The following is a 53,966-nucleotide window of genomic DNA, read 5'->3' as shown; positions in this document are numbered from 1 at the left end:
GCGCTGCGCACGAGCTTTACTTGAATTTGTGCCATGTCAATTAACCGTTAAAAACGCGGGCCAAAGAAATACCACGGGCTTGAGCAATTTGCAACGGGTCGCGCATTTTGGCGAGGGCTGCAAACGTTGCTTTTACCACGTTGTGAGGGTTCGACGAGCCTTTCGACTTCGCCAGCACATCCTTAATACCGGCGCTCTCGAACACGGCGCGCATTGCACCGCCGGCGATTACACCCGTACCAGCCGCTGCGGGCTGGATGAGCACGAAACCACCGCCGTAGCGGCCTTCCATGAGGTGAGGAACGGTGTGCTTGTACATGGGCACTTTCACCACGTTCTTCTTGGCGTCGTCAATGCCTTTGGCAATGGCGTCGGTTACTTCGTTGGCTTTGCCGAGGCCGTAGCCTACGTTGCCGTTGCCGTCGCCCACTACCACGATGGCAGAGAAGCTAAAGCGGCGACCGCCTTTCACCACCTTCGCTACGCGGTTGATGGCTACTACTTTTTCTTTGAAGTCGGAGTCAGCACCCATGCGGGAGTTGTCCTTGTTCCGGTCGCGGTCGTTGCTGCGCTGACGGTCTCCGCCAGGACGATTGTTGTCGCGTTCTTGCGCCATGATAGTTTAGAAATTGAGGCCGCCTTCGCGAGCACCTTCAGCCAATGATTTTACGCGACCGTGGTAGAGGTAACCCGAGCGGTCGAACACCACTTTCGTGATGCCTTTCTCCAGGGCAACCGCGGCTACCTGACGGCCTACGGCAGCGGCCAGGGCCACACCGTTGCCACCTTCGGCGGTTACTTTTTTCGACGTAGCTGCGGCCAGCGTGCGGCCGGTCGTGTCGTCGATAATCTGAGCATAAATGCCCGTGTTGCTGCGGAACACCGACAGGCGCGGACGCTCCGTGGTACCGGACACTTTCGTGCGGATGATGCGCTGAATCCGCTTGCGGCGAGTTGCTTTATCAAATGCCATGATGCGAACTTATTTAGAGGCCGTTTTACCAGCTTTGCGACGGATAATCTCGCCCACGAAGCGCACACCTTTGCCTTTGTAGGGCTCCACTTTGCGCAGCGAACGAATTTTGGCGGCCACCTGGCCCAGCAACTGATTGTCGATGCTGTTCAGCGTCACAATCGGGTTCTTACCCTTTTCGGTTACGGCCGTAGCGGATACTTCGCCGGGGAGGGCGATGTACACGTTGTGCGAGTAGCCGAGGGCCAGTTCCAGCGTGCTGCCCACGAGCGAGGCTTTGTAACCTACGCCCACGAGTTCGAGTTTCTTCTCGAAACCAGCGCTAACACCGGTCACCATGTTGTTGATGAGCGAGCGGTAGAGGCCGTGCATGGCCTTATGGCGCTTCTGCTCGGTAGGACGGGTTACGGTGAGGGTACCGTCTTCGATGGCTACGGTGATGTCGCGGTCTACTTGCGTAGTGAGCGAGCCTTTGGGGCCTTTCACCGTCACAGCGTTGTCTTTGTCGACCGAAATAGCGACCCCGGTGGGGACGGAAATCGGCAGTTTACCAATACGTGACATAATTGAATTTGCTAAAGCGGTTCCGGACTAGTACACGTAGCACAGCACCTCGCCGCCCACGTTCTCGGTTTTGCACTCTTTCTCCGTCATCACGCCTTTCGAGGTCGAGATGATGGCCACACCCAGGCCGCTGAGGACGCGGGGCAGGTTGTCGGCGGCCACGTACTGACGCAAGCCGGGCGTCGAAACGCGCTGCAGCTTGGTGATGGCGGGGGCCTTCGTGGTGGGGTTGTACTTCAGGGCGATTTTGATGGTGCCCTGAACCGACGAATCATCAAAACGGTACGACTGGATGTACCCTTTGTGGTACAGCACTTTCGTGATTTCCTTTTTGATGTTGCTGGCCGGGATTTCTACCACCCGGTGGTTCGCCTTGATGGCGTTGCGTACCCGGGTCAGGTAGTCGGCAATGGGGTCAGTGTTCATTATTTATTAAATACGTCCGCTTTTTTCGGAGCGCAAAGATAAGAAAATTTCGCCGGGTGCCCAACGGGACCAACGAAATTTCGGTTAAGACTACTTGGCACGTCCGGCGACGGTCCGGCCAATGGTTTCTTTTGGCAACCTGCCAAATGGTTTTGAGGCAAGCCTCGAGGTTTTGGGAGTGCAAAGGTAGCAGGCTTACAGGGCTTTTGCAAGGGCAGTGCGGAAATTCCTACTCTATGCTGGCTGCTGTATCGGCGAACAGACCTGAATCTAGCTATTAGCTGATGGACCGCAACAAGCGGCTCCACCGGATTTTGTGTAAGAAGCCGGCATTCGGGTCGAGGGAAAGCCAGACGAAAATGGCCTTGCCTACGATGTGGTCCTCGGGCACGAAGCCCCAGAAGCGCGAGTCCTCGGAGTTATGGCGGTTGTCGCCCATCATGAAGTAGTAGTTCTGCTTGATGGTGTAGCGGGTGAGCGGCTGGCCGTTTTGCTGAATCATGCCATCCTTCCAACTGATGCCCTGGTTGTGCTCGTACTGCGACACGATTTTATAGTAGATGGCCGCATTGGCCGGCGTGAGATTGACGGTCTGGCCTTTCTTCGGCACGGGCAGGGGGCCATACTGGTCGAGCTGCCAATGGTTGGGCGCGGCACTGACGGCGGTGGAGACATCGAAGTCAGCCGCATCAGGAAACAGAGAAACTTCATAGGGCACCACGGTCAGGGCTTTCACGTAGGGCTGCTGGCGGAAGTAGCTGGCCACATCGGCCGGGCAGCTGATGACGAAGCCGGACTGCCCGGTAGCCGGGTCGGCTACGACCTGGGGAATGCCATCGGGCTCGCGGTAATCAACCACGCCGTGCTCGCGCAGGGCCCGGCGGATTTCATCGTTTGGCGCGGGCACGGCCATGAAGTAGGTGGTCTGGGGCTGGCCGGCTACCGCGCCCGGCTGGCCGTTAAGGAATACCTGGCCATTGCGGATTTCCAGCGTATCGCCCGCTACCGCGATGCAGCGCTTGATGAGATTGGTGCGCAGGTCGGCGGGGCGTTGCGGCTCGTGCGGCACATGGAAGACCACGACATCGTTGCGCTGCACCGAACTGAAACTCGGGAAGCGGTAGGTGGGCAGCTGAATGAGGTCAGAATAGCTTTGCGGGCCTTTTTCCCAGAGGGTTTGGTGCGTGAGGGGCACCTGCAAGGGTGTTTGGGGCGTGATGGGGCCGTAGTGTAGCTTGCTCACGAACAGGTAATCGCCCACCAGCAGGGTGCCCTCCATGCTTTCGGAGGGAATGGTGTAGGCCTCCACTGCCGACCAGCGGAGCAGCGTGGCGGTCACAATCGCAAAAATCAGCGAGTCGGCCCACTCGCGGGTTTTGGTTTTGGGCGGCTTGGGCGCGGGGTTTTGGGTCTCGCGTTTGGTCTGGAAGAAGGGTATCCGCATGGGTTCCGGCTGAAGAGAAGGTGAGACAATCGCCACGATAGCGCCGCAGCAACTAAGGATTGCTCTAACGCGCCGCTGGTTAGAATAGTACGGCTTGTCTATATACCTGCTCTTTATATTCTGCTACCTTATTCATCTTCTCCACCCCTCACCCACCCGCCTGGCGCGCATCTGAAGAAACTGGTGGGACGGCAGGCTCGGCAGATACTTTTAATAGCAATTCAAGCTATGACCATTTGTATTCAAAATCCTTTGATTTTAACGAGTAGTGCGCCTTGTTATTAAAGGCTACTTGGTCGATACCTTTCAGGTAAGACAAATCGCCGTCTTCTATCACGGTGTCATAAAAAACACAATGACTTATCTCTGGTAGGTTCCGCAAAAACGAAAGACTCGGTACGGACTTACAACCGCATAGATTTAACCATTGAAGCTTTATTAACTCGTCGAAGGGGCTGAAATCGGCTATCTTCTTACAGTTTTCAATGTCAAGCCTAATCAGTGAATTTGCATGTTTTGCCAGAGCACTTACGTCCGTCAGTGAACGGCAGTAAGCAATGTCAACACGGATTAAGCTACCGCAGTGATTGAGTAGGAATAAGTCGCTAATAGCAGCTTGGATTAGCTTGATTTTAGTAATGTTTCTTAGATTATCTAAAGACTCTTGGTTGAAGCCAAATTTCGGTTTGTAAGCCCCAATTTGAAGTTGAGTAATACTAGCGGGGAAAATAGCTTCACTGTATACCTGATTCCAATCCAGTGTACAGTAATCCAATTGCTGGAACTCATCAAATTTTACTGGTTGGTTCAACTCGTCAGTTAGCCTCAGATACTTGAGATTCTTTAGCTTCTCAATTCCAACTAGGTTCAACCTGTTTTCAACCACGTCCAATCCTTTTACCAAATGCTCAACGCCATCTAAAAAGCGGAGGTCTTCCAGTTTAAATCCCCACGAGCCATTCAACTCAAGCTTTGCAGCTCTATGAGTTTTGATATAGTCAAGGGTAGCATCCATCTTACCGGAGTCAACCAATAGCGAGTCGTCAAACCCATCTGTATGCCTAAAATTCAGCCCTGAAGCTGCATCAACATAAGTTGCCATGTGTCGGAGGAATTAGAAATCAGTTAAAACAAAAATAGGCGCCCCCACCAAAGTGGAAGCGCCTATTTTGTTGCTTAGCGAAAAGCCTAAACTGGACTACCAGCTCGACTTGGTCACACCGGGAATCTTCCCGGCCAGAGCCATTTCGCGGAAACGCACGCGGCTGATGCCAAACTTGCGCATGTAGCCGCGGGGGCGGCCGTCAATCATGTCGCGGTTGTGCAGGCGCACGGGCGAAGCGTTTTTGGGCAGCTTGTCGAGACCTTCGTAGTCGCCGGCAGCTTTCAGAGCCTTGCGCTTCTCAGCGTAGCGGGCCACGGTGGCAATGCGCTTGCGCTCCCGTGCTTTGATGGATTCTTTAGCCATGAGTTCGGAAGATTAAGCGTCTTTTTTAGCATTGGCGAAAGGCATACCGAACGCCTTCAGCAGCTCGTAGCTCTGCTCGTCGTTCTCGGCGGTGGTCACGAACGTGATGTCCATGCCCGAGATGCCTTTGATTTTGTCAATCGAGATTTCAGGGAAGATGATTTGCTCCTTCACGCCGAGCGTGTAGTTGCCACGACCATCGAACCCTTTGTCGTTGATGCCTTTGAAGTCACGTACGCGGGGCAGGGCCACCGTCAAGAGACGGTCCATGAACTCGTACATTTTCTCGCCGCGCAGCGTCACTTTCGCACCGATGGGCATGCCTTCGCGGAGCTTAAAGTTCGACACCGATTTTTTGGCGATGGTGGCAATGGCTTTCTGGCCGGTGATAACCGTCAGTTCTTCCACGCCGTTGTCGACCAATTTCTTGTCGGCTACCGCCGCGCCAATGCCGCGGTTGATGCAGATTTTGGTGATACGGGGTACCTGCATGATGCTCTTGAACTGGAATTTCTCCTGGAGCGCGGGTACAACGTCTTTTTTATAAATGTCTTTGAGACGGGCCATGATGGTGGGGGCTGCTTAAGCCGTTTTGGCAGAGGCACGCTTGGCTTTGGCAGGGGCAGCCGGAGCTGCGGCCGCTGCGGCGCCTTTGCGCACCCGCTCACCGGTGGTGGGGTTAATAGCCTGCACGTTGCTCACGTGCATGGGCGCCTCCATCTTGGTGATGCCGCCCTGGGGCGATTTGGCGCTCGGCTTGTTGTGTTTCGTCACCAGGTTCAGGCCCTCAACGGTTACGCGCTGAGTCACCCGGTTTACCGACTTGATAACGCCGGTTTTGCCCTTTTCGTCGCCAGCAATCACCTTCACGGTATCGCCCGACTTTACGTGCAGTTGCACGGGGTCTGCTTTTCTGATAGCCATGGCTTAGAGTACTTCGGGGGCTAGGGATACGATTTTCATGAACTGACGCTCACGCAGCTCGCGGGCCACTGGGCCGAAGATGCGCGTGCCGCGGGGCTCGTCGTTGTTGTTGAGCAACACGGCAGCGTTGTCGTCGAAGCGAATGTACGAACCGTCTTTGCGGCGCACTTCCTTCTTCACACGTACCACGACGGCCTTGCTCACGGTGCCTTTCTTGGCGTTGCCCGAAGGGATAGCCGACTTGATGGCTACCACAATCTTGTCGCCAACGCTGGCGTATTTCTTGCCCGTGCCACCCAAAACGCGGATGCAGAGGACTTCCTTGGCGCCGCTGTTGTCGGCCACCGTCAGGCGGGATTCTTGCTGTATCATCGGTTCAGATTATTTAGCGCGTTCAACAATTTCAACCAGGCGCCACCGCTTGGTCTTGCTCAGCGGACGGGTGCTCATGATGCGCACCGTGTCGCCTTCGCCGCACTCGTTTTTCTCGTCGTGGGCGTGGAATTTCGTGGTTTTGGTCACGAACTTGCCGTACTTGGGATGCTTTTGTTTCTGCACCACAGCCACGGTGATGGACTTGTCCATTTTCGAGCTCGTTACCGTGCCGGTGATTTCCTTGCGCATGTTGCGCGAGTCTTCAGCTACGGCTTGGTCTTGGGTTGTTACGTCGGTTGCCATCGGAATTAAGCGGGGTTAGAGGCCTGCTCGTTGTTCCGACGAGTCTGCTCGGTGAGCAAGCGGGCGACGTTTTTACGGTTGGCCTTGAGGCGGGCGGGGTTTTCCAGGGGCGAAATCGCGTGGGCGAAACGCAGCTGCTGGCCCTGAGCCTGCTCGGTTTTGATTTGCTCTTTCAGCGCTTCAGCGGAAAGGCCTTTGAGGTCGGTCTTGTTCTTCATGACTTAAGCAGCGTCCGTATAGTCGCGGCGAACCACGAATGAAGTTTTTACGGGGAGCTTCTGAGCCGCCAGACGCAGCGATTCTTTAGCTACTTCCAGCGACACACCGTCCGACTCGAACATGATTTGGCCGGGCTTCACGCAGGCCACCCAATACTCGGGCGAGCCTTTGCCTTTACCCATGCGCACCTCAGCGGGCTTCTTGGTAATCGGCTTGTCGGGGAAAATGCGAATCCATACTTGCCCTTCGCGTTTCATGGCGCGGGTCATGGCGATACGAGCAGCCTCAATTTGGCGAGCCGTAATCCAAGACACTTCCAGCGACTTGATAGCGAACGAACCGAAGTCTATGGAGCTGCCGCGGTAGGCGAGGCCTGTTACGCGACCCTTTTGCATCTTGCGATACTTGGTCCTTTTCGGTTGTAACATTTGATTTTAATAAAAGAGAGTGTTCTGTAAGAGAGAGGGGCGAACAGCCGAACATTTCGCTTCGTTCACCGGAAAGCGGCAAACGAAGCGAAATGGCTTGACTTTGTTCTAGCGACGCGGGCCGCGAGCGGCACCGCCGGCAGCACCACCGCCTTGGGCGGGACCGTTGCGACGGGGACCGGCGTTGTCGCCAGCGCCACGGGGGGCGCGGTCGCCACCGCCAGCGTTGCCACGACCGGCACCACCGTCACGACGCGGGCCACGGTCGCCTTCGCGACGCTCGCCACGGGGGCCACGGTCGTCACGACGACCACCGCCACCTTCGCCACCACCGGGGTTGGTGAGCTGCTGGTTGGGCGAGAGGTCGGGCTTGCCGAACACCTCACCGCGCATCACCCACACCTTGATACCGATTTTGCCATACACGGTCTGAGCTTCCGACAAAGCGTAGTCGATATCGGCGCGCAGCGTGTGCAGCGGCGTACGACCTTCTTTGTACTGCTCCGAACGGGCAATTTCTGCACCGCCGAGACGGCCACCGCACTGAATCTTGATGCCTTCGGCACCAACACGCATGGCAGCCTGAATCGACATCTTCATGGCGCGACGGAAGGAGATACGAGCGGCCAACTGCTGGGCGATGCTCTCGCCAACCAGCTTGGCATCCAACTCCGGACGCTTGATTTCGAAGATGTTGATTTGAACGTCTTTGCTGGTGATTTGCTTCAGCTCGTCCTTAATCTTGTCAACTTCCTGGCCGCCTTTGCCAATCACCACACCCGGACGGGCCGTGTTGATGGTGATGGTGATGCGCTTCAGGGTGCGCTCAATCACAATGCGGCTAATGCCACCTTTCTGAATACGAGCGTTGATGTACTTGCGGATTTTCTCGTCTTCCACCAATTTCTCGGCGAAGTCCTTGCCGCCGTACCAGTTGGAGTCCCAGCCTTTGATTACTCCCAAGCGGAAGCCAACCGGATTTACTTTCTGTCCCATACTAAATTAGGATTTGGCGTCGGCCTTAGGGTTTTCGGTAGTGCCAACTTGCTTGGCGTGCTTGGAACCAAGCTTTTCAACCTTCGTGTCGATTTTGAGCGTCACATGGTTGCTGCGCTTGCGGATGCGGTGGCCACGGCCCTGGGGGGCGGGGCGCAGGCGCTTCAGCTGGCGGCCTTCGTCCACGAAGATTTCGCTGATGTAGAGGTTTGCGTCCTCAATCCGCTCTTCTTCGTTGTGCTGCTGCCAGTTGGCCAAGGCCGAAAGGAGCAGTTTCTCAATCTTCTCGGCGCCGATGTTGGCTTCGAAGCGCAACAGGCCGAGGGCCTGGGTCACTTTCTTGCCGCGCACGAGGTCGGCCACCAAACGCATCTTACGAGGCGAGGTCGGCACATTGCGGAGTTTTGCTACTGCTTCCATCTTAGCGCTTGCCTTTATCTTTTTTGGCGACGTGACCACGGAAGTTGCGCGTCGGGGCGAATTCGCCCAACTTGTGCCCTACCATGTTCTCGGTCACATACACCGGGATGAACTTATTGCCGTTGTGAACAGCGAACGTGTGGCCAACGAAATCCGGGGAAATCATCGAGCGGCGCGACCAAGTCTTTACCACCGATTTCTTACCAGCCGTTTCGAGTGCCGTGACTTTCTTTTCCAGCCGGAAGTCAATGTACGGCCCTTTTTTGAGTGAACGTGCCATATATTACTTCTTGCCTTTGCGGCTCACAATCAGGTTCTCCGAATACTTGTTCTTGTTGCGGGTCTTCTGGCCCTTGGCCAAAATACCATTGCGGCTCCGCGGGTGACCACCCGACGATTTGCCTTCGCCACCACCCATGGGGTGGTCGACCGGGTTCATTACCACACCACGAACGCGGGGACGACGACCAGCCCAGCGGTTACGGCCGGCTTTGCCCATCACGGTGTTCATGTGGTCGCCGTTCGATACGGTGCCAACGGTGGCCATGCAGGTAACGAGCACCATGCGCATCTCGCCCGAAGGCAATTTCAGCGTGGCGTACTTCTCTTCGCGGGCTACGATTTGGGCGTAGGTACCGGCCGAGCGAGCCATTGCAGCGCCTTGGCCGGGCTGCAACTCGATGTTGTGGAGGATGGTACCGAGGGGAATCTCGCGCAGCGGCAAGGTATTGCCTACTTCGGGAGCGACGCCCGGACCCGACACAATCTTCGCGCCTACCGTCATGCCGGCGGGAGCGATGATGTAACGCTTCTCACCATCGGCATAGTTGACGAGGGCGATGCGCGCAGTGCGGTTGGGGTCGTACTCGATGGACTTCACGACGGCCGGAACACCGGCTTTGTCGCGCTTGAAGTCCACGATGCGGTACTGGGTTTTGTGACCACCGCCGATGTAGCGGTTGGACATTTTACCGGAAGAGTTCCGGCCACCCGATTTGCTGAGGGAAGTCATCAGCGACTTCTCCGGGGTCGACGTCGTAATCTCGTCGAACGCCGGCGCAACGCGGAAGCGCTGCCCTGGGGTTGTTGGTCTGAGTTTTTTAAGTGCCATTACTAGCTAGTTGTGCTTTTGCGGCGAAAAATTTGAGGCGAAGCTGGGTCGGCCTAGAGGTTGCCGTAGAAGTCGATTACATCGCCTTCTTTCACGGTCACAATGGCTTTCTTGCCGTGGGCGCGGCGACCGGAAACCTGGCCGCCTTTGGTGCCTTTCGACTTCATTTTGCCAATGGTGCGCATCGTGTTGATTTCGGTCACCGTCACGCCGTACAGCGATTCGATGTCCTTCTTGATTTGCACTTTGTTGGCGGTGCGCTCCACTTCGAACGTGTAGCGACCTTTCTCGTTCAGGCCGGTGGCCTTTTCGGTAACGATGGGGCGTTTCAGGGTGCTCATTATTCGGCGGTGCTATAGAGTTCAACCAATGAAGCCATGCCGTCTTCCGAAATCAGGAGCGTGTCCGTGTTCAGCAGGTCGTGGGTGTTGAGGCCGATGGGCGTCGACACTTTCACTTTCTGCAGGTTGCGGGCGCTGAGGATGACGTTCTTGTTCACCTCGCCGGTTACAAGCATGGTCTTTTTGCCGTTGGTCAGCTTGAGGCCGTCCAGGATGGCAACGAAGTCCTTGGTGCGGGGAGCCGTCATGGCGATGTTCTCCACAACGGAGATTTTGCCATCCTTCGCCAGGCTCGACAGAGCCGAGAGGCGTGCTACGCGCTTGGTCTTCTTGTTCAGCTTGAAGCCGTAGTCGCGGGGCTGAGGACCGAACATGCGGCCACCACCAACGAACACACCAGACTTCATGCTGCCGGCGCGGGCGCCGCCCGTACCTTTTTGCTTCTTCAGCTTCTTGGTGGTGCCGTGCACCTCGTTGCGCTGCTTGGACTTGTGCGTGCCCTGGCGCTGGTTGGCCAAGTACTGCTTCACGTCCAAGTACATCACGTGCTCGTTTACTTCGAGGCCGAAGATGGCGTCAGACAGGGTCACTTTGCGGCCGGTGTCTTCGCCTTTGAGGTTATATACTGCGAGTTCCATCGTACTAGTCTATTTCTCGATTACCACGTAAGAGTTCTTCGCGCCGGGAATCGAGCCGCTCACCAGAATCAGGTTCTTGTCGCCTACTACGCGCATCACCTTCAGGTTCTGCACTTTCACGCGGTCGTTGCCCATGCGGCCACCCATGCGCATTCCTTTGAATACGCGCGAAGGCCACGAGCACGCACCGATAGAACCGGGGTGACGCAGGCGGTTGTGCTGGCCGTGGGTCTGGCCACCAACACCCTGGAAGTTGTAACGCTTTACAACGCCCTGGAAACCCTTGCCTTTGGAAGTGCCTACTACGTCCACAAACTCGCCCTCTTCGAAGAGAGTCGCGTCGATGGTAGCGCCAGCGGCGTAGGTCGATTCGGCGTCGAGGCGGAATTCAACCAATTTTTTCTTGGGGGTCGTACCGGCTTTCTTGAAGTGACCAACCAAGGCTTTGGTGGTGTTCTTCTCTTTTTTCTCGCCGTACCCAATTTGAATGGCGGTGTAACCGTCATTCGCGATAGTCTTAACCTGCGTCACTACGCACGGACCCGCTTCGATGAGCGTGCAGGGAATGTTTTTCCCGTCCGGAGTGAAGAGGCTTGTCATACCGATTTTTTTACCGATGATGCCAGGCATTCTATTTGGTTATTAATGAACACAAAAAGAAAACGGCCGAGTGCCGTTTTCGCTAAGGGAGTGCAAAGATAGAAAAAAAGCTGGGGCTATCCCAATGTGGCCGAGAAATATTTTCTCAGTGAGGCTGTTAGCTCTTGGAAAAGCGCCCCTCCCCTGCCCTTTTGGCTCGGAGCGCTAGGCGGGGCGCCAGGTTGGGTCTGGGTCGTCGCTGGGCAGGGAACCCTGCAGCGCGAGTAGCAGAAAGAAAACAACAAAGGCCAGTCCAATCTGCGTTTCCAGCGTGTATTCAACCAGAAATGATAGGGCAATGCTGACGTATTGGGCCAATAGTAGCGGTGAGTGCTTGTGTCGCGCCCACCACGCAGGGTAAAACAGGCCAAGGCAAAACACCGCTAGGCCCAGAGCGCCATAGGCCGCTAGGTTATAGATGTATTGGTTGTGGGGCATAATGTAGAACTCGGCCCCCATTTCTGGGTAGAGCTGCCCGTAGCGCTTGGCCATTTCACTTTTCAGGTCCGGCTTTCCTACTCCGATGAACTTGTTGTCTTCCCAGATTGCGTAGGCCGCCCGGTAAGAATAAACCCGCGCCGCAATGGAGAAATTCTTGCCTTCGTCACTACTGTTCTGTTCTACCTTGCTGACGTCTTCCTGGGTATTGTAAATCTTGTTGCGGAAGGTGGGAAACGCTACGTAACTAAACAGCGGCAGCACAACCAATATGTTTGCCAAAGCAGCAGCACGAAGCCACTGCCGCTTGCGAAGCACCAGCCATAAGACTGCCAAGCAGCCCAGCGCGTAGAAAGTCATCTCACCGCTGCGCACTGCCAGCAGATGGAGGAAAAGCGTGAGGATAACAACCGCGCCAATCAGCCACGGCTGCCACAATTGTTGCACGGCTTTATGCGCCAAGAGCAGTATCCCGGCAGCAATTGCCAGTGTGACGAGGAGACTAAACCGAATATGGTCCGGCTCCGTCGGCATCACCTTAGAATGGAGATATACCTCGTTGATTCGGGAGAAGTCGAGCAGGTAGTTTGCAGTAGCACCTATTGCGGCCAGCAATGTTATAATGATGAGCAGCAGCCAAAGCCATCGCAAGTGCCTCCCGGGCATAGGGGGCAGCAACCAAAATGCCAGCGGTAGCAAAAGCAATGGCAGTTGCATCACAACATCTTTCCAGTAATCGTCCAGATTTGCAGCTTCGGTATGCAAGCCAGCAGCCAGATGCAAGCCGAAAATTAGTGTCAAACTGCCGAAAACAGGCCACAGGGGCTTATTTGCGATGCACCGATGCGACAACGTATAAATCAGTCCGGTAGCCATCAGGCCAGCTATGCCGATGCTGGGTAGAAGCCGAAACCAATTCGCAACGAAAAGGCCCACGATAATGCAGCCGCAGAAGAAGAATGCAGCTTTGTGTAAGCGGGCAAGAGTGAAAAGAGAATGCATTAAAGCGGAAAAGTGGTCCCGCAAGTTCGCAAGAAAAAGCCCCACCGCGACGAATCACGGTGGGGCTTTAACTCAATTCACGCTGAAATCGAATCCTCAGACTTTGATTTCTACGTCAACGCCGCTGGGCAATTCCAGCTTCATCAGGGCATCAACGGTCTTCGACGAGGTCGAGAAGATGTCCACGAGGCGCTTGTAGGTGCAAAGCTGGAATTGCTCCCGGCTCTTCTTGTTCACGTGGGGCGAGCGCAGCACGGTGAACTTCTCCTTTTGGGTCGGCAAAGGAATCGGGCCGCTAACGATGGCACCGGTGGCCTTCACAGCTTTCACGATTTTCTCGGCCGATTTGTCTACGAGGTTGTGGTCGTAGCTTTTCAGCTTAATGCGAATTTTCTGGTTCATTGTGATTGGTGGAAGCCGATTGCCTCCGTTTTGAAAAGCTTTGATTTGGTGCTTATCGGTTCGTGTTTGAAACAGTTGCCCGTCTCAAACACGAACCGTTCAGTCCTTATTTACCTCCTTTAGTTTTGGCAACAATGGCATCGGCCAAGTTCGTAGGCACTTGCTCGTAGTGCGAGAACGTGAGCGAAGCCGAAGCGCGACCCGACGAAATCGTACGGAGCGCGGTTACGTAGCCGAACAGCTCCGACAGCGGAACATCGGCCTTAATAACCTGGGCTCCAGCTTTGGTGTCCATGCCTTTCATCAGACCACGACGACGGTTCAAGTCACCGGTTACGGGACCCGTGTATTCATCGGGGCAAACTACCTCAACGGCCATGATGGGCTCCAGCAATTTCGGGCCGGCCTTCTTGGCTGCTTCACGGAAACCGTCACGGGCGGCGAGTTCGAACGACAGGGCGTCCGAGTCAACGTCGTGGAACGAACCGTGGTACAGACGCACCTTCATGGTTTCGAGCGGGAAGCCAGCCAGCGGGCCACGCTTCATGGCTTCTTCGAAACCTTTCTGGATGGGCTGGATGAATTCGCGGGGGATAACACCGCCTACAATGGCGTTGTCGAACTCCAAGCCGGGCTTTTCGGGCTCCAACTCTTTCGGGCCGAGTTCGAAAACGATGTCGCCGAATTTACCACGGCCACCGGTTTGCTTCTTGTACGTCTCGCGGTGGTCAACCACCTTGGTGAGAATCTCCTTATAGGCCACCTGCGGGGCACCCTGGTTGATTTCCACTTTGAATTCACGACGCATGCGGTCGATGATGATTTCAAGGTGAAGCTCACCCATGCCGCGGAGGATGGTCTGGCCGGTTTCCTCGTCCGTGTTTACGCGCAGCGTGGGGTCTTCCTCAATGAGCTTGGCGATGGCCATGCCCATTTTGTCGACGTCAGCCTGCGTTTTCGGCTCGATGGCGTAACCAATTACCGGCTCGGGGAAGCTCATCGACTCCAGAACCATTGGGTTCTTTTCATCGGTCAGCGTGTCGCCGGTTTTGATGTCTTTGAAACCAACACCTGCAGCAATGTCACCGGCCTGAATCTTGTCGATGGGGTTCTGCTTGTTGGAGTGCATCTGCATGAGGCGCGAGATGCGCTCCTTCTTGCCGGTGCGGTTGTTGAGCACGTACGAGCCCGAGTCGAGCACGCCGCTGTAGCAGCGGAAAAAGCACAGACGGCCTACGAACGGGTCGGTCGCAATTTTGAACGCCAGGGCAGTGAAGGGCTCCGAGTTGTCGGGGTGACGCTCCATTTCCTCGCCGCTCTCGGGGTTGGTACCGATGATGGCGGGCATATCGAGGGGCGACGGCAGATAGGCCATAACGGCATCCAGCATCGTTTGTACACCCTTGTTTTTGAAGGCCGAACCGCAGAGCACGGGCGAGAACTTCATGTCGATAACCGCCTGGCGGATAACGACCATCATTTCCTCTTTCGTGATGGAATCGGGGTTGTCGAAGAATTTCTCCAGCAACGCGTCATCGTATTCAGCTACGCTCTCGATGAGCTTCTGACGCCACTCGGCTACCGTTTCCACGAGGTCCTCGGGAACGGGGATTTCGTCGTACGACTTGCCTTCGGTTTTGTCGTCCCACACGATGGCTTTGCCAGTCAGCAGGTCAACTACGCCTTTGAAGGTTTCTTCGGCACCAATCGGAATCTGCAAGGGAATGGGGTTTGCGCCCAGTTTCTCCTTGATTTCGTTCACCGCTTTGAAGAAGTCAGCGCCGGCACGATCCATCTTGTTGACGAAGCAAATGCGGGGCACTTTGTATTTATCAGCCTGACGCCATACGGTTTCCGACTGCGGCTCAACGCCCGAAACGGCGCAGAACAGGGCCACAGCACCGTCGAGCACGCGTAGCGAACGTTCAACTTCTACCGTGAAGTCAACGTGGCCAGGAGTGTCAATCAGGTTGATTTTGTACTGCTTGGTATCAGCGGTGGGGTCACCTTTGATATCGGTGGGGTAGTTCCAGAACGTGGTGGTGGCAGCCGAAGTAATCGTGATGCCGCGCTCCTGCTCCTGCTCCATCCAGTCCATCGTGGCGGCACCGTCGTGCACTTCCCCGATTTTGTGGGTTTTACCCGTGTAATACAGAATACGCTCCGACGTCGTGGTCTTACCGGCGTCGATGTGCGCCATAATCCCGATGTTGCGGAGGTAGTAAAGTTCTTTGTTAACGGCCATGATGTTGGTTAAGGCTTAAAATTTAGGGTCTCAGGTCTTGGGTCGTTTAACAGAACAGTCCGTCAAATAAATCCAAGTCCCTAAGACCCTAAACCCAAATTTCCAGTTTAGAAACGGAAGTGCGAGAAGGCCTTGTTGGCCTCGGCCATGCGGTGGGTGTCGTCTTTTTTCTTAACGGCAGCACCTTCGCCTTTGGCAGCAGCGATGATTTCGCCAGCCAGCTTGTCCTTCATGGTCTTCTCACCACGACGACGGGCGTACTGAATCATCCACTTGGCACCCACCGAAATGCGGCGGTCGGCGCGCACTTCAATCGGAACCTGGAAGGTGGCACCACCTACGCGGCGGCTTTTCACTTCCACGGTGGGCATCACGTTGTTCAACGCTTTGCGCCACATTTCGAGGCCGCTCTCCTTGGTGCGCTGCTCCACGAGGTCGCAGGCGTCATAGAAGATGGTGTACGCCAGGTTTTTCTTGCCGTCGTACATCATGTAGTTCACGAAACGGGTTACCAGCGTCTCCTTATACTTAGGGTCCGGCAGCAAGATGCGCTTCTTCGGTTTTGACTTTCTCATGATAGTAGTAAGTATGTAGTAGTAAGTATTGAGTAGCAAGCAGCAGGACTGGCCTGCCACTCAATACTTATTACTCGCTACTAATTCTATTTATTTCTTTTTAGCGGGTGCGCCTTTGCCACCCTTGCCAGCTGCTGCGGCGGGTTGACCCGGCTTCGGACGCTTGGCACCGTACTTCGAACGGCGCTGCGTGCGGCCGCTTACACCGGCGGTGTCCAGGGCACCACGGATGATGTGGTAACGTACGCCTGGCAAGTCTTTAACCCGGCCGCCACGAATCAGCACAATGCTGTGTTCCTGGAGGTTGTGGCCTTCACCGGGGATGTATGCGTTTACTTCCTTACCGTTGGTAAGGCGCACACGGGCCACTTTGCGCATAGCCGAGTTCGGCTTCTTAGGCGTGGTGGTGTACACACGGGTGCACACGCCCCGACGCTGCGGGCACGAATCAAGGGCGGGCGACTTCGACTTGGTAGTCAAAGCCTCACGGCCTTTCCGTACTAACTGATTGATGGTTGGCATTTAGCGAATGGTTTGTTTGGAGCCGTTTGCCCCTAAAATTTGGCTTGCAAAGGTAAGATTATTTCGCCGCAATAGCAAACAGAGTGAGGATGTTAATTTTAGGAGTGTCGGTTTTAGCCCAAAAACGAAAGCGCCCCCACTGGAAAATGGAGGCGCTTCCGCAGCTGGAGTGTCTGGTTCAGCTTACCGTTTTCCGTAGTGATACCGGCAAGCAATGATGAACAGTGTGTCTCCTTTGGCTTCGTACACTAAGCGATGTTCGTGATTAATGCGGCGCGACCAGAAGCCAGACAGTTCACCTTTCAACGGTTCCGGTTTGCCAGTTCCAGCAAATGGCGTGCGCAGGCATTCTTTCAAGAGCTGATTGATTTTGCGCAGAATGGCTTTGTCTGTCTCCTGCCAATACTGATAATGACCCAGTGCCTCGACCGAGAATGAAACGATGTTCATACTCAGTCTGCGATTTCAACTTGCACCACTTCGCCACGGCGCAGTTGGGCAATGGAGCGCCGCAAGCTTTCCGCATTGGCCTCTGAAGACAACAGATACTCCGTCGTATCCTGCTCTTTCACATCTGCTGATTTGCGGACGCGGCGAGGCCGGGGATTTTTGACATAGTTGATGCTGCTCAACATTTCGAGCATGAAAGCAACACGGTCAGCGGGTACGTCGAAGACAATTTCCATAGCTAGTAAAGATAAAAAGCTCTGGAGAAATTCCCTACGCCTCTCCTACCGCGCCGCCGAAGTTCATTGGGTAGCTTGGGGCTTCGCTCTGCATCTTGATGGTGCCGAAAGCGGCTTCAAACCGCTCGATGTTCTCGGTGAGGGCTTGCAGGAGGCGCTTGGCGTGCTCGGGCGTGACGACGATGCGCGCCTTCACCTTGGCCTTGGGCAGGCCGGGCATCATGCGGATGAAGTCAATCACGAACTCGCTGTTGCTGTGCGCAATCATGGCGAGGTTGGCGTATTCGCCCTCAGCCATAGCTTCGGAAAGCTCGATGTTGATGGCGTTGGGGTCCGGGTTTTGGTCGGTTGGTTGCATAGTGCGGGTGTTAAGTTGCTTTATCTAAAATCGACCACATGGCCTTTGCTCTCTTTTATAATCCTGCCTTTGTTGTCCATATTATCAATTGCGAATTTGTGTAGCCTTTTGAGCGCCAGCCGTCCTTCAACTGATTCGAAGAACTCAACACTATACATTACATTCAGCTTTTCCTGGTGTGTATCCGGATTCTCATCCACATTGCCCATCACACAAATATCCATGACAGCATTCGGGTATTGCCGCTTGACCTTCTTCAATCGTCCTCTTATGGTTTTCTGAACTATAGGCGGCAAGGTGTCTAATCTGGCATAAACCTGAAAATCCAGCAATTTCCCATCTCCCACGAAAGTTGTGCCACCGGGATTATCATCTTGCCTGAACTCTGAACGGTAAAAGTCATAGTCTGGACCGGCTACTTGTGTAGTGTGTTCAAAGGTCCACGACACTTTTTTACTTGTTGGCGCCAGCTTATAAAATTGTCTGATTATACTGACTGGAACAACAAGCGAATCGATTTTCTTAAGCTCCCGTGTGACTTGTGCCTTCGCGGAAACTGAACCGAACAATAGTAGCAGAAGTAAGTAAGAAGATTTCATAATTCATTCTCTTTTCCAGCTAAAACAGAAAAAGCCGACCGGGATACCCCAGTCGGCTTTTCCATTACAAACCTACGGCGGATTACTCAGCCGACACTTCGCGCTTGCCAGCACGGCTGGGGCGCTTGGCTGGAACGGCAGCTTCGGCAGCCTGAGCGGCTTGGGCAGCTTCCATCTCCTCTTTCGAGCCTACTACCTGACGCGTGTACTCGCGCAAGCCAGTACCGGCCGGGATGAGGTGACCAACGATTACGTTCTCCTTCAAGCCCAGCAGCTGGTCGGCCTTGCCACGGATGGCGGCTTCGCTCAGCACCTTGGTCGTCTCTTGGAAGGATGCGGCCGAGATAAACGAGGCCGTGCCCAGCGAGGCCTGCGTGATGCCTTGCAGCGTGGGACGCGATACCGAAGGCTGCGCGTCGCGCACTTGCACGAGGGCAAGGTCGCGGCGTTTCAGGCTGCTGTTCTCATCGCGGAGGCGACGAGCCGTCACAATCTGACCGGGCTTCAGGTTGGTCGAGTCACCGGCTTCGGTCACCACTTTCATGTCGATAATCATGTCGTTCTCGGCCATGAAGATGATTTTATCAATCACCTGGTTTTCGAGGAACGACGTATCACCGGCATCCAGAATCACGACTTTCTGCATCATCTGGCGAACAACCACCTCGATGTGCTTATCGTTGATTTTCACACCCTGCAAGCGGTACACTTCCTGAATCTCGTTCACGAGGTACTCCTGCACGGCGCCGGGGCCCTGAATGCTCAGGATGTCCGAAGGCGTGATGGCGCCATCCGACAACGGCATGCCGGCGCGGATAAAGTCGTTGTCCTGCACCAGAATGTGCTTCGACAGCGGCACCATGTACTTCTTCTTGACACCGTCTTTCGACTCGACGTAGATTTCCCGGTTACCGCGTTTCACGGTGCCGTAGGTTACGACGCCGTCGATTTCCGATACCACGGCGGGGTTCGACGGGTTCCGGGCTTCGAAAAGCTCCGTTACACGCGGCAGACCACCAGTGATGTCGCGGGTTTTGCCCACCGAGCGAGGAATCTTGGCGAGGATGTGACCAGCCGTGATTTTCTCGTTATTCTCGACGTTCAAGTGTGAGCCTACCGGGATGCTGTAAGCCTTCTGGCCTTCGGCATCGCCCTTTTTGCCGGGGCGGATGATGATGGACGGGTTCTGGTCCTTGGCCTTCGACTCGATGATGACCTTCTCGCGGTGACCGGTCTGTTCGTCCGATTCCTCACGGTAGGTAACGCCTTCGGTGATGGCGTCGAACTGCACCGTACCATCAAACTCGGCCAGAATAACGGCGTTATAGGGGTCCCAGGTGTTCAGCTCGGTGCCTTTTTCCACTTCCTGGCCTTCCTCTACCAGCATGAAGGAGCCGTAGGGAACGTGGTTGGAAGTGAAGACGCGGCCGGTGCCTTTCTCCACGATGCGGATTTCACCCGAGCGGCCCATGACCACGGCACCCTTCACGCCTTCCGGCGTCACGGTTGCTACGGTACGAACGTCTTCGAATTCAACCACACCAGCGAATTTGGCTTTGATGCTCGATTCAACGGCGATGTTGGAGGCCGTACCACCTACGTGGAAGGTACGCAGGGTCAGCTGCGTGCCGGGCTCACCAATCGACTGAGCGGCGATAACACCAACTGCCTCGCCCCGCTGCACCATGCGGCCCGAGGCCAGGTTGCGGCCGTAGCACTTGGCGCAGATACCGCGCTTGCTTTCGCAAGTCAGCACCGAGCGGATTTCTACCGACTCGATTGCCGTAGCATCGATGCGGCGGGTGGTGTCTTCCTTGATTTCGGAACCCGAAGTCAGAATAACCTCGCCGGTCAGCGGGTCCACGATGTCGTGCACCGTCACGCGGCCCAAGATACGTTCGGCCAAGGGCTCCACGATGTCCTCGTTATCCTTCAGGGCGAAGGTCTCGATGCCACGCAGGGTACCGCAGTCCTGCTCGTTTACGATTACGTCCTGCGACACGTCCACCAGACGACGGGTCAGGTAGCCGGCGTCAGCCGTCTTCAGCGCCGTATCAGCCAGACCTTTACGGGCACCGTGCGTCGAGATGAAGTACTCGATTACGTCGAGGCCTTCTTTGAAGTTCGACAGAATCGGGTTTTCGATAATCTCGCCAATCGAGCCTTGCAGCGACTTCTGCGGCTTGGCCATCAGGCCACGCATCCCGCCCAGCTGACGAATCTGCTCGCGCGAGCCGCGGGCTCCCGAGTGCATCATCATGTAGATGGAGTTGAAGCCCTGGTTTTCCTTCTCCAGACGGCCCATCAACGTTTCCGTAATCTGGTTGTTGATGCGCGTCCAGATGTCGATAACCTGGTTGTAACGCTCGTTGTCCGTAATCAGACCCATCTGGTAGTTCTGGGTTACGGCTTTCACGTCGTTCTGGGCTTGCAGCACCAGTTCGTCCTTCTCCTTGGGTATGTTGATGTCGCCCAGACCCATGCTCAAGCCGCCTTTGTAGGCCGACTGGAAACCAAGAGTCTTGATGTCATCCAGGAACTGCGCGGTGCGGGCCATGCCCGTGCGCTTGAACACCAACGAAATGATTTGCTGGAGCTTCTTCTTGGTCAGCAGCTCGTCCACGAAGCCTACTTCCTCGGGTACGAGCTGGTTGAACAGCACGCGGCCGGCCACGGTGTCAACCACCTTGGTTACGAGGTCGTCGTTTTCGTCGCGAATCTGGGTGCGCACCTTGATGAAAGCGTGCTTCGACAGCTGGCCTTCGTTGATGGCAATCACCACTTCCTCGTCCGAGTAGAACACGCGGCCTTCGCCGAGAATCTTCTCGTTGTCGGTGCTGCGCTTGCCTTTGGTCACGTAGTACAGACCCAGAACCATGTCCTGCGACGGCACCGCGATGGGCGCGCCGTTGGCGGGGTTCAGGATGTTATGCGAGGCCAACATGAGCATGGAGGCTTCCAGGATAGCAGCCGGGCCGAGGGGCACGTGCACAGCCATCTGGTCACCGTCAAAGTCAGCGTTGAAGGCCGTACAAACGAGGGGGTGCAGCTGGATAGCCTTGCCCTCGATGAGGCGTGGCTGAAACGCCTGGATACCCAAGCGGTGAAGCGTAGGAGCCCGGTTGAGGAGCACCGGGTGGCCTTTCAGCACATTCTCCAAGATATCCCAAACGACGGCGTCCTTGCGGTCCACAATCTTCTTGGCCGATTTCACCGTCTTCACAATACCGCGCTCGATGAGCTTGCGGATGATGAACGGCTTGAACAGCTCGGCTGCCATGTTCTTGGGCAGGCCGCACTCGTGCAGTTTCAGTTCAGGACCAACGACGATTACCGAACGACCCGAGTAATCGACCCGCTTACCGAGCAGGTTCTGACGGAAGCGGCCCTGCTTGCCTTTCAGCATATCGGACAGCGACTTCAGGGCGCGGTTGCCTTCGGCGCGCACGGCATTCACCTTACGCGAGTTGTCGAACAGCGAGTCCACAGCTTCCTGCAGCATGCGCTTCTCGTTCCGCAGAATCACTTCAGGAGCCTTGATTTCAATCAGGCGCTTGAGGCGGTTGTTGCGGATGATAACGCGACGGTACAGGTCGTTCAAGTCGGAAGTGGCGAAACGGCCACCGTCCAACGGCACGAGCGGGCGCAATTCCGGCGGAATCACCGGCACCATGCGGATTACCATCCACTCGGGCTTGTTCTCGATGCGGGTGGCCGCATCGCGGAAAGCTTCCACCACGCGCAGGCGCTTCAGGGCTTCGGCCTTACGTTGCTGCGAGGTTTCGTGGGCAGCGGAGTCACGCAGCGAGTAGCTCAACTCGTCCAGGTTGATGCGCTCCAGCAGCATGTGCAGGGCATCGGCGCCCATGCGGGCGATGAACTTGTTGGGGTCCTCATTGGGCAGCATCTGGTTCTCCCGGGGGAGCTTGTCGATGATATCCAGGTATTCGTCCTCGGTGAGGAAGTCGAGCACTTGCACGCCTTCTTCAGCCAGCGAACCGGGCTGAACAACGACGTACCGCTCGTAATAGATAATCTGGTCGAGCTTCTTGGTGGGCAGGCCCAGCAGGTAGCCGATTTTGTTGGGGAGCGACTTGAAGTACCAGATGTGGGCAACGGGCACCACCAATTCGATGTGGCCCATGCGCTCACGACGCACCTTCTTCTCGGTCACCTCCACGCCACAACGGTCGCAGATGATGCCCTTGTAGCGGATGCGCTTGTACTTACCGCAGTGGCATTCCCAGTCCTTTACCGGACCGAAAATCCGCTCACAGAACAAGCCACCCATTTCGGGCTTGTACGTGCGGTAGTTGATGGTTTCAGGCTTCACCACTTCGCCGGTGCTACGCTCCAGAATTGCTTCGGGCGAGGCCAGCGAAATAGTGACTTTGGAGAAGTCCTGAACTACTTTCTTGTTTTTTGCGAAAGCCATTTGATTGGGGTTAAGCTAGTAGCTGTTGGCTTTGAGCTGCCTGATTCTTCGCCGTTCGCCAGAAGGGCGCAAGAGAATCAAAACAGGTTGACGCTTCAAAAAGTGCCTTTGCTTAACAGATAGGTATGTCGGGCAAAGGCACTTCTAAAAGGTCGAAAAATTAAAACTGCTGACAGGACGGAATGATGGGAAGGCCTTCGATTAAGATTCACTAGGGGTTTTGCTGCTGCACTGACCATATCTCGGAACAGCCCCCGCTCCTCTTTCACCGAAGCGTTTTCTCATCTTTCGTTACCAGAGTCGCTCAATCAGCGCCTCCTGTTGCCTGCCGGCAGGCTTTTAGTTGTCAGTTATTGGTTGTCAGTTGCTAGCTCCTTTTGAACCTAACAACTGACAACCAATAACTGACAACTAGTTACTCCATCGTGATTTCGAGTGCCAGACCACGGAGTTCGTGGAGCAACACGTTGAACGACTCGGGGATGTTCGGCTTGGGCAGAACGTCGCCTTTTACAATGGCTTCGTACGCCTTGGCGCGGCCCACCACGTCATCCGATTTCACGGTCAGGATTTCCTGGAGGACGTTGGAAGCACCGAAGGCCTCCAATGCCCACACCTCCATCTCACCGAAGCGCTGGCCACCGAACTGTGCCTTACCACCCAGCGGCTGCTGCGTGATGAGTGAGTACGGCCCGATGGAACGAGCGTGCATCTTGTCGTCCACCAAGTGACCGAGTTTGAGCATGTAAATCACGCCCACGGTCACCGGCTGGTCGAAACGGTCGCCGCTCAGGCCATCGTGCAGGTAAGCACGACCCCAGTCCGGCAAGCCAGCTTCGGTCAACTCACGAGCCACTTCGTCTTCGGTAGCACCGTCGAAAATCGGGGTAGCATACGTGCGACCCATTTTCAGACCAGCCCAACCAAGTACGGTCTCGTAAATCTGACCGATGTTCATGCGGCTTGGTACACCGAGCGGGTTCAGCACGATGTCCATCGGCGTGCCGTCGGGCAGGAAGGGCATGTCCTCATCGCGCACGATGCGGGCTACCACCCCTTTGTTACCGTGGCGGCCGGCCATTTTATCACCCACCTTCAGCTTGCGCTTTTTGGCGATGTAAACTTTGGCCAGTTGCACAATGCCGGCGGGCAGCTCGTCGCCCACTTCCAAGGTGAAGCGCTGACGCTTGAATTTCGCGGTGATGGTGTTGCGGCGCTTGGCGTAGTTACGCACCAGCTCCAGCACCAGGCCATTCACGCGAGCGTCAGCCGTCCAGCCTTCCAGAATCAGGTCCTTAAACAGGTTCACTTCTTCCGGAACGGCGTAGTTGCTTTCGTCCTTATATGGGTTCTTCTCGGGGAACATCCCCTCGTTGATGTTCTTGCGGTTGAACTTCACGCCCTTGGCAATCATCTCCTCGCCGAAACGGTGTTTGATGCCCTGCGACGTTTTGCCTTCCAGCAATTGCACCAGCTTGTCAATCATGATGGCTTTCACGCCACGCAGTTCCTGCGCGTAGGTCGCCTTTAAGTCTTCCACTTCCTTCTTCGACTTGGCCCGGAGGTTTTTGTCTTTCTTAGGACGCGAGAAGAGTTTCGTTCCGATAACCACACCCTGCAAGGAGGGCGGCGCTTTCAAAGAGGCATCCTTCACATCGCCGGCCTTGTCGCCGAAGATGGCGCGGAGCAGCTTTTCTTCCGGAGTCGGGTCCGTCTCGCCTTTCGGCGTGATTTTACCAATCAGAATGTCGCCTTCCTTCACCTCCGCGCCGAGGCGGATGATGCCGTTGTCGTCGAGGTTGCGCACAGCTTCTTCGCTCACGTTCGGAATCTCCGAGGTCAGCTCTTCTTCGCCGCGCTTGGTCTCGCGCACTTCCAACTCAAACTCCTCAATGTGAATCGAGGTGAAAATGTCGTCGCGAACCACGCGCTCCGAGATGACGATGGCATCCTCGAAGTTGTAGCCCTGCCACGGCATGAAGGCCACTTGCATGTTGCGGCCCAAAGCGAGTTCGCCCTGGTTGGTGCCGTAGCCTTCGCAGAGCGCCTGGCCTTTGGTCACCCGCTCACCGCGCTTCACGAGCGGCGTCAGGTTGAGGCAGGTGTCCTGGTTGGTGCGCCGGAACTTGATGAGGTCGTAGGTAATCCGCTCGGCATCGAAGCTCACCATGATGTCGTCCTCCGTGAGGTCGTACTTCACCACGATTTTGTTGGCGTCCACGAAGTCAATCACGCCCTCGCCTTCCGCCATAATCAGCGTACGCGAGTCGCTGGCAATGCGGCCTTCCAGGCCCGTGCCCACAATCGGAGCCTCGGGACGAAGCAGCGGCACCGCCTGGCGCTGCATGTTCGAGCCCATGAGCGCACGGTTGGCGTCATCGTGCTCCAGGAACGGAATCAGCGATGCAGCTACCGATACAATCTGGTTCGGGGCCACGTCCATGTAGGAGTACTCCGAAGGGTTCACCACCGGGAAGTCACCTTCAAAACGGCCTTTCACCAGCTCCTGAGTCAGGTTGCCGCCTTCATCCAGCAGGGAGTTGGCCTGCGCGATGTGGTGGGTGTCCTCTTCCTCAGCAGTCAGGAACTTCACGTTGGCGCTCATGTCCACCTTGCCGCCTTTCACGTCGCGGTAAGGCGTTTCGATGAAGCCCATGGCATTCACACGAGCGTGCACGCACAGCGACGAAATCAGACCAATGTTAGGTCCTTCCGGCGTTTCGATGGTGCAAAGACGGCCGTAGTGCGTGTAGTGCACGTCACGTACTTCAAAGCCAGCGCGCTCCCGCGACAGACCTCCCGGCCCGAGCGCCGATACGCGACGCTTGTGCGTCACCTCAGCTAGCGGGTTGGTCTGGTCCATGAACTGCGACAGCTGGTTCGTACCGAAGAACGAGTTGATAACGCTGGACAACGTCCGGGCGTTAATCAAATCCACCGGCTTGAAGTCCTCGTTGTCACGCACGTTCATGCGCTCCTTAATGGTACGTGCCATCCGAGCCAGGCCCACGCCGAACTGGGCGTAAAGCTGCTCGCCCACGGTGCGCACGCGACGGTTGCTCAAGTGGTCAATGTCATCGACAATGGCCTTCGAGTTGCTCAGACCAATCAGGTACTTCACGATGAGAACAATGTCCTCATTGGTTAGCACCCGCGACTCCTGGTCCATGCCAATCTGGAGCTTCTTGTTAATCCGGTAGCGGCCCACTTCCCCGAGGTCGTAGCGCTTGTCCGAGAAGAACAGCTTCTGGATGATGTCACGGGCGGTTTCTTCATCAGGAGCCTCCGTGTTCCGGAGCTGACGGTAAATCTGCTCAACAGCTTCCTTCTCCGAGTTGGAGTTGTCCTTCTGCAGCGTGTTGTAAATGATTGCGAAATCCGCAATGTTCACATTCTCGCGGTGCAGAATAACCGACTTGGCGCCGGCCTCCAGAATCACGTCGATATCAGCTTCCTCAATCGTAGCATCGCGCTCCAGCAACACTTCGTTGCGGTCAATCGACACTACTTCGCCGGTGTCCTCGTCCACGAAGTCTTCCGTCCAAGTGCGGAGCACCCGGGCAGCCAGCTTGCGACCAACGGCTTTCTTGAGGTTTTTCTTATCGGACTTCACTTCCTCCGACAGTCCGAACAGGTCGAGAATGTCTTTGTCGGTGCCGTAGCCGATGGCGCGAAGCAGCGTCGTCACCGGAAATTTCTTCTTCCGGTCGATGTACGCGTACATCACGTTGTTCACGTCCGTAGCGAATTCAATCCACGAACCTTTGAACGGGATAATCCGGGCCGAATACAGCTTGGTGCCGTTGGTGTGCTTGCTCTGGGCGAAGAACACGCCCGGCGAGCGGTGCAGCTGCGATACGATAACGCGCTCGGCGCCGTTGATAACGAACGAGCCCTTCACGGTCATGTACGGGATGTTCCCGAGGAACACCTCCTGCTCAATCGTCTCGAAGTCCTCGTTGTCCTTATCATTGCAAATCAAACGCAGCTTGGCTTTCAGCGGAACCGAATAAGTCAAACCACGGTCGATGCACTCGTCAACCGAATATTTCGGCGGGTCGACGTGGTAATCGATAAAGTTGAGCACGAAGTTTTCGCGCGAGTCCGAAATCGGGAAGTTCTCGGCGAACACTTTGAACAATCCTTCGTTAGAACGACGCTCAGCAGCGGTTTCCAACTGAAAGAATTCCTGGAACGAGCGCACTTGCACGTCCAAGAAGTCCGGGTACTCGATAACCTTCTTAATCTTGGCGAAATTGATTCGCTCGGCGGCCGTTTTCTTCAGGGCGGCCGTCTTTGCTTTCGGTGTAGCCAATGCGATGGGGATTAAAAGATGGACACAGAAGCGTAATAAAGGAAGCCGGGGTGGCGGCCCGTCAGCGGTGCAGTGCACTCCCTAACCACCTCTGCAACAAGATGGTTAGCTGACATAGCAAAAGCGCGAACCGGGTAGCTCGCGCGGTTGACACGCTACAAACAGGAAAAGACCTGGCTAAGTTGCCAGGTCTAATCCTTATTCGAAGCGGGTCCGGAGATGCTTCAGGAGCAGAAACTACTTAACTTCTACTTCAGCACCGGCTTCCTCGAGCTGCTTCTTCAGCGACTCAGCCTCGTCTTTGGTTACGCCTTCTTTCAGGGGCTTGGGAGCACCGTCAACCAGTTCTTTGGCTTCTTTCAGGCCCAGACCGGTCAGGTCTTTCACCAGTTTCACCACAGCCAGTTTCTGGCCGCCGGCAGCCTTCAGGATAACGTCGAACGACGTCTTCTCCTCGGGAGCCTCTTCAGCAGCAGCGCCACCGCCGCCAGCCATCATTACGGGAGCAGCAGCAGCGGGCTCGATGCCGTACTCGTCCTTCAGGATGCCTGCCAATTCGTTTACTTCTTTCACCGTCAGGTTTACGAGCTGCTCAGCGAATGCTTTCAAATCTGCCATTTCTGTAGATTATTTAAAAAAGTGTTGTTGAAAATTTGATTGGAGTGCGAAAAAGCAGCGGACTAGGCGGCCTCTTTTTCGCTGAGGGTTTTGAGGATACCGGCCAGTTTGTTGCCACCGCTCGACAGAGCAGAGATAACATTTTTGGCGGGCGACTGGAGCAGACCGATGAGTTCACCGAGCAGTTCCTGCTTGCCTTTGATGGTGGTCAGGCCTTCGAGCTGGTTCGAGCCGATGTAGATGCTGGCATCAACATAAGCGCCTTTCAGCACGGGCTTGGGCTCAACACCGCGGGGGTAAGCTTGGGCTTTGTAGAAGTCACGCAGCATTTTGGCAGGAGCCGAACCGCTCTCCGTAGAGAACAGAACGCCCGACTGGCCTTTCAGCGCGGCATCCATTTCCGACGTGTCGTGGCCGAGCGTATCCAAAGCCTTGCGGATGAAGGTGTTTTTGTACACCTTGTATTCTAGGCCGCGGTTGAACGCCAGACGACGGAAGTCGTTGATTTTCGCTACCGACATCACCGAAGCATCGACGATGTAGAACGAGTTGTGCGATTGCATTTTTCCGCTCAACTCATCCACGAGGGCTTGTTTTTCTTCCCGAGTCATGTTTGGTTGGTTTAATTAGCTAGCGGAATTTACTTGGCTGTCAACCGGAACGGCGGGCGACATCGTGCTCGAGAGCGTGATGCTCTTGATGTAGGTACCTTTCGACGACGAAGGCTTCAGGCGACCCAACGTCTGGATTACCTCCAGGGCGTTTTCGGCCAGCATTTTCGGGTCGAACGATACTTTACCCACCGAGCAGTGAATGATACCGGTTTTATCAACTTTGAAGTCGATTTTACCAGCTTTCACCTCCTGCACAGCCTTGGCTACATCAGTCGTTACGGTGCCCGACTTCGGGTTCGGCATCAGACCACGGGGACCGAGCACGCGGCCCAGGCGACCTACCTTAGCCATTACGGCGGGCATGGTGATGATTACGTCGATGTCAGTCCAGCCTTTCTCGATTTTCGAGATATAGTCGTCCAGGCCCACGAAGTCGGCGCCGGCGGCGAGGGCTTCGGCCTCCTTGTCGGGAGTAACCAAGGCCAGCACACGAACGGTTTTGCCGGTGCCGTGGGGCAGGGTGGCCACGCCACGAACCATCTGGTCCGCTTTGCGAGGGTCCACGCCGAGGCGAACGTCAATATCTACCGAAGCATCGAATTTGGTGTAGGTAATGTCCTTCACCACGATTGCGGCTTCCACGAGGCTGCGCACTTGCGTCAGGTCGTGTTTGGCAAGGGCTTCCTTGCGCTTTTTGCTTACTTGTGCCATCTGTTCTTTTCTCCGTTTAATTATTCAGCAAAAGGAGAATCGCCCTTGATGGTAATGCCCATGCTGCGAGCCGTACCGGCTACCTGCTTCATGGCCGCTTCCACTTGGAAAGCGTTCAAGTCGGGCATTTTCGTTTCGGCAATGGTGCGCACTTGGTCCCATGTCACGGAGCCCACTTTGTTACGGTTCGGCTCTTTCGAACCGCTCTGCAACTTGGCAGCTTCCATGAGCAGCACCGGAGCCGGTGCCGTCTTCACCACGAAGTCGAACGACTTGTCGGTGTACATGGTGATGAGTACAGGACAAACTTGGCCGGCTTTATCTTGGGTGCGAGCATTGAACTGCTTGCAAAACTCCATGATGTTCAAGCCTTTGCTACCAAGTGCAGGTCCTACCGGCGGCGAAGGGTTCGCGGCGCCTCCCTTTATCTGCAGACGCAGATAACCTCTGATTTCTTTGGCCATTTGATTGGTTTGGCTGTGGCTCCTGCGTCGTAACTCGCGCTTGCCTCAGTTTAGTAAACTCCTGTTTGGAAGCCCCGCCGACCCGGAGCAATTAGCCGGCGTGGTATAACCGATGAGGTTAAACCTCTTTTTCTACTTGGGTGTAGCTGAGTTCTACCGGCTGCGAGCGGCCGAAGATTTTCACCACTACGTTCAGCTTCTTACGCTCTTCAAACACCTCGTCCACGTTGCCGGAGAAGCCGTTGAAGGGGCCATCCACCACTTTCACGAGTTCGCCTACTACGTAGGGTTTGTCGAGGGTAGCGTCGGCTTGCTGCTCGGCTTCATCCACGATGCCGAGGATGCGGTTGACTTCGGAAATGTGCAGCGGAACGGGTTTGTTGTTCGTTGCGTCCTTCTTGTCTTTATCGCCGAGGAAACCAATCACGCCGGGCGTGCTGGTGATGATGTGGTCTACCTCACCGTGGCCGAGGTCGGCGTGGATGATGATGTAACCGGGGTAGAGGTTCCGCTCGCGGACGCGCTTCTTGCCGTTGCGCATCTCAAACACCTTCTCCACCGGAATCAGTACCTGCGGAACAAGCTCGGTCAGGTTGTGCCGACCGAGCTCCGTTTCGAGGTAATTTTTGGCTTTTTTCTCCTGGCCGCTCACGGAGCGCACCACGTACCATTTCAATTCGCCCATCTTGATTGCTGACTAGCGAAACGAGTTGTAAAACGCCTTGAGCACCGACTCAAAGCTGACATCCATGACGCCCACGACGATGGCAAACACGAGCGAACCCACCAGCACCAGGCCGGCGCTTTTTTGCAGTTCCGTCGTCGAGGGCCACGTTACGTTGTAGCGCATCTCTTCGATGGTGGTGCGGAAATAATTGCTCAGTTTGTCCATTGTGATGGGAAAAACAGCGTTGCCGCTGAAATAACATGGAGCGGACCAACTGGCCCAAATTGCACGAGTGGAGAGATTCGAACTCCCATCAAAGGTTTTGGAGACCTCTATTCTACCCTTGAACTACACTCGTTTCTTGACATTCCCGAAAAGCGCATTTCGCTAAAGGGAGTGCAAAGGTAAGAGAAACAGAAGAGAAAACAAATACTTGCTTCTGTTTCAGCGTAAAAAAGCCGCTCCCGAAGAGTCGAGAGCGGCTTTTTTTACTGTTAAGCCGGAGCTTAGTCGAGAACTTCCGTTACCTGACCAGCACCTACCGTACGGCCACCCTCACGGATAGCGAAGCGGAGGCCTTTCTCCATTGCCACCTTGTTGATGAGCTCAACAGTGATGGTGATGTTGTCGCCGGGCATTACCATTTCAACGCCCTCGGGGAGGGAGATGATGCCGGTAACGTCGGTGGTACGCAGGTAGAACTGCGGACGGTAGTTGTTGAAGAACGGCGTGTGACGGCCACCTTCCTCTTTCGAGAGAACGTAGACTTCAGCCTTGAACTTCTGGTGAGGAGTTACCGAACCAGGCTTGCAGATAACCATACCGCGACGGATGGCTTCTTTTTCAATACCACGGAGCAGCAGACCTACGTTGTCACCAGCTTCGCCACGGTCAAGGATTTTGCGGAACATTTCCACACCCGTAACCGTCGACTTCAGGCCGGCAGCAGCACCCATGCCCAGGATGTCAACTTGCTCACCCGAGTTGATGATGCCGCGCTCGATACGACCGGTGGCCACAGTGCCACGGCCGGTAATCGAGAACACGTCCTCAACAGGCATCAGGAAGGGCAGGTCGGTCAGACGAGCAGGAATCGGAATGAACGAGTCAACCGCGTCCATCAGCTCGTTGATTTTGGGAACCCAGTTGGCATCGCCGTTCAGGCCGCCGAGGGCCGAACCCTGGATAACCGGGATGTTGTCGCCGTCGAAGTCGTAGAACGAGAGGAGTTCGCGGATTTCCATTTCCACCAGCTCGAGGAGCTCGGGGTCATCCACCATGTCCACTTTGTTCATGAACACCACCAGCTGAGGAACACCTACCTGACGAGCGAGCAGGATGTGCTCACGGGTCTGGGGCATCGGGCCGTCGGTAGCAGCTACCACGAGGATAGCGCCGTCCATCTGGGCAGCACCCGTTACCATGTTCTTCACGTAGTCGGCGTGACCGGGGCAGTCAACGTGAGCGTAGTGACGGTTTTTGGTGGAGTACTCTACGTGAGCGGTGTTGATGGTGATACCACGCTCTTTTTCTTCGGGAGCATTGTCAATCGAAGAGAAGTCACGCTTTTCGGCCAAGCCCTGGTTAGCCAGCACCATGGTGATAGCAGCGGTCAGGGTGGTCTTGCCGTGGTCGACGTGGCCGATGGTACCGATGTTTACGTGCGGCTTGGACCGGTCGAAATTTTCTTTAGCCATTGTAAAGAGTAAAAAAAGAGGTGGTGAAGTGAATTTGAGCGATAAAAATCGGACCCTACACGAAGAAAGCGAGACTCAGCCCCTACTGTAATAGAAAACTGTGCGTCGCTTGCCTGAGAGAACCGAGCCAGCGGCCAGAATAATTCCGGCCGTTGGACTTGTGTAATAATCTGAGCCATTTATGGGATTTGAACCCATGACCTCTTCCTTACCAAGGAAGTGCTCTACCACTGAGCTAAAACGGCTTATTCTGAAAACGTGAGCGGGAGACGAGGTTCGAACCCGCGACCTGCAGCTTGGAAGGCTGCCGCTCTACCAACTGAGCTACTCCCGCAGATGGCATCCTATAAAAAAGTGGGGGTAACAGGACTCGAACCTATGAACCCGAAGGAGGTGAGTTACAGTCACCCGCAATTGCCGCTATGCGATACCCCCAGTTTTGGTGCTTCTTGGCCGATTGCCAAGAGGCGTTTCCCTTTTGATTTCCTGACTGCTGAACCAGTAGTGTTTCGTAAGGAGCTGCAAAATTAGTGGTTTTCTGACAACAGGCAAGGGTTGGCGCAAAAAAAGGTTGTTCTTTTTTTGCGCCATTTGCGGAAGTTGCTTTTACATAAGGTTATAAAGTGCCTTGAGTTTGTCATCGGTTTCCTTCTCCCGGATATTTTGGAGGGTGGCTTTGAGGCCGGGAGTACTGGGGACGAGCAGCGCGAGGCCGTGGTAGGCCCCGAGGCGCACTTCATATCGGGGGTAAGTGCGGGCGTAGTCTTCAAGAATTTTCAACCCCTTGTCGCGCTCGACGGGCGGGATGTTGCTCATGAGGGTGCCGAAGGCCTGGAAGTAGCCGTATAGGTCGGCTTCGGCTACATCAGGCAGACGGCGCAGGAACCAGGGGTACTGGTCGAGGCGGCCATTGAGGGCGTAGAATTTGGCAATTGCAAGGATGAGCGGACTGCTGCGGGTGTTCTCGATGGCCGCGACTTGCTGCTTGGAATTGGCTTCGGGGCGCTTAGCGAGTATTTCGATGGCGGCGGCCGACACCAGAATGGAGCTGTCGGCCACGGCAGCACCGTAGAGGTCGCCGTAGCTGCCGTCGGGGAAGGCGGAGAGGGTTTTGAGCGCTTGGACGCGGACGCGGGAGTTGGGGTCGGTGGTGGCGACTCTAATAATGTCTTTGCGCATACCGGTGGGCTCGGGGCCGCGGTAGCCGCGCAGGTGTTCGAGGGCTAGGCGGCGCACGTTCCAGAATTTGTCGTTGAGGGCGTTGCGCATGAGGCTGCTCACGCTCAGTTGGTCCGTCTTGTTCTGGAGCAGGTTCATCACCTCAGCCTTCTGCTGGTAGTTGCGGGCGTGGTAGAACTGGAATATCAGTTCATCCTGCGTGCGTTCTTCGTCTATTTGGGCCAGCAGTTGAGTTTCGTTGTCGAATTTTACCAACACAGGCTTCTGGCTGGCGGGCAACTGGAAGGTCTGGTCGGCTTTGGTGATGGTGATGCGGTGCTCGGTGGGCTGATTGCTGCCGGTCCAGACGGCGACGCTGACGGGTAGACGGTACACGGGCTGGAAAACCGTGTCCTGCACCTGCCGCACGCGCAGGGCTACCTGGCCGTTGGCGTAGGTGTGGGTGATGCGCAGTTCGGGGTGGCCACGCTTGAGGAACCACTGGTCGAAAAACCAGTTCAGGTCTTCGCCAGTGGTTTCTTCAAATGCTTCGCGCAGCTTAGAGATTTCGACGGCGGAGAGCTTATTCTGGGTGAGGTAGCGGTTGAGGGATGCGTAGAAAGCGTCGTCACCCACGTACTTGCGCAGCATGTGCAGCACGCGCCCGCCCTTGTCGTAGGAGTGGCGGTCGAGCATGTCTTCGCGGTTGACGTAGCGGTAGCGAATGAGTGGCTCGCGCTTGTTCACGGCCTCCTCGAGGTAGTTGTTGATTTTCAGCTCTTGGATGAGGCTGGCTTCGTCGTCGCCGTACTTGCGCTCGGCCCAGAGGTATTCGGAGTAATCGGCGAAGGACTCGTTGAGAGGCAGGTTAGCCCAGCTTTCGCAGGTGACATAGTCGCCGAACCACTGGTGAAATAGTTCGTGCACCACCACGTACTCGCTGGTTTGGTAGTTGGCATCGCGTAGCTCACGCTTGGTGGCCTGCACGAAGCTGCCGAAGGTGGACGCCGAGGTGTTCTCCATCGCCCCGCTGATGTAGTCGCGCACGGCCACCTGGGCATACTTGGGCCACGGAAACTCTACGCCCAGCTTCTTCGAGAAGAAGTCGAGCATTTCGGGCGTGTGGCCGAACACGGCGCGGGCGGTGCCGGCGTACTGGGGCTCGACGTAATAATCGAGCGGCTTGCCGTGCCAGGAGTCGCTTACCACCGCGAAATCGCCCACGACCATGGTGGCAAGGTAGGGCGCGTGGGGCTCGGTCAGCTTCCAGGTGTCGGTGCGGGTGCCATCGGGGTTTGCATGGGAGGACGTGAGTAGGCCGTTGGAAAGCGTTTTGAACTGGCTTTCCACCGTCATGCTGATTTCCTGGGTCATTCGCTGGTTGGGCTTGTCGATGGTGGGAAACCAGCAGGAGTTGGATTCGGTCTCGCCCTGCGTCCAGATTTGGCGAGGCTTGTTTTTCTCTACACCTAACGGGTTGATGAAGTATAGGCCCTTGTCGTTGGTGATGGCGGCCGAACCGCCCTGCGGCAGCTCGTTGGGCTTGGCCACGTACACAATGCGCACCTGGTAGGGCGTACTACGCGGGTACGGATGGTCGAGCGCGATGACGAGTTTGCGGCGGTTATAATTATAGTTGAGGCTCTTCTTCTTCTCCCCTACCAGCTCTACTTTCTGAATATCGAAGCCTTTGGCATCGAGGGTCAATTCGCTTTGCGGGTAGAAGTGCGAGCGCAGCGTGAGAATGGCCGTGCCGAGCAAGTGCTGCTTTTTGTAGTCGAAACGAACGTCGAGCTTGGTGTCGACTACATCGGTGAGGATGGTGGCGGCTGGGTGCAGGGGCGCATCGGCCGGCAGCCAGGAGGGCACGGTGAGGCCGGCCGCGGCGGGCGCAGGGGCGGCCACGGGCGCGGGCTTTTTGTGCACGGGTGGCCGCACCGCGCCTTTGCCGTTCGATTGGGCATCGGCCAGCCAGGTATTGCAAAATAGAAACAGGCCCGTAAGGCCTGGAATCAGATACTTCATGCCGACAAGTACGGGCTAAAACCGTTTCAATTTCCGAATTAATTTGAGATTTGGCCTACCTTTAACCCCGCTTTACTCCCACCCTACTCCTCCAGAATGTTCCAAATTAAAACCAGCGCCGACCAGCAATGGGAAGTCGACTACCGCGGCTCCGACGCGGTGACGCTTAACAACGAACCATTTGCCTGGGACATTGCCGACCTGGGCGGCGGGCGGTTCCACATTCTCTACGAAGGTCGCTCCTTTACTGCGGAGGTTGTCGAGGCCGACTACGCTACCAAAAACATTGTGCTCAAACTAAACGGCCAGCGGGTGGAGTTGCAAGCCAAAGACCGGTTCGACCTGCTACTTGAACGCCTGGGCATGGCCAACGCCACCGCCACCAAAGTGAACGAATTGAAGGCCCCTATGCCGGGACTCATCGTCGACATTCGGGTGCAGCCCGGCCAGGCCGTGCAGAAGGGCGACCCGCTGCTGGTGCTGGAAGCTATGAAGATGGAAAACATTCTGAAAGCGCCCGCCGATGGCACCGTGAGTGGCCTGAAAGTGGGACTGCGCGACAACGTGCAGAAAGGCCAGGTGCTGGTGCAATTCGCTTAGCAGCTGGCCAACGTGTTCATTATTCGATTTAACTAAATCCCTACGTCTTGAAATACAATCGTATTCTTCTTAAGCTCAGCGGCGAAGCGCTGATGGGCCAGCAGCAGTACGGCATCGATGCCGAGCGGCTGATGCAGTACGCCTCGGAGATTAAGACCGTGGCCGCCACGGGCGTGCAGGTGGCCGTCGTGATTGGCGGCGGCAACATTTACCGCGGTGTGCAAGCTGAAGCGTTTGGCCTCGACCGTGTGCAGGGCGACTACATGGGCATGCTGGCCACGGTCATCAACTCCATGGCGCTGCAAAGTGCCTTGGAGAAGCTGGAAGTGAGCACGCGCCTGCTCTCAGGCCTCACCATTCAGCGGGTGTGCGAGCCGTATATCCGGCGGCGTGCGGTGCGGCACCTGGAAAAGGGCCGCGTGGTGATTTTTGGCGCCGGCATTGGCTCGCCGTATTTCACGACCGACTCGGCGGCTTCGCTGCGGGCCATTGAGATTGAGGCCGATGTAGTGCTGAAGGGGACGCGCGTGGACGGCATTTACACGGCCGACCCGGAAAAGGACCCTACCGCTACCCGCTACCCCGAAATCACGTTTGATGAGGTGCTAAGCAAGAACCTGAACGTGATGGACATGACGGCCTTTACGCTGTGCAAGGAGAATAACCTGCCCATCATTGTGTTTGATATGAACACGCCTGGCAACTTGGAGCGCCTGCTGAACGGCGAACCCATGGGCACACTGGTGAGTGCCGGTGGCGCCGACCCGGGCCGCGACGGCCGCAAGCCTGCCCTCGACCCCACGCAAAGCCTGCTGCAACCATTAGTGGGCAACCAGCCCGAACAAGCGTAAGAAATTTTGAATGTTGAGTTTTGAGGGCTGAATGAGCGATTCTCCCTCAACTCAACGTCATTCAACATTCAACCCTCAAAATTCAACCCTTCGAAAAAGATGGACGAAGAAATTCAGTTTTACCTTGATGAGCTGGCCGAGTCGATGACCAAGGCGCTGGCGCACGTGAACGTGGAAATGAGCCGCATCCGGGCTGGCAAGGCCTCGCCGGCGATGCTCGATGGCCTGCGCGTGGATTACTATGGCACTTCAACCCCGGTGAGCCAGATTGCCAACATCACTGCTCCCGATGCCCGCACGCTGTTCATCAAGCCCTGGGAGAAGAACATGATTGGTGAAGTGACCAAGGCCATCAAAAACAGCGACTTGGGCCTGAACCCGATGTCGGATGCCGAGGGCGTGCGCCTGAACATTCCGGCCATGACCGAGGAGCGCCGCCGCGAGCTGGTGAAGCAGGCCAAGAATGAAACCGAAGCGGGCAAGGTGCGCGTGCGCGGCATCCGCAAGGATGTGAACGAGAGCCTGCGCAAGCTGCTGAAAGAAGGTGCTTCGGAAGATGCCGTGAAGAGCGCCGAGGAGAAGGTGCAAAAAACGACCGACACTTACATTGCTGAAGTAGATAAGGTTCTCAGCAAGAAGGAAGCGGAGATTATGACCGTTTGATTTGGTATTGTTACCAATGAGAAAGCCCGGCGAAATTCGTCGGGCTTTTTTTGTGGCGTGGGTTCGTTTGGGAAGTTACCGCAGAGGTGCGCAGAAGCAAATCGCCGAGGTACGCAGAGCTATTTCAGCAATTCGGCTTCGACGGCGGCAGGCACTAAGTAGCGGATGCTGCGACCCTCGCGTAGGCTTTCGCGGATGTAAGTGGCCGAGATGTCGAGCAACGGAGCGGCCATTATTTGGGCGCGGGGAAAGGCAGCCAAATCGGGCAGTGGGGAGCCGGGGCGTGGGTACACGTAGAGGTCAATTTCGGCCAGCAGGCGGGCGGCCTCCTGCCAGCGCGGGAGGCCGGGAAGGTTGTCAGCACCCATCAGGAGCACAAAATCAGCTTCAGCGTAGCGCTGACGCAGGGCGTCGAGGGTAGCGATGGTGTAGCTGGGGCGCGGCAGGCTGAACTCGATGTCTTCGGCACGCAGGCGGGAGTTGCCGGCAATGGCCAGCTGCACGAGGTGCAAGCGCTCGGCGTCGGGTCGCAGGTCGGCGGCTTGCTTGAAGGGGCTGTGGGGCGATACCACAAACCAGACCTCGGCCAAATCGGTGCGCGTGGCAAAATGCTCGGCCAGAATGAGGTGGCCGGTGTGCACAGGGTTGAACGACCCGAACAGCAGGCCGATGCGCTGGGTTGCCATGCTACGCTTGTTCAGCTACACAATGGAGGGCTCGCCGCTGATGAAATTGCGCACAAGGCGCTCGGCGTGGTCGCAGGCTTCGTCGAGGTTGTCGTTGACGACAGTCACATCGAACCGGTCTTCGAACGCGAGTTCGAAGTTGGCCTTGTATATCCGCGAAGAGATGCTGGATTTGGAGTCGGTGGCGCGGGCGTTAAGGCGCTGCTCGAGGACTTCGATGGACGGCGGACGCACGAAGATGGCCAGTGCGCGGTCTTTATAGAACTCCTTGATGCTGAGGCCGCCTTTCACGTCGACGTCGAGGATGGCGTGCTTGCCACCGGCCCAGATGCGCTCGATTTCCGACTTAAGCGTGCCGTAGAAGGCACCTTCGTACACTTCTTCCCACTCGACAAACTCGTTGTGGCGAATTTTGTCCTGGAAGTCCTGAACGGAAATGAAGTGATAGTCTTTGCCATTGACTTCGGCGCGCCCGCGGCGGTCGCGGGTGCAGGCCGAAATGGAAAAGCTCAGCTCGGGCAGCCGGTCCATGAGGCGGTGCACGATGGTGGTTTTACCGGCCCCGGAGGGAGCCGAAAACACAATGATTTTGCCTTGCATCGGGCAAAGCTAGCCAGAAGCCGCCGGAATTAAACCACTTCGGCCCCTACGCGCGCCAGAATCGACTGGTGCAGACTGGCCGGAATGGGCCGGCGCGACACGCGCTGGTTCAGGAAATTGATGAATACCCGCTGCTTGTCGAGGTCTTCGAAGCAGGGCGAGCAGTCGGTGGCGTGGTCGTAGAGGTAATCCTCGTCGGCCTCGGTCACGGCGTGGCCATCGATGAGTTGGTCTAGTACAGTATTCACTCGGTCGCAGTCGGGGCCATCGTTCGGGGGAACCGGAGCAACGGGGGCCGACATGTTGGTTTTAGTAGTAGCAGATTGTGCCATAATTGAAAATTACAAGGGAAAGGAATGAATAACAACGATGTACAAAGCTACCGGGGTAGCCTTGCTGCTGACGTTAATTATTCTCGGCCTCGGTTAGTTCCGTTTCGTCGTCTATTGTATCATTGCCATATCCCATTGACTGGGCGTATTTCTCCAGCTTATCCTTGAGGAAATTGCGGGCCCGGTGCAGGCGCGAACGTACCGTACCAATCGGAATATCAAGCACTTTGGCCATTTCCTCGTAGGTGAAGCCTTCGAGGTCGCAGAGGATGATGACGGTGCGAAAATCGACGGGCAAAGAATTCAGGGCACTGGCCACTTCGTCGCCGATGAGGTCGCGGGCCGACTGCTGGCGCATGTCGGACGACGACGCGCCGATTTCGCCTTCGGCTTCCACGTCGTCGGGGTTGTAGTAACCCTCAATCTCGCTGTAGTCGACTTTGGCGGGCTGCTTGCTCTTCTTGCGGAAATCGTTGATGAACGAGTTCTTGAGAATGCGGAAAAGCCAGGCCTTGGCGTTGGTGCCGGGCTCGAAGTACTCGAAAAAGCGGTACGCCTTGAGGTAGGTTTCCTGCACCAGGTCGTTGGCATCGTCCTCGTCGAGGGTGAGGCGATAGGCAAAGTTGTAGAGCGGGTCGAGCACGGGCATAAGCTCGGCCTGGAAGCGCCGGTCCTTCTCCTCTTTGCTCAGTTTAACCCGTTCGGGGGAATCGCTCATACTGGGGCGGGGAAAATTGCAGGTCGAAACCTACGAAAGAATAGAGAATTAGAACAAATTACCTGGCGGGCACCGGCAACTCACAAACGAGGGGTGGGCGCGTTGCCTGCCATGCCGCAGCAACGGTTTGCCGTTTGATAGCGCATCAAACAGCAGCACTCGCGGCACGGCTCAGTATCCGATGTACGGATTGCAACGGCCGCTAGGTTGCACAAAAGCCAGCAAGCCGCAAACTAACTAGATGAACAGGGCTTTGTTTGCCGACGGAAAGCGGAACTTATTCGATTGCCAGCGGCTCCCAGGCCAGCACGCGCGCGGCCACTGCCAGCGGCTCGATGGCTCGAATGCAGGTGCAGGCGGCGGGCTGGGTGCGGCAATCCTGGCAGTCGGGCTTGTCGAAAACCAGGAAACCAGCGTGCGGGCCCAGCGGGGCCCAGCGGCCAGGGTGCATGGGCCGGATGGGCGGGTACAGGCCCAATGCGTGGCGGCCCAGCGCCGCGGCCAGGTGCAGCGGGCCGGTGCTGCCGGCCACGAGGCCATCGGCGGCGGCGATGAAAGCGATGAACTGCGGCAGGCTGAGCTGGCCGGTGAGGTCGGCGGCGAGGAAAGCGGCATTTTCGCGCAGCCAGCCGGCCAGCTCCTCCCCTTCTGCGGCCGTGCCGGTGATGAAAACGCGGTGGCCGGCCGCGTGCAGCAGCTGGGCGAGGCGGGCGAAGTTGTCGAGGCCCCATTCGCGGGCACTGCCACGGCTGCGCGGGTGCAGGATGACGTTGAGCTGGCCAGGGCGGCGCTGGTTCAGGAGCTGCTGCCAGGTTTCGGCCAGCGGCTCGGCGGCTTCTAGGTGCACGAGCGGGGCCACGGCGGGCAGTGGCGTTTCGGCAGTGCCGCCCAGAGGCTGGAGGAGCTGCAGATTTAGCTGGGCTTCGTGCAGAGGCGAGTGGCGGCGGCTCAGGGCCACCAGCCGGTTGCAGGTGAGCCAGTGCTGCCAGCGGCTGCGCGTGCCGATGCGCACCGGAATTCGGGCCTTTTGGGCAAGGCGGGCCAGCAGCTTATTGGGGAAAACGTGGACGATGGCCGCCGCGCCGAATTGGCGCAGGGCGGCGACCTGCTGCAACTCGGGCAGCGGCTGCAGCTCATCCAGATTCAGAAAATCGTTGACCCAGGGGCAGGCAGCGGCTACGGCGGCCGTGTAGCTGCGGCCGATGAGCACTACCCGGCAACCGGGGTGCAGTTCCTTCAGGCGGCCGCACACGGGCAGGGTGAGGACGACGTCGCCGATGGCGTCGGTGCGCGAAACGAGGAAGGTGGGGGGAGTTTCCGGGCTCATGCGGGGGCTTGCTCGGTGCGGGTTTTCAGCTTGGCGAATTTCAGGAACACGCCCCAGGCCGAGATGCCGGCGATGCACAGGCCCGCGAAGCCGTCGAGGAAGCCGAGACGGAAGACGTAGCCGTGCACGAATTTCCAGAGCGGCTTGAGCAGCAGGTGAAACAGGCCGACTTGCGTTTTGCCGCGCAGGGCCAGCTCTTGGGCCGTGATGCTGGTGAACTTATTGAGCTGCGTGACGTGCTGCGCGATGCTGTGGTAGCTGTAGTGCAGGGCGTGGCCGGCCAGCGGCGCGGTGGTGAGGTCGGGGTTTACTTCGAACTTTTCGTGTAGCAGCAGGCCCGTCCAACGGCCCAGGCGGCGGTCGTAGAGGCGCAGCTTGCGGTCGGGGTACCAGCCGCCGTGGCGCACCCAGTGGCCGCAGTAGTTGGTGAGGCGGGCCAGCGAGTAGGCAGCGTGCTGCCAGTTGGCCTTGGCGGCCTGGATGGCCTGGCGCAGCTCGTCGGTGAGGACTTCGTCGGCGTCGAGCTGCAGCACGTGGTCGAATTGGGCCTGGCTGGTGGCGTAGTTTTTCTGTTCGACGTAGCCGGCGAAAGCGTGTTGGATGACGCGCGCGCCGTGCTGGCGGCAGATGTCGACGGTGTTATCGGTCGAGAAGGAATCGACGACCAGCACGTCGTCGGCCACGGTGCCCAGCGCCTGAAGGCAGCGGGCAATGTTGGCTTCTTCGTTGAAGGTGATGATGACGACGGAGAGCGGGACGGGCATGGGCGGGCAAATATCCGCCGTTTTTACTTGCCGCCCCGCAGCCCCGCCCGCAACATTTCCGTATCGCAAGCCGCCGGGCGTGCGTAACTTGCGCCCCTATTTGCAACTTCACCCATGAAAAAAACGCTCCTCCCCGGCCTGCTGGCCGCTGCCCTGCTGTCGCTCACGCTGCCTTCGTGCGGCCCCTCGGTTGATAACGAGGACGAGGACATCGTCACCGCCAAGCTGCCAGACCTGCCCGCTGCGCCCGACACCACCAAGGGCGCCAAGCAGCCCGAGCAATACCGCGAGCTGAACGCGGTGAACGCCACCGAAGACATCAAAAAGATGCAGCCGCAGATGTAGAACACGGATTTGTCGGATTCAGCGCGGATGTCATGAATTTCGTGAACGACGCCGAAACGACTTATTAGCTGATACTAGCTGCTGAGTAATTGAATTGGGCTGTTGCTGCAAGTGCGGCGGCAGCCCAATTTACTTTCCGTACTTTTTTTAGGGTTGATATGGATAACAATGTAACTCTGCGCCGCGGCGTGGAAACCGACCTGCCCCAGGTGCTGGGCCTGATTCAGGAGCTGGCCGAATACGAGAAAGCCCCGGAGGCCGTGACCAACACGCTGGCCGCCATGCAGCGCGACGGCTTCGGGCCAGACCCCATTTTCGGCTTTTTCGTGCTAGAGGATGAGGCAGCCCAAATCATCGGCTTGGCGCTGTACTACACGGCTTACTCGACCTGGAAAGGTCGTATGCTTTACCTCGAAGACCTAGTGGTGACGGAGGCGGCCCGGCGTGGAGGCCTGGGGCGCCTGTTATTCGATGCCGTGGTGGCCGAAGCCCGCGCCACCGGAGCAGTGCGCATGAAGTGGCAGGTGCTCGACTGGAACGAGCCGGCCATTGGCTTCTACAAAAAGCTGGGGGCCAATATTGAGAGCGAGTGGCTGAATGGCAACCTCGACGAGGCTCAGCTGGGCCGCTACGAGGTGGCACCGGCCGCGCTGGCCGTAGCCGCGCCCACCGGCCGCAGCCTGTAGAACTGGGGGGACTATTGCCGCACAAACTTCAGGCTGCCGGTGCTGCCCTGCGCATCCTGCCAGTGCAGCAGGTAGAAGCCGGGACGCACGCCAGCTACCTCCAGGCTAAGCAGGCTCAGGCCCGCCGACGCGTTGAGTGCCACGGCGCGCACGAGGCGACCTTGTTCGTCGTACACCCGGAAAGTGACCACGCCCGCGGCAGTGCTCGGGTACTGAAACTGGAGCGTCGTGCCCGTTACGGGATTGGGGAAAATGCCCGCCGTAGCCCCTTCCGAGCTGAGCAGCACGGGGGCGGCGTTGTCGAGCGAGCCATCGGGGCGCACCAGGCGCAGGCGGTAGTAGTGCAAGCCGGCGGGGGCCTGGGCATCGGTGAAGCTATACTGGGCGGCGGGCGGCCGGGCGGCTACGGTGCCCACGCGCTGCCAGCCGGTGGTGTCGCGGTCGGCGCTGCGCTCCACCACGAAGCTGCTCAGAAAGCACTCGTCGCGGGTGGTCCAGCTCAGGCCCGGGCCGCCCGTGTAGGTGGCTGACAATGCCGTGAGCGGGGCCGGCAGCAGGGCCGGGCCGCCACAGCCCAGGTTGCGGAAGCTGCGCACACGCAGCACCTGCCGGCCGCCGGCAATGTCGCTGGCGGCGCTTAGGGTGCGGGCGTTCTGGCCCCGGGCCACGGCGTAGTGCATCACCGCGCCGGGCAGAATGAGGTGGCCGAGCTGCTGGGCGTGGCCGAGCTCGTGCACGGCCACGGTTTCGAAGTCGATTTGCGGGCTCACGGCAGTGGCCGGGCCGAACTGAAAGTTAGTGGCATCGTCGAACTGCATGTCGATTTCCTTCACCCAGAATACCACCGAGCCATCGGGGGCGTAGCAGCCGCGGTAATAGCTGGTGGTGCGGCCCAGCACCAGGGTGGGCAATTGTGTGCCCTGGTCGAAGGCCACCACGTTCATGCCGTCGTCGGCAATGGCATTGCTGGGGCCGGCGGCCCCGTCCCAGTTCATGCCGGTATTGCAGCGCCACACTGCCAGCGCGCGCTGCCAGGCGGCCGTGGGGCCGGCCACGAAATTGGGCCCGAGCTGAAAGCTGATGCCGCCGCTGGCGTTCTGAGCCACGTGGTTGGGGCGCTGCAGGATGGTGCCGTCGGTGCTCTCGACGTTGGTGAGGGCGTAGATGACCGTAAGCGTAGCTAAGCTCTCGGCCTGGAGTTGGCCATCGGTCGTGACGCGCACGAGGCCCGAACCGGCCGGACGGCCGCCGCTGCCCGCCGAGGGCACCCGCACCTGAATGCGGGTATCGGTCCAGGTGAGATAATCGGTTTCGCGGGCTTTCACGCGGGTATTGCCGCCATCGTCGGCATTGCGAAACTCGACGAATCCCGTGCCCCGGCTGCTGCCAAAGCCACTGCCCGTAATGGTGAGCACCGCCCCCACTCCGGCTGGTAAACTGAGCGGGCTGAGGCCCGTGACCACTGGGGCCAGCGTGCCGGCAGGCCGGGCGGCAACTGGCTTGGGCAACGCGGGTAGCGGTTGCAGTACCTGCCGCGCCTGGCCCGTCAGGCGGGCCAGGTGCTGATAAAAGGCGGCGTCGAGGGCCGGGTAAGTGCGGAAGGGTTCGGCAGCAGTGCCGTCGGCGGGGTTTACTTCGATGAAGCCCTGCTGGCTGCCCACCGGCGTGAGCAGGTGGCCGGTGCCGGGCAGCCCGGGCCAGGCAGCCGGCGCGAGGAAGAACACGCCGCGCTGGCCGGGCGCGAGCTGCAGGGTATTGGTAAGGGTTTGCTGGTCGAGCCCCAGGCGGCCGCCCTCGGTGAGCAGCACCAGGCCGGCAGTATCGGTGGGCTGGCCTTTCAGCACCGAAAATACCTGTAGCCGGTGCCGGGTGAAAAGGCGATGGTGGCCGGCATCCCAGAAGCTTTGGGCATCGCGCACCTGGGCTTCTACAATCAATGCCGAAAGCTGCACGCGCTGCTCGGGGGCCAGCGGCAGCATCAGGCAGTGGGCTTCGGCGGTAGCGGCCGGGGCTTGGGCGCGGGCGGAGCCAGCCAGGGCCGCCAGCGTCACCGTAGCAGCCAAAAGCCACACGCGCCCCATCGACAAAACACCAGAAAACGGTAATGATAATGCCATGTATCAGCAGGAAAAACGAGTGCTGCCGAAGATACGGACGGGGCACGCCTTTGGGATGAGTTGACGAGCGGAGTACTGCGAAATTTCATTTCGCGGCAAGCGCAACGAGTGCCGAGGCGTTGGCGGCCTAGTGCGACGAATAAGTAATTGGGCGGCGCGGGACGCAGAGTAAAATTTCGCGGTAATTCGCCTACCGGGCAGGGTGGCGCTGGAGGCGGTAGGCCCGCCAGTCGCGCCAGATGGCTCCCACGAACACGTTGAGGCGGTAGCTGAAGTACAGGCCGTCGAAATCTTCCTTGTAGTCGATTTCAAACACCGACTTGCGGTAGCCCACGCTGCCGCTCACGCCCACCCAGCGGAAAGGCTTCACCAGCACGTTCACGCCGGCCTCGACGGGGAAGAACAGGCCGCGGGTGTCGGTTTTCACTTAGTCGTTCTGGTTGGTTTCGGTGTAGTGGCTGCGGCCCAGGCCAAACTCCACCGGCAGGCTGACTTCGAGCCAGCGTCGCTGCAAAAACACGTAGCTCACGTTGGGCGTGAAGTAGGTGAGGCTGAGTTCCGGTGTGAGGGTATCGACGACTTTCTTGGTGCGCTTGCCGTTCTTGATTTGGTACACATACAAATCGGCGTAGCTGCGGCTGAGCGTGTAGCCGCCCAGCCCCACGCGCCAGCGACGGTTGGGCAGCATGATGCCCGCGTTCAGCCCAATAATGCGCACGGCCGACGATTGAACGAACGATTCCCGGTTGTCCAGCGACAGCACAAAGCCTACCCGCCGGTGCAGCGGCCGAACCTCAGCCGCTGCCGGCGCGGGTGCAATGGCGGGCGTAGCCGGGGCAAGCTGGGCCGAATCGGTGGGTGCGGGCTGTTGGGCGAGGGCCGAATAGCCCAGCCCGTTTATCAACAGCAGGCCCACAAGTCGAATGATACTAGCGTAATGGTCTGTTCGCATCCCGTAAGTTATGGTCCTGAATGTCCGGCCGAAAGGCTGAACCACCAATCGTAATCGACCACATCCGTTGCCGTAATCGACCAATTCCATCCTTCGCTCCTCTCTCGACCAGATTAACGCGCCAGGGTTTAACAACTACCCCACCGGCGCGGGCTGCGGCTGCCACGACGGCGAGCCGCCCGCCACCACGGGCCAGCCCTCGGCCGAGTAGGTGAGCCGGTCGAGCACCAGCACGCGGCGCGAGTAGCCTTCCGAGTCGTCGATGGCATCGAAGGTGGGTTGGCGTGGGTCGATGGCGTGGCAGGCCAGCCAGTCGTGGCCCGCGGCATCCGTCACGACACAGTTGTGGCCCGGCGCGTGCCAGTGGGCGTTGGCAGCCAGCACCGGGGCCGCCTGCACTTCGAAAGGGCCGGTGGCGTGGCGGGCGCGGGCCACCAGCACAGCGTAGTGGGCGTGCGGGCCGCAGCAGTTGTCGCCCGAAAAAAACAGGTAGTACCAGCCCGAGTCGGCCCGGTAGTGCACCCAGGCGGCTTCAATCAGGCGATGGTAGTCAGCTTCGCTGGGCTGCACCACGGCGTGGGCCTCGCTGCCGGGCACGAAGCCGAGCCGGTCCTCGGCCAGCTCGCGCACCCAGATGGGGCCGAAGCCCGAGCCCCAGTACAGCAGGCGCTGGCCGGTGGCAGGGTCATCAAACGCCATGGGGTCGATGCAGGTGAAGCCGGGGCCTTCGAGCAGCGGCCGGCCGCAGTCCACGAACGGGCCGGCGGGCGCATCGGCCACTGCCACGGCCAGGCTCAGGTGGTCGGCGCCATCGGGCCGGGCCGAGTAGTAGAGGTAGTAGCGCCCGGCGTGCCGGCTCACGTGCGGCGCCCATATTTTTTGGCTTTGCTGCGCCCAGACGGGCTTTTCAGGCAGGCCTTCCCCCAAATCTTCCCACTCCACCAAATCCAGCGAGCGGGCCACCTGCAGGTTAATGATGCGGCCGGCGCGCTTGGTCTGGGTGCCGTAGGCGTAATACCAGCCATCAGGCGCGCGCAGGATGGTGGGGTCGGGAAAGTTGTCGTCGAAGACAGGGTTGGTGTAGGTGGCGGGCATGGGCAGGATTGGGAAGAGTTACGCAAGAACGTCGTGCCGAGCGCAGCCGGGGCATCTCGCTTGCATCGTTGAACTGAAGGTCAGTGATGCGAACGGCAGATTCACTGCCACACGCGAGATGCCCCGGCTGCGCCCGGCATGACGTGCGTCCAAGACTCTTTCCCCTCGCCTTCCCCCTACTCCTAATTATTCGATAGTACCCCGCCCGGCACTACCTGCTGGCGCAACCACGAATAGGCCGAGGCCACGTCCTGAAACACCACCACCCGGGGCGCATCGATGGCCTGCACGATTTCTTCGGTTACCTGGCGGGCCAGGGGGTCGTTGGGCAGCACCCAGGCAATGCAGCGCAGGCCGGCGGCCTGCATGTCGGCCAGCCACTGCTCGCCCCACTGCGTGAGCTGCACGGTGCTGCGCGTCATGCTCGAATAGTCGTTCAGCAGCTTGGGACAGGGGCGCTGGTGCTGCACGGCCAGCAGCATGCGGCAGGTCGAGCGCGACATTTCCTGGTTGTAGTCGCCGCGCCAGTCGGCATACAAACAATGGTTTACGGAATCGTGGGCAATAAAAACGGCCGGGGAATCGACGAGCGGATGCAGCTCCATGAAGGGTTGAATAGCGCCGCCGGGCTAAATCGGCGGGCAGAGGTGAAGAGGTAAAGCTAGGGGTTCTGTTCGAATATTCATAATTACCGATTCCCGGCCAATGCCGGTTTGGGTGTAGCTTTGTGGTTTGGCGGGCATTACGTCAATTTCATCCGGGTAAAGTCCGGTTTCTTCCCCCTTCTTTTATTTCAACTTTCGCATGCTTCGTTCTTTGGGTGCCCGGTCGCTGGTTTTAGTCGTTATGTTGCTGATGGCCGCGCCGCACGCCGGCCGCGCCTGGGGCGTGCTGGGCCACCGGGCCGTGGCCCGCATTGCCGAAAACCACCTCACGCCCGCTGCCCGCCAGCAGGTTAGTCAGATTCTGGGCTGGGAAACCATGCCCCTGGTGAGCACCTGGGCCGACGAGCTGCGCGCCGACCCGCAGTACAAGGAAACGGCCCCCTGGCACTACCTCAACGTGGCCAGCGGCCTCGACTTTGCCGCTTTCGTGAAGCAGCTGAACGACCCCGCCCTGCTGGCCCCGGCCGCGCCCACCAACGCCTACACTGCCTTGCTGCAGGCCCGCCGCGACCTGAAAGACCCCAAGAAAACCGCCGACGAGAAGCGCGTAGCCCTCAAGTTCCTCATCCACATTGTGGGCGACGTGCACCAGCCCCTGCACGTGGGCCACGCCGAAGACAAAGGCGGCAACACCATTGCCGTGAACTGGCGCGCCAAGGACGACAGCAACCTGCACAGCGTGTGGGATACGGCCATTCTGGAATACCCCGGCTTCACTTTCACCGAGATGAGCGCGACCTATGACCACGCCACGCCCGCCGAAATCAAGCAGTGGCAGAAGGACGACATCACGACCTGGGTGTTCGAGTCGTACCAGCTGTGCACCCCGATTTATGCAGCGGCGGCCACCAATCCCAAGTTCGACTGGCACTTCTACCCCACCTTCGGCCCCGTGGCCCAGCAGCAGGTGCTGAAGGCCGGCATTCGCCTGGCGGGCCAGCTGAACGAGCTTTTTGCGAAGTAAAACGACCTCGTTGAGGAACGCACGCAGCGGGCGGGTGGCGAGAGCTGCCCGCCCGCTTTTTTTATAGGCAATTAGCCGTTGCGATGGCCACCCAAACCGGTTCAAGCTGCGTAATACCGTCGGATGAATTAACAGCCGTAACCAGGTGCTGCTTTTCGCAACGCTTTTCCCAAACTCCTTCCTTTCTTTCTCTCTCATGGACATGCACCACATCCGCCGGGGCGCGGGTAACCCCCTACTCCTCGTGCACGGCATCGGCGGCAGCTGGCGCTCGTGGAACACAATTTTGGACACGCTGGCGGCCGAGCGCGAAGTCATTGCCGTGGACCTACCCGGCCACGGCGACACCCCGCCGCTGCCAGGCGAAAACTCCATCGGCACGTTTGCCGATGCGCTGACCGATTTTCTGACCCGCCACAACCTGCTGGGCATCGATGCCGTGGGCAGCTCGATGGGCGCCCGGCTGGTGCTGGAAATGGCGCGGCGCGGGGGCTCGCTCGGGGCTGTGGTGTCGCTCGACCCCGGCGGATTCTGGGAAGGCTGGGAAATACCGGTGTTCTACCACTCGGTGGCCGTTTCGGTGAAGCTGGTGAAGGCTCTGCAGCCGGTGATGCCCGCGCTAATGAGCTCGGCAGTGGGCCGCACGGTGCTGCTGCCGCAGTTTTCGGCCCGGCCCTGGGCCGTGGATGCCCGGCAGGCGCGCGACGAGATGTACACCTTCGCCCACACGCCCGTATTCGATGAGCTGCTCGACCAGCTGGCCCACGGCGAGGTGCAGAAGCCCGCGCCGCGCGGCAGCATCACGGCCCCGCTGGTCATTGGCTGGGGGCGCCACGACCGGGTGTGCTTCCCCGCGCAGGCGCAGCGGGCGCTGGCCAAATTCCCCGATGCCCGCCTGCACTGGTTCGAGCACTGCGGCCACTTTCCGCAGTGGGACGTGCCCGCCGAAGCCGCCCGCCTGATTCTGGCCGTGACCAGCGGCGAGGATTGGGAAGCGGCGCTGGCCGCCCCGGCTGCGGCTACCCCGGCCACCGCTCCCGGCCGGTTGGCCATCGCGGCCGGCATTGGGGCGGTGCTGGCCGTGGCGGTTGTGCTGCTACGTCGGCGCCGCGACCAAGCGGCGTAGCCGGGCCAGCTGGGGCCAGCAAAGCGTGCAGCGCCGCTTCGCGCCTGGCGTATGTCGCAACGTTTCTGAAGTACCGGGAAGGCCGACTAAGGTTGGCACCGGCCTGGCGGGCCAACCGAGCGAGCTTTTCGCCAAATGAACCCAGCCCGGCAATGGCCCGGCTACTGCCTTTACCAAGCCCCGGCTGCCAGCGCAGCCGGGGCATTTTGTTGCTAGATTTAGCCGATTTCAACATTTCCTTTCCACCCTCAACGCCCTTTCATCTTGCTGTTTTTCCTCGGAATCCGCCGCTCGACCATTGCCACCGAGCACCTCTCCGGCCTGGCCTGCGCCTACTGCCACACGCCCGAAACGCTGACGTGCACCGTGTTTTCGCGCTACGTGCATTTGTTCTGGGTGCCGGCTTTTCCCGTTGGCAAATTCAGCGTGACTTCGTGCCAGCACTGCAAGCAGGTGCTCACGGCCCGCGAAATGCCCGCCAGCTACGTCGCCCCCGTGCAGGCCGTGCAGCAGCAGGCCAAAACACCGCTCACGCATTTCGCGCTGCTGTTGCTATTTGGCGCGGTGGTGCTCCTTAGCTTGCTCATCAGCGTCTTCGGCAAGAAAGAGCCGACAGCGGCAGCAGCTACGGCTGCCAGCGCCGCGCCGGTGCCGGAGGCCGTTGGTACCCGCTACAAGTTCGACGTAGCCGACGAAGGCCGGCAATACGGCTTGATTGAAGTCACCGGCGTGACGGCCGACAGTGTGCAGTACCGCATGACCAACGCGCTGCGGGGCCGCCTGACGACGGCCAGCGCGGCAGTGGCCCTGCGCGACTCCGTAGCCCCGGGCAATGTCCGCCAGCGAGCTTCGCGGGAGCAGTGGAATTATTCTTCCAAAGGGCAGGGCCTGTTCAAGCGGTTTGATTGAGCGGCGGGCTATTTTGCCGGATGGCCAGTTGACAGCATACGCCGCAGAGTTTGACGACTGCAAACGAGACGCGAACTAAAAGTTCGCACTACAGCGGCGGCCGCTTTCCGAACCACGGGCGGGCCTGTTCCAGCTGCCCGGCCAGCCGGAAGAGCACGTCCTCGGCCCCGAGCCGGGCGATGAACTGCACCCCGCAGGGCAGCCCGTCGGCCGTCCAGTGCAGGGGCACCGACATGGCGGGCTGGCCCGTGAGGTTGGCCACCTGGGTGTAGGGCGTTTTTTCGAGGCTCTGCTCGGCCAGCTTCTCCACGATGCCCGAGCGGCGAATGAGGCCACCGAGGCCGAAGGTGTTCACCAGCTTCAGCAGCTTCTGTTCCAACGGCTTGGGCTGCAGCTCGCCGATGCGTACGGGCGGCGTAGCCAGCGTGGGCGTCAGCAGCAGGTCGTAGGTTTGGTGGAAGCGGCCGAAGGCGCGGGCGTGCTCGTTCCAAGTGTGGCGGGCGGCGGCGAAGTCGGCGGCGGTGTAAGTGCGGCCCAGCAGGCCCAGCAGCCAGGTGGTGGGCTCCACGTCGGCGGGCCGGGCGGGGCGGCCCAGATGCCGGGCCAGCGCGGCAATGCTGGCCCCGGTTTCGCCGAAATACAACATCAGAAACGCCGAGGCCACGGCCCGGCCATCGAAGGGCAGCGGCACTTCTTCCACCTCGTGGCCCAGGCTTTCGAGCAGCTTGGCCGCGTCGCGCACGGCGGTGGCGCATTCCGGGTGCAAGGCACTGCCCAGCGGATGGCCCAGGCTGAACCCAATGCGCAGGCGACCGGGCGCGCGGCCCACTTCTTCCAGGTACGGCCGGGCCGGGCTGGGCAGGAAGTAGGGCGCGCCCGCATCGGGGCCGCAAGTAGCATCGAGCAGCGCCGCGCTGTCGCGCACCGAGCGGCTGAGGACGTGCTCTACGGCCGCGCCCTGCCACTTTTCACCCTGCTCGGGGCCGGTGGGCACGCGGCCCCGGCTGGGTTTCAGCCCAAACAGCCCGCAGCACGCCGCCGGAATCCGGATGGAGCCGCCGCCGTCGCCCGCGCCGGCCACCGGCACAATACCGGCCGCCACGGCCGCTGCCGCCCCGCCGCTGCTGCCGCCGGGCGTATGGTCCAGATTCCAGGGGTTGCGGGCGGGGCCGTGCAGCAGGGGCTCGGTCACGCCCATCAGGGCGAACTCGGGGGTATTGGTTTTGCCCAGGATGTTGAGGCCGGCGGCCTGCCAGCGCTGCACCAGCTCGGCATCCTGCGTGGGTACGAAGCCGCGCAGCGCCCGGCTGCCCGAAGTATGCGGCGCTCCGGCGTACTGCGCCCCAAAGTCCTTCAGCAGAAACGGCACGCCGCCGAAGGGACCGGCCGGTAGCCCGGCCACCGCGCGCTGCCGGGCCGGCTCGTAGAGCGGGTGCACCACGGCATTGATTTGCGGGTTCACGGCTTCGGCACGGGCCACGGCGGCGGCGCACAGCTCGGCGGCCGTGAGCTGGCCGGTGCGCACGAGAGCGGCCTGGGCCAGGGCATCGAGGCGGTCGTATTCGGCGAAGGAGAGCATGGGCTAAAGGTAGCGGGCCGGGACCGAGCAATCTGCCGGAGCCGCATGTCCGTAAGTCGGTGGCAGACAATGCAGGCCGAATGAAAGGTCCGCTATTAAGCGTTATATTTCCTCGAAATATCAGCACTTAGCTAACCCGGTGTACTACTTCTCTTCTTCCATGGTCACGCCCGTTTTTCAGATTTCGGACTACCCGCAGGCCGTGGCATTTTACGTCGAGTGGCTGGGCTTTAGCATCGATTGGGAAGACCGGCCGGCCAGTGGCGGCTATTATTTCCAGATATCGCGGGGCAATATCGTGCTGCACCTCACCACCTATCAGCACGAAAGCTGCATTGGCGGCCGGGCCATTGCCGAGTTCACGGGCCTGCCGGCCTTCCATCGGCTGCTGCTGCAAAAAGAAGCGAGCTTCCCCACCCCGCCACTGCGAAAAACAACCTGGAACGATAAAGTGATGCAGCTGGAACTGTTCGACCCCGCCGGCAACTGCCTGGTGCTGGCCGAGGTGTGCGCCTAAGCAGCCCGTAACGTGAAGCAGCGCTTCGCGTCGCGTGGGTTAAGCAGCCGTTCGCGTGGGCAACGCCAACGCCGATGCAAAGCGCTGCCTCGCGTTACAGGCTCAGCAGTTCGCGGAACCGCACCGACTGCTGCCGCGACACCTCCACTTCGGGGCCGTCGCGCAGCTGCAGCTTCAGCGTGTTGCTGAACCAGGGCTCGATGCCGGCAATCCATTTCAGATTGATAATCTGCTGGCGGTTGGCCCGGAAAAACACTTTGGGGTCGAGGCGCGCCTCGAGCTGCTGCAGGGTGCGCGGAATGAGCGGACGGTGGTTTTCGAAGTGGATGCGGGTGTAGCTGCCGTTGATTTCGAAGAGCTTGATGTCGGCCAGCTTTACGAACCAACACCGCTCGCCGTCCTTTACAAACACCTGGTCCTGGGCCGTGAGCGGGGCCAGCGGGGCCTCCTCAGCGGGCCCGGCGGCCACGGCTTCGGCCGGCACCGGCGCGCTGATGCGGGCGCGGGCCTTCGCCAGCGCAGCCGCCAGCCGGGTTTCCTCCACCGGCTTCAGCAGGTAGTCGAGCGCATTCACGGCGAAAGCCTGCAGGGCGTATTCATCATAAGCGGTGGTGAAGATGACGTGCGGGGCCGTCTCCAGCGAGGCCAGCAGCTCGAAGCCGGTCTGGCCGGGCATCTGCACGTCGAGCAGCAGCAAATCAGGCCGCAGCGCCTGCATCTGGGCGCGGGCCTCGTCGGCATGGCGCGCTTCGCCCACCACCGTCACGTCAGGAAAGGCCTGCAGCAGGTGGCGCAGCTCGGTGCGGGCCAGGCGCGAGTCGTCGACGAGGAGCACGGTCATAGTTTGGGTGGATTGGTGAATGGGTGAATTGTTGGATTGGTGAATGGGTGGATTGGTGAATTGTTAGATGGATGAATGAGCTTAGTATTTATCAACCCAATTCGGACATTCACCCATCCAACAATTCACCCATTCAGCCATTGATTAAAGGCAGGCGCAGCTCGGCCGTCACGGTATCCGGCCGGTGCGCGTCGTTGCCTACGTGCAGGCTGGCGGTAGGCCCAAACAGCAGCTGCAGCCGCTCGTGGGCGTTGGGCAGGCCGATGCCGGTGTGGTCGGGCGCAGCGGCGTTGGGCTGGTAGCGGCCGGGGTTGCGCACGCTGATGAGCACCTGCGCCGAACCTTCGAGCTGCGCCGACACATGCACCGCGCCCCCGCCCGGCCGCGGCGTAATGCCGTGCTTGATGGCGTTTTCGACCAGCAGCTGCAGCGTCATCGGCGGCAGCAGGGCGGCCAGGGTGGCAGGGTCCACGTCGAGGGTGTAGTGCAGGCGCTCCTCCAGCTGCAGGCTTTCGAGCGTGAGGTAGTGCGTAACGGTTTCGAGCTCGCGGGCCAGCGGCACCTGCTCGCGGGTGTGCAGCTGCAGCGAGTAGCGCAGCAGGTCCGAGAGGTGCGTCATCATCTCGCGGGCGCGGGCCGGGTTTTCCAGCACCAGCGCCCGGATGTTGTTCAGGCCATTGAACAGAAAGTGCGGGTTAATCTGGGCCTTCAGGGTGCGCATCTCGGCATCGCGCACGGCGGCGGTCAGCTTCCACTTATCAATCTCCGCCTGCCGCAGGTTATCGAAATAATGCAGGCTGAAATACGCCGCCGACCACAGCAGCATGAA

63 protein-coding genes and 4 tRNA genes (2 of these 67 running past the window's edge) are annotated in these 53,966 nt (G+C 58.6%); 9 read left to right on the top strand and 58 right to left on the bottom strand.

Translation table 11 applies throughout. From position 1 onward, the window contains the following. The 44 genes from rpmD to MON38_RS15270 form a co-directional block, all read right to left on the bottom strand. Nucleotides 1-35, bottom strand: partial view of a 50S ribosomal protein L30 gene (gene rpmD / locus MON38_RS15485; protein ID WP_190925707.1) — the 5' end (the start) only. 145 nt of this gene lie to the left of the window's left edge; the window shows 35 of its 180 coding nt (coding positions 1-35); it begins with the start codon at nt 33-35; its stop codon lies off the left edge, out of view. A gap of 5 nt (nt 36-40) precedes the next feature. Then, nucleotides 41-532 (bottom strand): 30S ribosomal protein S5, encoded by a 492-nt coding sequence (gene rpsE / locus MON38_RS15480; RefSeq protein WP_035567955.1) that lies wholly within the window; start codon nt 530-532, stop codon nt 41-43. Between the two features lie 90 nt (nt 533-622). Beyond that, complete coding sequence (gene rplR, locus MON38_RS15475) at nt 623-973, bottom strand: 50S ribosomal protein L18 (RefSeq protein WP_196291017.1); 351 nt, start codon at nt 971-973, stop codon at nt 623-625. Nucleotides 974-982: 9 nt separating this feature from the next. Continuing rightward, nucleotides 983-1,537 carry a 50S ribosomal protein L6 gene (gene rplF, locus MON38_RS15470; RefSeq protein WP_241937059.1) on the bottom strand — a complete coding sequence of 185 codons (555 nt, stop codon included), beginning with the start codon at nt 1,535-1,537 and terminating at the stop codon, nt 983-985. A 27-nt stretch (nt 1,538-1,564) separates the two neighbouring features. Continuing rightward, the gene (gene rpsH / locus MON38_RS15465) at nt 1,565-1,963 is read right to left on the bottom strand and encodes a 30S ribosomal protein S8 (RefSeq protein WP_068191741.1); all 399 of its coding nucleotides are present in this window, start codon (nt 1,961-1,963) and stop codon (nt 1,565-1,567) included. 277 nt (nt 1,964-2,240) lie between these two features. After that, nucleotides 2,241-3,407: a signal peptidase I gene (gene lepB / locus MON38_RS15460; RefSeq protein WP_241937058.1), complete on the bottom strand. Its 1,167-nt coding sequence runs from the start codon at nt 3,405-3,407 to the stop codon at nt 2,241-2,243. Between the two features lie 226 nt (nt 3,408-3,633). Next, the gene (locus tag MON38_RS15455) at nt 3,634-4,509 is read right to left on the bottom strand and encodes a leucine-rich repeat domain-containing protein (RefSeq protein ID WP_241937057.1); all 876 of its coding nucleotides are present in this window, start codon (nt 4,507-4,509) and stop codon (nt 3,634-3,636) included. Between the two features lie 96 nt (nt 4,510-4,605). Next, on the bottom strand, nt 4,606-4,875 hold the full coding sequence (gene rpsN, locus MON38_RS15450) for a 30S ribosomal protein S14 (RefSeq protein WP_035567891.1): 270 nt from the start codon (nt 4,873-4,875) through the stop codon (nt 4,606-4,608). Between the two features lie 12 nt (nt 4,876-4,887). Continuing rightward, nucleotides 4,888-5,442, bottom strand: a complete 555-nt coding sequence (rplE, locus tag MON38_RS15445; RefSeq protein ID WP_201985298.1) for a 50S ribosomal protein L5 — start codon at nt 5,440-5,442, stop codon at nt 4,888-4,890. Nucleotides 5,443-5,457: 15 nt separating this feature from the next. Next, the gene (gene rplX / locus MON38_RS15440) at nt 5,458-5,799 is read right to left on the bottom strand and encodes a 50S ribosomal protein L24 (protein ID WP_201985300.1); all 342 of its coding nucleotides are present in this window, start codon (nt 5,797-5,799) and stop codon (nt 5,458-5,460) included. A 3-nt stretch (nt 5,800-5,802) separates the two neighbouring features. After that, complete coding sequence (gene rplN, locus MON38_RS15435) at nt 5,803-6,171, bottom strand: 50S ribosomal protein L14 (protein ID WP_035567895.1); 369 nt, start codon at nt 6,169-6,171, stop codon at nt 5,803-5,805. A 9-nt stretch (nt 6,172-6,180) separates the two neighbouring features. After that, nucleotides 6,181-6,477, bottom strand: a complete 297-nt coding sequence (rpsQ, locus tag MON38_RS15430) for a 30S ribosomal protein S17 (RefSeq protein WP_196286022.1) — start codon at nt 6,475-6,477, stop codon at nt 6,181-6,183. Between the two features lie 5 nt (nt 6,478-6,482). Next, the gene (gene rpmC, locus MON38_RS15425; protein WP_196291010.1) at nt 6,483-6,695 is read right to left on the bottom strand and encodes a 50S ribosomal protein L29; all 213 of its coding nucleotides are present in this window, start codon (nt 6,693-6,695) and stop codon (nt 6,483-6,485) included. A gap of 3 nt (nt 6,696-6,698) precedes the next feature. Next, on the bottom strand, nt 6,699-7,124 hold the full coding sequence (gene rplP, locus MON38_RS15420) for a 50S ribosomal protein L16 (RefSeq protein WP_046246580.1): 426 nt from the start codon (nt 7,122-7,124) through the stop codon (nt 6,699-6,701). A gap of 108 nt (nt 7,125-7,232) precedes the next feature. Then, nucleotides 7,233-8,120, bottom strand: a complete 888-nt coding sequence (gene rpsC, locus MON38_RS15415; protein ID WP_196291009.1) for a 30S ribosomal protein S3 — start codon at nt 8,118-8,120, stop codon at nt 7,233-7,235. A 6-nt stretch (nt 8,121-8,126) separates the two neighbouring features. Beyond that, nucleotides 8,127-8,540, bottom strand: coding sequence for a 50S ribosomal protein L22 (gene rplV / locus MON38_RS15410; RefSeq protein WP_241937056.1), 414 nt, complete (start codon nt 8,538-8,540; stop codon nt 8,127-8,129). Nucleotide 8,541: 1 nt separating this feature from the next. Continuing rightward, nucleotides 8,542-8,820 carry a 30S ribosomal protein S19 gene (gene rpsS / locus MON38_RS15405; RefSeq protein WP_068191730.1) on the bottom strand — a complete coding sequence of 93 codons (279 nt, stop codon included), beginning with the start codon at nt 8,818-8,820 and terminating at the stop codon, nt 8,542-8,544. 3 nt (nt 8,821-8,823) lie between these two features. Continuing rightward, the gene (gene rplB / locus MON38_RS15400; protein ID WP_196291007.1) at nt 8,824-9,651 is read right to left on the bottom strand and encodes a 50S ribosomal protein L2; all 828 of its coding nucleotides are present in this window, start codon (nt 9,649-9,651) and stop codon (nt 8,824-8,826) included. A 53-nt stretch (nt 9,652-9,704) separates the two neighbouring features. Then, complete coding sequence (gene rplW / locus MON38_RS15395) at nt 9,705-9,992, bottom strand: 50S ribosomal protein L23 (protein WP_208178125.1); 288 nt, start codon at nt 9,990-9,992, stop codon at nt 9,705-9,707. After that, on the bottom strand, nt 9,992-10,630 hold the full coding sequence (gene rplD, locus MON38_RS15390) for a 50S ribosomal protein L4 (RefSeq protein ID WP_201985309.1): 639 nt from the start codon (nt 10,628-10,630) through the stop codon (nt 9,992-9,994). The genes rplW and rplD overlap by 1 nt, the downstream gene beginning before the upstream one ends. Before the next feature lie 9 nt (nt 10,631-10,639). Further along, nucleotides 10,640-11,260: a 50S ribosomal protein L3 gene (gene rplC / locus MON38_RS15385; protein ID WP_196291005.1), complete on the bottom strand. Its 621-nt coding sequence runs from the start codon at nt 11,258-11,260 to the stop codon at nt 10,640-10,642. A gap of 174 nt (nt 11,261-11,434) precedes the next feature. Next, a complete protein-coding gene (locus MON38_RS15380) occupies nt 11,435-12,709 on the bottom strand; it encodes an O-antigen ligase family protein (protein ID WP_241937055.1) in 1,275 nt (424 codons plus the stop codon). Between the two features lie 96 nt (nt 12,710-12,805). Then, nucleotides 12,806-13,111 (bottom strand): 30S ribosomal protein S10, encoded by a 306-nt coding sequence (rpsJ, locus tag MON38_RS15375; RefSeq protein WP_035567915.1) that lies wholly within the window; start codon nt 13,109-13,111, stop codon nt 12,806-12,808. Between the two features lie 106 nt (nt 13,112-13,217). After that, a complete protein-coding gene (gene fusA, locus MON38_RS15370; RefSeq protein WP_241937054.1) occupies nt 13,218-15,356 on the bottom strand; it encodes an elongation factor G in 2,139 nt (712 codons plus the stop codon). A gap of 107 nt (nt 15,357-15,463) precedes the next feature. After that, nucleotides 15,464-15,931, bottom strand: a complete 468-nt coding sequence (rpsG, locus tag MON38_RS15365; protein ID WP_035567919.1) for a 30S ribosomal protein S7 — start codon at nt 15,929-15,931, stop codon at nt 15,464-15,466. Nucleotides 15,932-16,021: 90 nt separating this feature from the next. After that, a complete protein-coding gene (gene rpsL / locus MON38_RS15360) occupies nt 16,022-16,453 on the bottom strand; it encodes a 30S ribosomal protein S12 (protein WP_068191715.1) in 432 nt (143 codons plus the stop codon). A 183-nt stretch (nt 16,454-16,636) separates the two neighbouring features. Next, on the bottom strand, nt 16,637-16,903 hold the full coding sequence (locus tag MON38_RS15355; protein ID WP_241937053.1) for a Txe/YoeB family addiction module toxin: 267 nt from the start codon (nt 16,901-16,903) through the stop codon (nt 16,637-16,639). Between the two features lie 2 nt (nt 16,904-16,905). Beyond that, on the bottom strand, nt 16,906-17,139 hold the full coding sequence (locus MON38_RS15350) for a hypothetical protein (RefSeq protein WP_241937052.1): 234 nt from the start codon (nt 17,137-17,139) through the stop codon (nt 16,906-16,908). A 34-nt stretch (nt 17,140-17,173) separates the two neighbouring features. Beyond that, complete coding sequence (locus MON38_RS15345; RefSeq protein ID WP_046245258.1) at nt 17,174-17,497, bottom strand: DUF3467 domain-containing protein; 324 nt, start codon at nt 17,495-17,497, stop codon at nt 17,174-17,176. Nucleotides 17,498-17,517: 20 nt separating this feature from the next. Further along, the gene (locus MON38_RS15340; RefSeq protein ID WP_241937051.1) at nt 17,518-18,096 is read right to left on the bottom strand and encodes a hypothetical protein; all 579 of its coding nucleotides are present in this window, start codon (nt 18,094-18,096) and stop codon (nt 17,518-17,520) included. A gap of 82 nt (nt 18,097-18,178) precedes the next feature. Beyond that, complete coding sequence (gene rpoC, locus MON38_RS15335) at nt 18,179-22,531, bottom strand: DNA-directed RNA polymerase subunit beta' (protein ID WP_241937050.1); 4,353 nt, start codon at nt 22,529-22,531, stop codon at nt 18,179-18,181. Nucleotides 22,532-22,946: 415 nt separating this feature from the next. Then, nucleotides 22,947-26,816 carry a DNA-directed RNA polymerase subunit beta gene (gene rpoB / locus MON38_RS15330; protein WP_241937506.1) on the bottom strand — a complete coding sequence of 1,290 codons (3,870 nt, stop codon included), beginning with the start codon at nt 26,814-26,816 and terminating at the stop codon, nt 22,947-22,949. Between the two features lie 267 nt (nt 26,817-27,083). Further along, nucleotides 27,084-27,464 (bottom strand): 50S ribosomal protein L7/L12, encoded by a 381-nt coding sequence (gene rplL, locus MON38_RS15325; RefSeq protein WP_241937049.1) that lies wholly within the window; start codon nt 27,462-27,464, stop codon nt 27,084-27,086. A gap of 62 nt (nt 27,465-27,526) precedes the next feature. Continuing rightward, nucleotides 27,527-28,075: a 50S ribosomal protein L10 gene (gene rplJ, locus MON38_RS15320; protein ID WP_201985336.1), complete on the bottom strand. Its 549-nt coding sequence runs from the start codon at nt 28,073-28,075 to the stop codon at nt 27,527-27,529. Between the two features lie 15 nt (nt 28,076-28,090). Beyond that, nucleotides 28,091-28,789 carry a 50S ribosomal protein L1 gene (gene rplA, locus MON38_RS15315; protein WP_201985338.1) on the bottom strand — a complete coding sequence of 233 codons (699 nt, stop codon included), beginning with the start codon at nt 28,787-28,789 and terminating at the stop codon, nt 28,091-28,093. Between the two features lie 20 nt (nt 28,790-28,809). Then, nucleotides 28,810-29,253 carry a 50S ribosomal protein L11 gene (gene rplK, locus MON38_RS15310; RefSeq protein WP_198067444.1) on the bottom strand — a complete coding sequence of 148 codons (444 nt, stop codon included), beginning with the start codon at nt 29,251-29,253 and terminating at the stop codon, nt 28,810-28,812. Nucleotides 29,254-29,371: 118 nt separating this feature from the next. Then, the gene (nusG, locus tag MON38_RS15305; protein ID WP_196290995.1) at nt 29,372-29,938 is read right to left on the bottom strand and encodes a transcription termination/antitermination protein NusG; all 567 of its coding nucleotides are present in this window, start codon (nt 29,936-29,938) and stop codon (nt 29,372-29,374) included. A gap of 12 nt (nt 29,939-29,950) precedes the next feature. Beyond that, nucleotides 29,951-30,145, bottom strand: coding sequence for a preprotein translocase subunit SecE (secE, locus tag MON38_RS15300; RefSeq protein ID WP_198067443.1), 195 nt, complete (start codon nt 30,143-30,145; stop codon nt 29,951-29,953). A 62-nt stretch (nt 30,146-30,207) separates the two neighbouring features. Then, nucleotides 30,208-30,278: transfer RNA gene (locus tag MON38_RS15295), tRNA-Trp, on the bottom strand. Between the two features lie 148 nt (nt 30,279-30,426). Next, a complete protein-coding gene (gene tuf / locus MON38_RS15290) occupies nt 30,427-31,617 on the bottom strand; it encodes an elongation factor Tu (protein ID WP_046245268.1) in 1,191 nt (396 codons plus the stop codon). A gap of 173 nt (nt 31,618-31,790) precedes the next feature. Beyond that, nucleotides 31,791-31,862, bottom strand: a tRNA-Thr gene (locus MON38_RS15285). A 16-nt stretch (nt 31,863-31,878) separates the two neighbouring features. Beyond that, a tRNA-Gly gene (locus MON38_RS15280) sits at nt 31,879-31,951 on the bottom strand. Between the two features lie 21 nt (nt 31,952-31,972). Further along, a tRNA-Tyr gene (locus MON38_RS15275) sits at nt 31,973-32,052 on the bottom strand. A 171-nt stretch (nt 32,053-32,223) separates the two neighbouring features. Continuing rightward, on the bottom strand, nt 32,224-34,800 hold the full coding sequence (locus tag MON38_RS15270; protein ID WP_241937048.1) for a M1 family metallopeptidase: 2,577 nt from the start codon (nt 34,798-34,800) through the stop codon (nt 32,224-32,226). A gap of 96 nt (nt 34,801-34,896) precedes the next feature. Between MON38_RS15270 and MON38_RS15265 the strand changes: the two genes are divergently transcribed. The 3 genes from MON38_RS15265 (at nt 34,897) to frr (ending at nt 36,914) form a co-directional block, all read left to right on the top strand. Then, the gene (locus MON38_RS15265; protein WP_241937047.1) at nt 34,897-35,400 is read left to right on the top strand and encodes an acyl-CoA carboxylase biotin carboxyl carrier protein subunit; all 504 of its coding nucleotides are present in this window, start codon (nt 34,897-34,899) and stop codon (nt 35,398-35,400) included. A 47-nt stretch (nt 35,401-35,447) separates the two neighbouring features. Beyond that, nucleotides 35,448-36,251, top strand: a complete 804-nt coding sequence (gene pyrH, locus MON38_RS15260) for a UMP kinase (protein ID WP_241937046.1) — start codon at nt 35,448-35,450, stop codon at nt 36,249-36,251. 99 nt (nt 36,252-36,350) lie between these two features. Beyond that, nucleotides 36,351-36,914 (top strand): ribosome recycling factor, encoded by a 564-nt coding sequence (gene frr, locus MON38_RS15255; RefSeq protein ID WP_241937045.1) that lies wholly within the window; start codon nt 36,351-36,353, stop codon nt 36,912-36,914. Nucleotides 36,915-37,033: 119 nt separating this feature from the next. On the opposite strand, the gene nadD is transcribed toward frr, so the two are convergent. The 6 genes from nadD to MON38_RS15225 form a co-directional block, all read right to left on the bottom strand. Further along, nucleotides 37,034-37,600 carry a nicotinate (nicotinamide) nucleotide adenylyltransferase gene (nadD, locus tag MON38_RS15250; protein WP_241937044.1) on the bottom strand — a complete coding sequence of 189 codons (567 nt, stop codon included), beginning with the start codon at nt 37,598-37,600 and terminating at the stop codon, nt 37,034-37,036. 15 nt (nt 37,601-37,615) lie between these two features. After that, entirely contained in the window at nt 37,616-38,200 is a 585-nt protein-coding gene (gmk, locus tag MON38_RS15245; protein ID WP_241937043.1) for a guanylate kinase, read from the bottom strand. 29 nt (nt 38,201-38,229) lie between these two features. Then, nucleotides 38,230-38,532, bottom strand: a complete 303-nt coding sequence (locus MON38_RS15240) for a hypothetical protein (protein ID WP_241937042.1) — start codon at nt 38,530-38,532, stop codon at nt 38,230-38,232. Between the two features lie 73 nt (nt 38,533-38,605). Continuing rightward, the gene (locus MON38_RS15235) at nt 38,606-39,250 is read right to left on the bottom strand and encodes a sigma-70 family RNA polymerase sigma factor (protein WP_241937041.1); all 645 of its coding nucleotides are present in this window, start codon (nt 39,248-39,250) and stop codon (nt 38,606-38,608) included. Nucleotides 39,251-39,527: 277 nt separating this feature from the next. Continuing rightward, nucleotides 39,528-40,577, bottom strand: coding sequence for a glycosyltransferase family 9 protein (locus MON38_RS15230; RefSeq protein WP_241937040.1), 1,050 nt, complete (start codon nt 40,575-40,577; stop codon nt 39,528-39,530). Next, complete coding sequence (locus tag MON38_RS15225; RefSeq protein ID WP_241937039.1) at nt 40,574-41,341, bottom strand: glycosyltransferase family 2 protein; 768 nt, start codon at nt 41,339-41,341, stop codon at nt 40,574-40,576. The genes MON38_RS15230 and MON38_RS15225 overlap by 4 nt, the downstream gene beginning before the upstream one ends. Before the next feature lie 114 nt (nt 41,342-41,455). Here MON38_RS15225 and MON38_RS15220 point away from each other — a divergent pair, with 114 nt between their 5' ends. Further along, a complete protein-coding gene (locus tag MON38_RS15220) occupies nt 41,456-41,686 on the top strand; it encodes a hypothetical protein (RefSeq protein ID WP_241937038.1) in 231 nt (76 codons plus the stop codon). A gap of 158 nt (nt 41,687-41,844) precedes the next feature. Continuing rightward, entirely contained in the window at nt 41,845-42,372 is a 528-nt protein-coding gene (locus tag MON38_RS15215) for a GNAT family N-acetyltransferase (protein ID WP_241937037.1), read from the top strand. An 11-nt stretch (nt 42,373-42,383) separates the two neighbouring features. Here the strand turns inward: MON38_RS15215 and MON38_RS15210 are convergent, their stop codons facing one another. The 5 genes from MON38_RS15210 to MON38_RS15190 form a co-directional block, all read right to left on the bottom strand. Beyond that, nucleotides 42,384-44,489 (bottom strand): T9SS type A sorting domain-containing protein, encoded by a 2,106-nt coding sequence (locus tag MON38_RS15210; RefSeq protein ID WP_241937036.1) that lies wholly within the window; start codon nt 44,487-44,489, stop codon nt 42,384-42,386. Between the two features lie 190 nt (nt 44,490-44,679). Further along, nucleotides 44,680-44,916, bottom strand: coding sequence for a hypothetical protein (locus MON38_RS15205; protein WP_241937035.1), 237 nt, complete (start codon nt 44,914-44,916; stop codon nt 44,680-44,682). Then, nucleotides 44,917-45,405: a hypothetical protein gene (locus tag MON38_RS15200; RefSeq protein WP_241937034.1), complete on the bottom strand. Its 489-nt coding sequence runs from the start codon at nt 45,403-45,405 to the stop codon at nt 44,917-44,919. Nucleotides 45,406-45,576: 171 nt separating this feature from the next. Beyond that, entirely contained in the window at nt 45,577-46,536 is a 960-nt protein-coding gene (locus MON38_RS15195; RefSeq protein WP_241937033.1) for a glycoside hydrolase family 43 protein, read from the bottom strand. 182 nt (nt 46,537-46,718) lie between these two features. Beyond that, nucleotides 46,719-47,141: a hypothetical protein gene (locus MON38_RS15190; protein ID WP_241937032.1), complete on the bottom strand. Its 423-nt coding sequence runs from the start codon at nt 47,139-47,141 to the stop codon at nt 46,719-46,721. Between the two features lie 199 nt (nt 47,142-47,340). Between MON38_RS15190 and MON38_RS15185 the strand changes: the two genes are divergently transcribed. From MON38_RS15185 to MON38_RS15175, 3 genes are all read left to right on the top strand, one after another. Then, nucleotides 47,341-48,165, top strand: coding sequence for a S1/P1 nuclease (locus MON38_RS15185; RefSeq protein WP_241937031.1), 825 nt, complete (start codon nt 47,341-47,343; stop codon nt 48,163-48,165). Between the two features lie 196 nt (nt 48,166-48,361). Then, nucleotides 48,362-49,291 carry an alpha/beta fold hydrolase gene (locus MON38_RS15180; RefSeq protein ID WP_241937030.1) on the top strand — a complete coding sequence of 310 codons (930 nt, stop codon included), beginning with the start codon at nt 48,362-48,364 and terminating at the stop codon, nt 49,289-49,291. 264 nt (nt 49,292-49,555) lie between these two features. Next, on the top strand, nt 49,556-50,200 hold the full coding sequence (locus MON38_RS15175; RefSeq protein ID WP_241937029.1) for a hypothetical protein: 645 nt from the start codon (nt 49,556-49,558) through the stop codon (nt 50,198-50,200). A gap of 88 nt (nt 50,201-50,288) precedes the next feature. Here MON38_RS15175 and MON38_RS15170 read toward each other — a convergent pair whose 3' ends face one another. After that, nucleotides 50,289-51,779 (bottom strand): amidase, encoded by a 1,491-nt coding sequence (locus MON38_RS15170; RefSeq protein WP_241937028.1) that lies wholly within the window; start codon nt 51,777-51,779, stop codon nt 50,289-50,291. Between the two features lie 160 nt (nt 51,780-51,939). On the opposite strand from MON38_RS15170, the gene MON38_RS15165 reads away from it, so the two are divergent. Beyond that, a complete protein-coding gene (locus MON38_RS15165) occupies nt 51,940-52,296 on the top strand; it encodes a glyoxalase superfamily protein (RefSeq protein ID WP_241937027.1) in 357 nt (118 codons plus the stop codon). A gap of 94 nt (nt 52,297-52,390) precedes the next feature. On the opposite strand, the gene MON38_RS15160 is transcribed toward MON38_RS15165, so the two are convergent. Both MON38_RS15160 and MON38_RS15155 read right to left on the bottom strand, forming a co-directional pair. Next, nucleotides 52,391-53,137, bottom strand: a complete 747-nt coding sequence (locus MON38_RS15160; protein ID WP_241937026.1) for a LytR/AlgR family response regulator transcription factor — start codon at nt 53,135-53,137, stop codon at nt 52,391-52,393. A gap of 133 nt (nt 53,138-53,270) precedes the next feature. Further along, nucleotides 53,271-53,966, bottom strand: partial view of a sensor histidine kinase gene (locus MON38_RS15155; RefSeq protein ID WP_241937025.1) — the 3' portion only. Its footprint extends 387 nt past the window's final position; 696 of the gene's 1,083 nt are visible here — the last part of the coding sequence; the start codon falls outside the window, past its right edge; the stop codon is at nt 53,271-53,273.

Origin of the sequence: Hymenobacter cyanobacteriorum, from assembly GCF_022631375.1 — a bacterium.
In the GTDB taxonomy this organism is placed as follows: domain Bacteria; phylum Bacteroidota; class Bacteroidia; order Cytophagales; family Hymenobacteraceae; genus Hymenobacter; species Hymenobacter cyanobacteriorum.
This window is presented reverse-complemented; position numbering and strand designations above follow the sequence as displayed.

Excerpts from the sequence above, each read along its gene's own strand:
- rpsE (WP_035567955.1), bottom strand. The coding sequence starts at position 532 with ATGGGTGCTGACTCCGACTTCAAAGAAAAAGTAGTAGCCATCAACCGC.
- rplR (WP_196291017.1), bottom strand. The coding sequence starts at position 973 with ATGGCATTTGATAAAGCAACTCGCCGCAAGCGGATTCAGCGCATCATC.
- rplF (WP_241937059.1), bottom strand. The coding sequence starts at position 1,537 with ATGTCACGTATTGGTAAACTGCCGATTTCCGTCCCCACCGGGGTCGCT.
- rpsH (WP_068191741.1), bottom strand. The coding sequence starts at position 1,963 with ATGAACACTGACCCCATTGCCGACTACCTGACCCGGGTACGCAACGCC.
- lepB (WP_241937058.1), bottom strand. The coding sequence starts at position 3,407 with ATGCGGATACCCTTCTTCCAGACCAAACGCGAGACCCAAAACCCCGCG.
- MON38_RS15455 (WP_241937057.1), bottom strand. The coding sequence starts at position 4,509 with ATGGCAACTTATGTTGATGCAGCTTCAGGGCTGAATTTTAGGCATACA.
- rpsN (WP_035567891.1), bottom strand. The coding sequence starts at position 4,875 with ATGGCTAAAGAATCCATCAAAGCACGGGAGCGCAAGCGCATTGCCACC.
- rplE (WP_201985298.1), bottom strand. The coding sequence starts at position 5,442 with ATGGCCCGTCTCAAAGACATTTATAAAAAAGACGTTGTACCCGCGCTC.
- rplX (WP_201985300.1), bottom strand. The coding sequence starts at position 5,799 with ATGGCTATCAGAAAAGCAGACCCCGTGCAACTGCACGTAAAGTCGGGC.
- rplN (WP_035567895.1), bottom strand. The coding sequence starts at position 6,171 with ATGATACAGCAAGAATCCCGCCTGACGGTGGCCGACAACAGCGGCGCC.
- rpsQ (WP_196286022.1), bottom strand. The coding sequence starts at position 6,477 with ATGGCAACCGACGTAACAACCCAAGACCAAGCCGTAGCTGAAGACTCG.
- rpmC (WP_196291010.1), bottom strand. The coding sequence starts at position 6,695 with ATGAAGAACAAGACCGACCTCAAAGGCCTTTCCGCTGAAGCGCTGAAA.
- rplP (WP_046246580.1), bottom strand. The coding sequence starts at position 7,124 with ATGTTACAACCGAAAAGGACCAAGTATCGCAAGATGCAAAAGGGTCGC.
- rpsC (WP_196291009.1), bottom strand. The coding sequence starts at position 8,120 with ATGGGACAGAAAGTAAATCCGGTTGGCTTCCGCTTGGGAGTAATCAAA.
- rplV (WP_241937056.1), bottom strand. The coding sequence starts at position 8,540 with ATGGAAGCAGTAGCAAAACTCCGCAATGTGCCGACCTCGCCTCGTAAG.
- rpsS (WP_068191730.1), bottom strand. The coding sequence starts at position 8,820 with ATGGCACGTTCACTCAAAAAAGGGCCGTACATTGACTTCCGGCTGGAA.
- rplB (WP_196291007.1), bottom strand. The coding sequence starts at position 9,651 with ATGGCACTTAAAAAACTCAGACCAACAACCCCAGGGCAGCGCTTCCGC.
- rplW (WP_208178125.1), bottom strand. The coding sequence starts at position 9,992 with ATGAGCACCCTGAAACGCCCCATCGTTACCGAAAAGGCCACCGGCCTG.
- rplD (WP_201985309.1), bottom strand. The coding sequence starts at position 10,630 with ATGGAACTCGCAGTATATAACCTCAAAGGCGAAGACACCGGCCGCAAA.
- rplC (WP_196291005.1), bottom strand. The coding sequence starts at position 11,260 with ATGCCTGGCATCATCGGTAAAAAAATCGGTATGACAAGCCTCTTCACT.
- MON38_RS15380 (WP_241937055.1), bottom strand. The coding sequence starts at position 12,709 with ATGCATTCTCTTTTCACTCTTGCCCGCTTACACAAAGCTGCATTCTTC.
- rpsJ (WP_035567915.1), bottom strand. The coding sequence starts at position 13,111 with ATGAACCAGAAAATTCGCATTAAGCTGAAAAGCTACGACCACAACCTC.
- fusA (WP_241937054.1), bottom strand. The coding sequence starts at position 15,356 with ATGGCCGTTAACAAAGAACTTTACTACCTCCGCAACATCGGGATTATG.
- rpsG (WP_035567919.1), bottom strand. The coding sequence starts at position 15,931 with ATGAGAAAGTCAAAACCGAAGAAGCGCATCTTGCTGCCGGACCCTAAG.
- rpsL (WP_068191715.1), bottom strand. The coding sequence starts at position 16,453 with ATGCCAACCATCAATCAGTTAGTACGGAAAGGCCGTGAGGCTTTGACT.
- MON38_RS15355 (WP_241937053.1), bottom strand. The coding sequence starts at position 16,903 with ATGAACATCGTTTCATTCTCGGTCGAGGCACTGGGTCATTATCAGTAT.
- MON38_RS15350 (WP_241937052.1), bottom strand. The coding sequence starts at position 17,139 with ATGGAAATTGTCTTCGACGTACCCGCTGACCGTGTTGCTTTCATGCTC.
- MON38_RS15345 (WP_046245258.1), bottom strand. The coding sequence starts at position 17,497 with ATGCAACCAACCGACCAAAACCCGGACCCCAACGCCATCAACATCGAG.
- MON38_RS15340 (WP_241937051.1), bottom strand. The coding sequence starts at position 18,096 with ATGAAATCTTCTTACTTACTTCTGCTACTATTGTTCGGTTCAGTTTCC.
- rpoC (WP_241937050.1), bottom strand. The coding sequence starts at position 22,531 with ATGGCTTTCGCAAAAAACAAGAAAGTAGTTCAGGACTTCTCCAAAGTC.
- rplL (WP_241937049.1), bottom strand. The coding sequence starts at position 27,464 with ATGGCAGATTTGAAAGCATTCGCTGAGCAGCTCGTAAACCTGACGGTG.
- rplJ (WP_201985336.1), bottom strand. The coding sequence starts at position 28,075 with ATGACTCGGGAAGAAAAACAAGCCCTCGTGGATGAGTTGAGCGGAAAA.
- rplA (WP_201985338.1), bottom strand. The coding sequence starts at position 28,789 with ATGGCACAAGTAAGCAAAAAGCGCAAGGAAGCCCTTGCCAAACACGAC.
- rplK (WP_198067444.1), bottom strand. The coding sequence starts at position 29,253 with ATGGCCAAAGAAATCAGAGGTTATCTGCGTCTGCAGATAAAGGGAGGC.
- nusG (WP_196290995.1), bottom strand. The coding sequence starts at position 29,938 with ATGGGCGAATTGAAATGGTACGTGGTGCGCTCCGTGAGCGGCCAGGAG.
- secE (WP_198067443.1), bottom strand. The coding sequence starts at position 30,145 with ATGGACAAACTGAGCAATTATTTCCGCACCACCATCGAAGAGATGCGC.
- tuf (WP_046245268.1), bottom strand. The coding sequence starts at position 31,617 with ATGGCTAAAGAAAATTTCGACCGGTCCAAGCCGCACGTAAACATCGGT.
- MON38_RS15270 (WP_241937048.1), bottom strand. The coding sequence starts at position 34,800 with ATGAAGTATCTGATTCCAGGCCTTACGGGCCTGTTTCTATTTTGCAAT.
- MON38_RS15265 (WP_241937047.1), top strand. The coding sequence starts at position 34,897 with ATGTTCCAAATTAAAACCAGCGCCGACCAGCAATGGGAAGTCGACTAC.
- frr (WP_241937045.1), top strand. The coding sequence starts at position 36,351 with ATGGACGAAGAAATTCAGTTTTACCTTGATGAGCTGGCCGAGTCGATG.
- nadD (WP_241937044.1), bottom strand. The coding sequence starts at position 37,600 with ATGGCAACCCAGCGCATCGGCCTGCTGTTCGGGTCGTTCAACCCTGTG.
- gmk (WP_241937043.1), bottom strand. The coding sequence starts at position 38,200 with ATGCAAGGCAAAATCATTGTGTTTTCGGCTCCCTCCGGGGCCGGTAAA.
- MON38_RS15240 (WP_241937042.1), bottom strand. The coding sequence starts at position 38,532 with ATGGCACAATCTGCTACTACTAAAACCAACATGTCGGCCCCCGTTGCT.
- MON38_RS15235 (WP_241937041.1), bottom strand. The coding sequence starts at position 39,250 with ATGAGCGATTCCCCCGAACGGGTTAAACTGAGCAAAGAGGAGAAGGAC.
- MON38_RS15230 (WP_241937040.1), bottom strand. The coding sequence starts at position 40,577 with ATGAGCCCGGAAACTCCCCCCACCTTCCTCGTTTCGCGCACCGACGCC.
- MON38_RS15225 (WP_241937039.1), bottom strand. The coding sequence starts at position 41,341 with ATGCCCGTCCCGCTCTCCGTCGTCATCATCACCTTCAACGAAGAAGCC.
- MON38_RS15220 (WP_241937038.1), top strand. The coding sequence starts at position 41,456 with ATGAAAAAAACGCTCCTCCCCGGCCTGCTGGCCGCTGCCCTGCTGTCG.
- MON38_RS15215 (WP_241937037.1), top strand. The coding sequence starts at position 41,845 with ATGGATAACAATGTAACTCTGCGCCGCGGCGTGGAAACCGACCTGCCC.
- MON38_RS15210 (WP_241937036.1), bottom strand. The coding sequence starts at position 44,489 with ATGGCATTATCATTACCGTTTTCTGGTGTTTTGTCGATGGGGCGCGTG.
- MON38_RS15195 (WP_241937033.1), bottom strand. The coding sequence starts at position 46,536 with ATGCCCGCCACCTACACCAACCCTGTCTTCGACGACAACTTTCCCGAC.
- MON38_RS15190 (WP_241937032.1), bottom strand. The coding sequence starts at position 47,141 with ATGGAGCTGCATCCGCTCGTCGATTCCCCGGCCGTTTTTATTGCCCAC.
- MON38_RS15185 (WP_241937031.1), top strand. The coding sequence starts at position 47,341 with ATGCTTCGTTCTTTGGGTGCCCGGTCGCTGGTTTTAGTCGTTATGTTG.
- MON38_RS15180 (WP_241937030.1), top strand. The coding sequence starts at position 48,362 with ATGGACATGCACCACATCCGCCGGGGCGCGGGTAACCCCCTACTCCTC.
- MON38_RS15170 (WP_241937028.1), bottom strand. The coding sequence starts at position 51,779 with ATGCTCTCCTTCGCCGAATACGACCGCCTCGATGCCCTGGCCCAGGCC.
- MON38_RS15165 (WP_241937027.1), top strand. The coding sequence starts at position 51,940 with ATGGTCACGCCCGTTTTTCAGATTTCGGACTACCCGCAGGCCGTGGCA.
- MON38_RS15160 (WP_241937026.1), bottom strand. The coding sequence starts at position 53,137 with ATGACCGTGCTCCTCGTCGACGACTCGCGCCTGGCCCGCACCGAGCTG.